General features: G+C 59.4%; 56 protein-coding genes and 1 pseudogene (2 of these 57 only partly in view). 40 read left to right on the top strand and 17 right to left on the bottom strand.

Annotated features, from left to right (window positions below):
* The 11 genes from ABFB52_RS14665 to ABFB52_RS14615 form a co-directional block, all read left to right on the top strand.
* Window positions 1–1013, top strand: partial view of a glycosyltransferase gene (locus ABFB52_RS14665; RefSeq protein ID WP_129972748.1) — the 3' portion only. Its footprint begins 277 nt before the window's first position; 1013 of the gene's 1290 nt are visible here — the last part of the coding sequence; the start codon falls outside the window, past its left edge; it ends in the stop codon at window positions 1011–1013.
* Window positions 1014–1166: 153 nt separating this feature from the next.
* Window positions 1167–2042 (top strand): phospholipase, encoded by an 876-nt coding sequence (locus ABFB52_RS14660; RefSeq protein WP_129972793.1) that lies wholly within the window; start codon window positions 1167–1169, stop codon window positions 2040–2042.
* Between the two features lie 53 nt (window positions 2043–2095).
* Window positions 2096–3001, top strand: a complete 906-nt coding sequence (locus ABFB52_RS14655; RefSeq protein WP_085610235.1) for an AraC family transcriptional regulator — start codon at window positions 2096–2098, stop codon at window positions 2999–3001.
* A 226-nt stretch (window positions 3002–3227) separates the two neighbouring features.
* Window positions 3228–4538, top strand: a complete 1311-nt coding sequence (locus ABFB52_RS14650; RefSeq protein WP_129972749.1) for a sugar ABC transporter substrate-binding protein — start codon at window positions 3228–3230, stop codon at window positions 4536–4538.
* A gap of 93 nt (window positions 4539–4631) precedes the next feature.
* Window positions 4632–5558, top strand: coding sequence for a sugar ABC transporter permease (locus tag ABFB52_RS14645; RefSeq protein ID WP_129972750.1), 927 nt, complete (start codon window positions 4632–4634; stop codon window positions 5556–5558).
* 8 nt (window positions 5559–5566) lie between these two features.
* Window positions 5567–6397, top strand: coding sequence for a carbohydrate ABC transporter permease (locus ABFB52_RS14640; protein ID WP_007957423.1), 831 nt, complete (start codon window positions 5567–5569; stop codon window positions 6395–6397).
* A 23-nt stretch (window positions 6398–6420) separates the two neighbouring features.
* Complete coding sequence (gene ugpC, locus ABFB52_RS14635) at window positions 6421–7524, top strand: sn-glycerol-3-phosphate ABC transporter ATP-binding protein UgpC (RefSeq protein WP_129972751.1); 1104 nt, start codon at window positions 6421–6423, stop codon at window positions 7522–7524.
* Window positions 7525–7540: 16 nt separating this feature from the next.
* Entirely contained in the window at window positions 7541–9013 is a 1473-nt protein-coding gene (locus ABFB52_RS14630) for a mannitol dehydrogenase family protein (protein ID WP_129972752.1), read from the top strand.
* A 204-nt stretch (window positions 9014–9217) separates the two neighbouring features.
* A complete protein-coding gene (gene xylB, locus ABFB52_RS14625; RefSeq protein WP_129972753.1) occupies window positions 9218–10714 on the top strand; it encodes a xylulokinase in 1497 nt (498 codons plus the stop codon).
* A 13-nt stretch (window positions 10715–10727) separates the two neighbouring features.
* Complete coding sequence (locus ABFB52_RS14620) at window positions 10728–11666, top strand: carbohydrate kinase (protein ID WP_129972754.1); 939 nt, start codon at window positions 10728–10730, stop codon at window positions 11664–11666.
* Between the two features lie 44 nt (window positions 11667–11710).
* Window positions 11711–12331 (top strand): hypothetical protein, encoded by a 621-nt coding sequence (locus ABFB52_RS14615; RefSeq protein ID WP_129972755.1) that lies wholly within the window; start codon window positions 11711–11713, stop codon window positions 12329–12331.
* A gap of 144 nt (window positions 12332–12475) precedes the next feature.
* Here the strand turns inward: ABFB52_RS14615 and ABFB52_RS14610 are convergent, their stop codons facing one another.
* Entirely contained in the window at window positions 12476–13777 is a 1302-nt protein-coding gene (locus ABFB52_RS14610; RefSeq protein ID WP_129972756.1) for an OprD family porin, read from the bottom strand.
* A 362-nt stretch (window positions 13778–14139) separates the two neighbouring features.
* Between ABFB52_RS14610 and ABFB52_RS14605 the strand changes: the two genes are divergently transcribed.
* The 3 genes from ABFB52_RS14605 to ABFB52_RS14595 are packed head-to-tail and all read left to right on the top strand — an operon-like array spanning window position 14140 to window position 17430.
* Complete coding sequence (locus ABFB52_RS14605; RefSeq protein WP_129972757.1) at window positions 14140–16335, top strand: type VI secretion system tip protein VgrG; 2196 nt, start codon at window positions 14140–14142, stop codon at window positions 16333–16335.
* A gap of 1 nt (window position 16336) precedes the next feature.
* On the top strand, window positions 16337–16900 hold the full coding sequence (locus ABFB52_RS14600) for a transglycosylase SLT domain-containing protein (protein WP_102686221.1): 564 nt from the start codon (window positions 16337–16339) through the stop codon (window positions 16898–16900).
* Window positions 16897–17430 (top strand): hypothetical protein, encoded by a 534-nt coding sequence (locus ABFB52_RS14595; RefSeq protein WP_219733540.1) that lies wholly within the window; start codon window positions 16897–16899, stop codon window positions 17428–17430. The genes ABFB52_RS14600 and ABFB52_RS14595 overlap by 4 nt, the downstream gene beginning before the upstream one ends.
* Before the next feature lie 149 nt (window positions 17431–17579).
* On the opposite strand, the gene ABFB52_RS14590 is transcribed toward ABFB52_RS14595, so the two are convergent.
* Both ABFB52_RS14590 and ABFB52_RS14585 read right to left on the bottom strand, forming a co-directional pair.
* Window positions 17580–17876, bottom strand: coding sequence for a hypothetical protein (locus ABFB52_RS14590; RefSeq protein WP_025109577.1), 297 nt, complete (start codon window positions 17874–17876; stop codon window positions 17580–17582).
* Between the two features lie 364 nt (window positions 17877–18240).
* Entirely contained in the window at window positions 18241–18378 is a 138-nt protein-coding gene (locus ABFB52_RS14585) for a hypothetical protein (RefSeq protein ID WP_158248856.1), read from the bottom strand.
* Here ABFB52_RS14585 and ABFB52_RS14580 point away from each other — a divergent pair.
* Both ABFB52_RS14580 and ABFB52_RS14575 read left to right on the top strand, forming a co-directional pair.
* Complete coding sequence (locus ABFB52_RS14580; RefSeq protein ID WP_011334038.1) at window positions 18371–18631, top strand: DUF2790 domain-containing protein; 261 nt, start codon at window positions 18371–18373, stop codon at window positions 18629–18631. The two genes, ABFB52_RS14585 and ABFB52_RS14580, sit on opposite strands and share 8 nt — an antisense overlap.
* A 90-nt stretch (window positions 18632–18721) precedes the next feature.
* Window positions 18722–19119: pseudogene (locus tag ABFB52_RS14575) on the top strand (hypothetical protein).
* Here the strand turns inward: ABFB52_RS14575 and ABFB52_RS14570 are convergent.
* Window positions 19116–19385, bottom strand: coding sequence for a DUF1652 domain-containing protein (locus ABFB52_RS14570; protein ID WP_039768222.1), 270 nt, complete (start codon window positions 19383–19385; stop codon window positions 19116–19118). The pseudogene ABFB52_RS14575 and the gene ABFB52_RS14570 sit on opposite strands and share 4 nt — an antisense overlap.
* Before the next feature lie 372 nt (window positions 19386–19757).
* Here ABFB52_RS14570 and eco point away from each other — a divergent pair, with 372 nt between their 5' ends.
* The 3 genes from eco to ABFB52_RS14555 all read left to right on the top strand — a co-directional run bounded on the left by eco (window position 19758) and on the right by ABFB52_RS14555 (window position 20998).
* On the top strand, window positions 19758–20243 hold the full coding sequence (gene eco, locus ABFB52_RS14565; RefSeq protein WP_129972758.1) for a serine protease inhibitor ecotin: 486 nt from the start codon (window positions 19758–19760) through the stop codon (window positions 20241–20243).
* A 20-nt stretch (window positions 20244–20263) separates the two neighbouring features.
* The gene (locus ABFB52_RS14560; protein ID WP_039768220.1) at window positions 20264–20569 is read left to right on the top strand and encodes an NIPSNAP family protein; all 306 of its coding nucleotides are present in this window, start codon (window positions 20264–20266) and stop codon (window positions 20567–20569) included.
* Between the two features lie 90 nt (window positions 20570–20659).
* Complete coding sequence (locus tag ABFB52_RS14555) at window positions 20660–20998, top strand: DUF2834 domain-containing protein (protein WP_039768217.1); 339 nt, start codon at window positions 20660–20662, stop codon at window positions 20996–20998.
* Here ABFB52_RS14555 and ABFB52_RS14550 read toward each other — a convergent pair.
* Both ABFB52_RS14550 and ABFB52_RS14545 read right to left on the bottom strand, forming a co-directional pair.
* Window positions 20979–21902 carry a magnesium transporter CorA family protein gene (locus ABFB52_RS14550; protein ID WP_085683743.1) on the bottom strand — a complete coding sequence of 308 codons (924 nt, stop codon included), beginning with the start codon at window positions 21900–21902 and terminating at the stop codon, window positions 20979–20981. The genes ABFB52_RS14555 and ABFB52_RS14550 overlap by 20 nt on opposite strands.
* 7 nt (window positions 21903–21909) lie before the next feature.
* Window positions 21910–23484, bottom strand: coding sequence for a RimK family protein (locus tag ABFB52_RS14545; protein ID WP_085745764.1), 1575 nt, complete (start codon window positions 23482–23484; stop codon window positions 21910–21912).
* 92 nt (window positions 23485–23576) lie between these two features.
* Between ABFB52_RS14545 and rimI the strand changes: the two genes are divergently transcribed.
* The gene (rimI, locus tag ABFB52_RS14540) at window positions 23577–24680 is read left to right on the top strand and encodes a ribosomal protein S18-alanine N-acetyltransferase (protein WP_129972759.1); all 1104 of its coding nucleotides are present in this window, start codon (window positions 23577–23579) and stop codon (window positions 24678–24680) included.
* Window positions 24681–24685: 5 nt separating this feature from the next.
* Here rimI and ABFB52_RS14535 read toward each other — a convergent pair whose 3' ends face one another.
* Together ABFB52_RS14535 and ABFB52_RS14530 are read right to left on the bottom strand one after the other, a co-directional pair.
* Window positions 24686–25831: a PQQ-dependent sugar dehydrogenase gene (locus tag ABFB52_RS14535; protein ID WP_129972760.1), complete on the bottom strand. Its 1146-nt coding sequence runs from the start codon at window positions 25829–25831 to the stop codon at window positions 24686–24688.
* Window positions 25832–25881: 50 nt separating this feature from the next.
* Window positions 25882–26223 (bottom strand): hypothetical protein, encoded by a 342-nt coding sequence (locus ABFB52_RS14530; RefSeq protein WP_102686228.1) that lies wholly within the window; start codon window positions 26221–26223, stop codon window positions 25882–25884.
* A 194-nt stretch (window positions 26224–26417) separates the two neighbouring features.
* Between ABFB52_RS14530 and ABFB52_RS14525 the strand changes: the two genes are divergently transcribed.
* A complete protein-coding gene (locus tag ABFB52_RS14525) occupies window positions 26418–27278 on the top strand; it encodes a Ku protein (protein WP_129972761.1) in 861 nt (286 codons plus the stop codon).
* Between the two features lie 42 nt (window positions 27279–27320).
* Here the strand turns inward: ABFB52_RS14525 and lpxO are convergent, their stop codons facing one another.
* A complete protein-coding gene (gene lpxO / locus ABFB52_RS14520) occupies window positions 27321–28220 on the bottom strand; it encodes a lipid A hydroxylase LpxO (RefSeq protein WP_102718826.1) in 900 nt (299 codons plus the stop codon).
* A 392-nt stretch (window positions 28221–28612) separates the two neighbouring features.
* Here lpxO and ABFB52_RS14515 point away from each other — a divergent pair, with 392 nt between their 5' ends.
* Together ABFB52_RS14515 and ABFB52_RS14510 are read left to right on the top strand one after the other, a co-directional pair.
* On the top strand, window positions 28613–30199 hold the full coding sequence (locus ABFB52_RS14515) for an ABC-F family ATPase (protein ID WP_045121838.1): 1587 nt from the start codon (window positions 28613–28615) through the stop codon (window positions 30197–30199).
* Window positions 30200–30488: 289 nt separating this feature from the next.
* Window positions 30489–31676, top strand: coding sequence for an MFS transporter (locus ABFB52_RS14510; protein ID WP_085745769.1), 1188 nt, complete (start codon window positions 30489–30491; stop codon window positions 31674–31676).
* 4 nt (window positions 31677–31680) lie between these two features.
* On the opposite strand, the gene ABFB52_RS14505 is transcribed toward ABFB52_RS14510, so the two are convergent.
* Window positions 31681–32718, bottom strand: a complete 1038-nt coding sequence (locus ABFB52_RS14505) for a dienelactone hydrolase (protein ID WP_085745770.1) — start codon at window positions 32716–32718, stop codon at window positions 31681–31683.
* A gap of 235 nt (window positions 32719–32953) precedes the next feature.
* A complete protein-coding gene (locus ABFB52_RS14500) occupies window positions 32954–33565 on the bottom strand; it encodes an FMN-dependent NADH-azoreductase (protein WP_102686230.1) in 612 nt (203 codons plus the stop codon).
* A gap of 127 nt (window positions 33566–33692) precedes the next feature.
* Between ABFB52_RS14500 and ABFB52_RS14495 the strand changes: the two genes are divergently transcribed.
* Both ABFB52_RS14495 and ABFB52_RS14490 read left to right on the top strand, forming a co-directional pair.
* Window positions 33693–34601 (top strand): LysR substrate-binding domain-containing protein, encoded by a 909-nt coding sequence (locus ABFB52_RS14495; RefSeq protein WP_102686231.1) that lies wholly within the window; start codon window positions 33693–33695, stop codon window positions 34599–34601.
* Window positions 34598–34957 (top strand): MmcQ/YjbR family DNA-binding protein, encoded by a 360-nt coding sequence (locus ABFB52_RS14490; RefSeq protein ID WP_129972762.1) that lies wholly within the window; start codon window positions 34598–34600, stop codon window positions 34955–34957. The genes ABFB52_RS14495 and ABFB52_RS14490 overlap by 4 nt, the downstream gene beginning before the upstream one ends.
* Here the strand turns inward: ABFB52_RS14490 and ABFB52_RS14485 are convergent.
* Together ABFB52_RS14485 and ABFB52_RS14480 are read right to left on the bottom strand one after the other, a co-directional pair.
* Window positions 34954–35382: a DUF1294 domain-containing protein gene (locus ABFB52_RS14485; RefSeq protein WP_129972763.1), complete on the bottom strand. Its 429-nt coding sequence runs from the start codon at window positions 35380–35382 to the stop codon at window positions 34954–34956. The two genes, ABFB52_RS14490 and ABFB52_RS14485, sit on opposite strands and share 4 nt — an antisense overlap.
* Window positions 35379–36209: an undecaprenyl-diphosphate phosphatase gene (locus ABFB52_RS14480; protein WP_085745775.1), complete on the bottom strand. Its 831-nt coding sequence runs from the start codon at window positions 36207–36209 to the stop codon at window positions 35379–35381. The genes ABFB52_RS14485 and ABFB52_RS14480 overlap by 4 nt, the downstream gene beginning before the upstream one ends.
* A gap of 303 nt (window positions 36210–36512) precedes the next feature.
* Here ABFB52_RS14480 and ABFB52_RS14475 point away from each other — a divergent pair, with 303 nt between their 5' ends.
* The 9 genes from ABFB52_RS14475 (at window position 36513) to ABFB52_RS14435 (ending at window position 44639) form a co-directional block, all read left to right on the top strand.
* Complete coding sequence (locus ABFB52_RS14475) at window positions 36513–38147, top strand: methyl-accepting chemotaxis protein (RefSeq protein WP_129972764.1); 1635 nt, start codon at window positions 36513–36515, stop codon at window positions 38145–38147.
* An 82-nt stretch (window positions 38148–38229) separates the two neighbouring features.
* Window positions 38230–38793, top strand: coding sequence for a nicotinamide riboside transporter PnuC (gene pnuC, locus ABFB52_RS14470; protein WP_129972765.1), 564 nt, complete (start codon window positions 38230–38232; stop codon window positions 38791–38793).
* Window positions 38790–39314, top strand: coding sequence for an AAA family ATPase (locus tag ABFB52_RS14465; RefSeq protein WP_085745778.1), 525 nt, complete (start codon window positions 38790–38792; stop codon window positions 39312–39314). Before pnuC ends, ABFB52_RS14465 begins: the two co-directional genes overlap by 4 nt.
* Window positions 39315–39670: 356 nt before the next feature.
* Window positions 39671–40120, top strand: a complete 450-nt coding sequence (locus ABFB52_RS14460) for a hypothetical protein (RefSeq protein WP_085745779.1) — start codon at window positions 39671–39673, stop codon at window positions 40118–40120.
* A complete protein-coding gene (locus ABFB52_RS14455; RefSeq protein ID WP_102718819.1) occupies window positions 40121–40693 on the top strand; it encodes an adhesin in 573 nt (190 codons plus the stop codon).
* A 73-nt stretch (window positions 40694–40766) separates the two neighbouring features.
* Window positions 40767–41756: a heme utilization protein gene (locus ABFB52_RS14450; RefSeq protein WP_102718818.1), complete on the top strand. Its 990-nt coding sequence runs from the start codon at window positions 40767–40769 to the stop codon at window positions 41754–41756.
* A gap of 62 nt (window positions 41757–41818) precedes the next feature.
* Window positions 41819–42499, top strand: coding sequence for a C39 family peptidase (locus ABFB52_RS14445; protein WP_007957477.1), 681 nt, complete (start codon window positions 41819–41821; stop codon window positions 42497–42499).
* Between the two features lie 43 nt (window positions 42500–42542).
* Window positions 42543–43289, top strand: a complete 747-nt coding sequence (locus ABFB52_RS14440; protein ID WP_129972766.1) for a hypothetical protein — start codon at window positions 42543–42545, stop codon at window positions 43287–43289.
* Window positions 43290–43334: 45 nt separating this feature from the next.
* Window positions 43335–44639, top strand: coding sequence for a transporter (locus ABFB52_RS14435; protein WP_129972767.1), 1305 nt, complete (start codon window positions 43335–43337; stop codon window positions 44637–44639).
* 82 nt (window positions 44640–44721) lie between these two features.
* On the opposite strand, the gene ABFB52_RS14430 is transcribed toward ABFB52_RS14435, so the two are convergent.
* A complete protein-coding gene (locus ABFB52_RS14430) occupies window positions 44722–46047 on the bottom strand; it encodes a sigma-54 dependent transcriptional regulator (protein ID WP_007957480.1) in 1326 nt (441 codons plus the stop codon).
* 345 nt (window positions 46048–46392) lie between these two features.
* On the opposite strand from ABFB52_RS14430, the gene ABFB52_RS14425 reads away from it, so the two are divergent.
* From ABFB52_RS14425 to nhaB, 3 genes are all read left to right on the top strand, one after another.
* Window positions 46393–46659, top strand: coding sequence for a hypothetical protein (locus tag ABFB52_RS14425; protein WP_085683766.1), 267 nt, complete (start codon window positions 46393–46395; stop codon window positions 46657–46659).
* Between the two features lie 285 nt (window positions 46660–46944).
* Window positions 46945–48234, top strand: a complete 1290-nt coding sequence (locus tag ABFB52_RS14420; RefSeq protein WP_129972768.1) for a hypothetical protein — start codon at window positions 46945–46947, stop codon at window positions 48232–48234.
* Between the two features lie 74 nt (window positions 48235–48308).
* Window positions 48309–49811, top strand: coding sequence for a sodium/proton antiporter NhaB (gene nhaB / locus ABFB52_RS14415; RefSeq protein WP_102686237.1), 1503 nt, complete (start codon window positions 48309–48311; stop codon window positions 49809–49811).
* 46 nt (window positions 49812–49857) lie between these two features.
* Here nhaB and ABFB52_RS14410 read toward each other — a convergent pair whose 3' ends face one another.
* The 3 genes from ABFB52_RS14410 to gnd are packed head-to-tail and all read right to left on the bottom strand — an operon-like array spanning window position 49858 to window position 53164.
* Entirely contained in the window at window positions 49858–50667 is an 810-nt protein-coding gene (locus tag ABFB52_RS14410) for an HAD family hydrolase (RefSeq protein ID WP_129972769.1), read from the bottom strand.
* Window positions 50664–52187 carry a glucose-6-phosphate dehydrogenase gene (gene zwf, locus ABFB52_RS14405; protein ID WP_102686239.1) on the bottom strand — a complete coding sequence of 508 codons (1524 nt, stop codon included), beginning with the start codon at window positions 52185–52187 and terminating at the stop codon, window positions 50664–50666. The genes ABFB52_RS14410 and zwf overlap by 4 nt, the downstream gene beginning before the upstream one ends.
* Window positions 52184–53164, bottom strand: a complete 981-nt coding sequence (gene gnd, locus ABFB52_RS14400; RefSeq protein WP_085745788.1) for a phosphogluconate dehydrogenase (NAD(+)-dependent, decarboxylating) — start codon at window positions 53162–53164, stop codon at window positions 52184–52186. The genes zwf and gnd overlap by 4 nt, the downstream gene beginning before the upstream one ends.
* 272 nt (window positions 53165–53436) lie before the next feature.
* On the opposite strand from gnd, the gene ABFB52_RS14395 reads away from it, so the two are divergent.
* The 3 genes from ABFB52_RS14395 to ABFB52_RS14385 form a co-directional block, all read left to right on the top strand.
* Window positions 53437–53619 carry a DUF6026 family protein gene (locus ABFB52_RS14395; protein WP_007957508.1) on the top strand — a complete coding sequence of 61 codons (183 nt, stop codon included), beginning with the start codon at window positions 53437–53439 and terminating at the stop codon, window positions 53617–53619.
* A gap of 211 nt (window positions 53620–53830) precedes the next feature.
* On the top strand, window positions 53831–55582 hold the full coding sequence (locus ABFB52_RS14390; RefSeq protein ID WP_102686240.1) for a phosphoethanolamine transferase CptA: 1752 nt from the start codon (window positions 53831–53833) through the stop codon (window positions 55580–55582).
* 233 nt (window positions 55583–55815) lie between these two features.
* Window positions 55816–55902, top strand: the beginning of a protein-coding gene (locus ABFB52_RS14385) for a hypothetical protein (RefSeq protein ID WP_085603949.1). Its footprint extends 120 nt past the window's final position; 87 of the gene's 207 nt are visible here — the first part of the coding sequence; it begins with the start codon at window positions 55816–55818; its stop codon lies beyond the right edge, outside the window.

Here is a 55902-nt window from a genome sequence, read left to right as displayed (position 1 = left end):
AAGAGCAATTCGGCTGGCGCGTGGAGAAACATTGCCCCGATGCCCTGCGGGTACTGGAAACCTCGGACCTGCAAAGCTTGCGGCATGCACGGCATCAGCGGTTGAAGAACCGGCTGAAGCTCAGCGATGACGCCAACGACTTCGCTGAGCTATTTGCCCCGGCGCTGGCTGAAGAGTTCGAGCTGATGGCGGACACCGATCTGGCCAAACGCGAGATCGCCGCCCTGTATCGCTGCGACCTGAACCTGATGATCTCGCAGGTGGAAATCGAGTTGCTGGTGCAGCAGTTCAAGCTGCCGCCCGAGCTGTTGCACTGGTGTCCCTTGATGGTCGAGCCACCGAGTAAGCCAGCGAAACCCTTTGAGGAGCGCGCGCATTTCCTCAGTATCGGCAACTTCCGTCACGCGCCGAACTGGGACGCCGTGTTGTGGATGAAATCCACCGTCTGGCCGCTGATCCGCGAGCAACTGCCAAAAGCCCAATTGCATCTGTACGGCGCCTACACGCCGCCCAAGGCAGCAGCACTGCACAATGCCGCGCAGGGTTTTCACATCATGAACTGGGCCGAGGATGCGTTGCAGGTCATGTCCGATGCGCGCATCTGCCTGGCGCCCTTGCGTTTTGGCGCCGGAATCAAGGGCAAATTGATTGATGCCATGCTCTGCGGCACACCGAGTGTCACCACGCCGATCGGGGCTGAAGGCATGCATACCGATCAGCCATGGCCGGGGGCGATCTGCCGCACCGCGCAGGATCTGGCCAATGCCGCAGTGAAGCTTTATAGCGATGACATTGCCTGGCAAGCGGCCCGGTCCCATGGGCAAACGCTACTCGAGGACGTGTATCAGCAAGCGATACATGGTCCGGCATTAATCAACAAACTGTTGGACTGCCGTAAAAATCTTGCCCAACTAAGAAAGAACAATTTCACCGGCAGCATGCTGCGACATCATTCACACAAAAGTACGCAATACATGGCGCAGTGGATTGAAGCAAAAAACCTGAACAAGTAATTCGCTCTCGAAATGTATAAACACAAGAGCCAATAAATTGCATCAATCCATCGTTGGCAAATAAACAAATTAAACACTATAAACATCCTGCCTTCACCACTCTCATCATTTGAAAGTGGTGCAATCAATCAACTAGTGCAGGATGCATACATGATCGACAACAACAACTTCGCCACCCATGACTGGATGGCGGCGACACCTTCCATCGATTCTCTTTCCATTTCTGAGCTGGCGCTGCCAGGAACCCACAACGCCGGCAGCGACTGGCGCGCCGACTATCCAGTTTTCGGCCCACCCCGCCACTGGCTCGCCTGCCAGCATGATTCGTTCCACGCTCAGCTACACCATGGCGCAAGGGTGCTGGACATTCGCCTGATCTACGACTCCAAGGCAGAAGGCGTCGGCAAGTTTCGTGCTCACCATGGCGGGCACCGCAACTCCCGAACCCTGGGTAACCTGATCACCGACCTGGAAAGTTTCCTGAAACAAAACCCGGATGAGTTCATTGTTCTTGACTTCCATAGTCTGGATGGCAACGACTTCGATTATGTCTATTTCAATAACATGATGATTCACTTTCTCGGCCACCGTTTGATTCCGAGTCGAAATCTGAGTGCCAGCCTCGGCCAGCTTAAACAAATCAACAATGAGCAACGTATATTCGTTGCCGCCCGTTCGCACTGGCAACTGGATCGCAGCGTGTTCATCGATTACATCAACCATCAATGGTCGGGTAACGACCTGACCGGAACGGCGGAACTGAAGCAATTCATCGGCAATGTCCTGAAGTCCCCACCGGGCTCCTGGAAACCCTGGTCGTTGTCCGCCACCAGTTACACGGCGCTGGGCGGGCCGGTCGATATTCATAAGGAGTTGAACGAGTGGTTCGACCCGAACAACAGTGACTGGGCAATGAAGTGCAACGTGATCAACGTCGACTTCATCGAAGAGACCAGCATCGTGTCGTTCTGCCGGGCAGTGAATCAGACGAAGGCGCACCTGCGCCCTGCTGATCGCCTACTGGCGTAACGGCCGCGCAAAGAGGCATGATCGCCGGGCGATAACAAAAAAAGCGTCCGACCATGACCCGAACAGCCCGCGTCACCGACCCTTCCTATGAACTGATGGATGACCACAACGGGTTGTCCATCATCTATCGCCAGCATGGTTTCCCCTGCCCGCTGGTGCGCTGGCACTTTCACAAGGAATACGAGCTGCACCTGATCGTCGCCAGTTCGGGCAAGGTGTTCATCGGCGATTACATCGGCAACTTCTACCCGCAGACGCTGTTCCTGACCGGGCCCAATCTGCCGCACAACTGGATCAGCCAGGTGGCCGAAGACGAGGTGGTCGAGAAACGCGACATGCTGGTCAACTTCACCGATGAGTTGTTCGAAAGCGGTCATCAGGTGTTCGCCGAACTCAAGACCCTGGCGCCACTGCTTGAGCGTGCGCAGTACGGCATCGAATTCCGCTCCCCGCAGACAATCCGTCAGGCCATGACCCTGATGCAACGTATCGCCGATTCAAACGGCATCACCCGTCTCGGGCACTTTTTCATCCTGATGGAGTTGTTGGCGGCCTGCGACGACTACCAGCTGCTGTCCGGCGCGACCACCCCGCAACTGGCCGACGAGCACAACATCGACCGCACCAACCGCGCGGTGGATTACATCTTCGCCCACTACGCTCGCGAACTGCCGCTGGAGGAGGTCGCCGAGCACCTGGGCATGAAGCCGACTTATTTCAGCCGCGTGTTCAAGCAGGCCACCGGGCGCAACTTCATCGAATTCGTCAATCGCCTGCGCATCAGCAAATCCTGCGAACTGCTGGCGGACGGCGACAAACCGGTGACCGAGGTGTGCTTCGAGTCGGGCTTCAACAATATTTCCAATTTCAACCGGCGCTTTCAGCAGCTCAAAGGCATGACGCCGTCGCATTACCGGCGGCTGGTGGTGCAGCGCCTGACCGAGCAAAACCACGGCTGACCGGGCAAAACCTGTACGGATTCATGCCTGCCGCCCTGCTGAAACGCCCTTCCCTGCGTTTATCGCGCCAATCCCGAGTGCAAAAAAGTATCGATTCAAGTGCTAGGGATGATTTGTCAGCCCTGCGTCAGAAGGCTGTAATCAGTGCACATTCTTCCCCTGCCGGAAGAACACAAAAACAATAACTGTCCTTCTGCCCCCGCCGGGTGCAGAAAAGGAGTGCACGATGCAACCCACTGCAAAAGCTCTGCTGGCCCTCACCTGCATGACCCTCAGCAGCGTCAGCCTTGGCGCCCAGACCCTGACCATCGCCACCGTCAACAACAGCGACATGATCCGTATGCAAAAGCTCTCGAAAACCTTCGAGACCGAGCATCCGGACATCAAGCTCAATTGGGTGGTGCTGGAAGAAAACGTCCTGCGTCAGCGCCTGACCACCGACATCGCCACCCAGGGCGGTCAGTTCGACGTGTTGACCATCGGCATGTACGAAGCCGCACTCTGGGGTGCCAAGGGTTGGCTGGAGCCGATGAAGGATCTGCCGGCCAGCTACGCCCTCGATGACGTGTTCCCGTCCGTACGCGAAGGCCTGTCAGTCAAGGGTTCGCTGTACGCCCTGCCGTTTTACGCTGAAAGCTCGATCACCTACTACCGCACCGACCTGTTCAAGGACGCCGGCCTGACCATGCCGGAGCGTCCGACCTGGGAGCAGATCGCCGGCTTCGCCGAAAAGCTCACCCACAAGGACAAGGAGCAGTACGGCATCTGCCTGCGCGGCAAGGCCGGCTGGGGCGAGAACATGGCGCTGATCACCACCGTGGCCAACGCTTACGGCGCGCGCTGGTTCGATGAGCAGTGGAAACCCGAATTCAGCGGTCCGGAATGGAAAAACGCGCTGAACTTCTACGTCGACACCATGAAGAAATCCGGCCCGCCGGGTGCCTCCAGCAACGGTTTCAACGAAAACCTCGCCCTGTTCAACAGCGGCAAATGCGCAATGTGGGTCGACGCCAGCGTCGCCGGCTCGTTCGTCACCGACAAGACTCAAAGCAAGGTCGCCGATCATGTCGGCTTCACCTACGCGCCGCATCAGGCCACCGACAAAGGCTCGGCGTGGCTGTACTCGTGGGCGCTGGCGATTCCGACCAGTTCCAAGGCCAAGGACGCCGCCAAGCAATTCAGCGCCTGGGCCACCTCAAAGGAATACGGCGAACTGGTCGCCAAGACCGACGGCATCGCCAACGTTCCGCCGGGCACCCGCGCCTCGACCTACAGCGACGCGTACATGAGCGCCGCGCCGTTTGCCAAGGTCACGCTGGAATCGCTGAAAGCGGCCGACCCGAGCAAACCGACCCTCAAACCCGTGCCTTACATCGGCATTCAACTGGTGACCATTCCCGAGTTTCAGGGGATCGGCACTCAGGTCGGCAAGCTGTTCTCCGCCGCGCTGATCGGCCAGACCACGGTCGACCAGGCGTTGACCGCTGCCCAGCAAACCACCGAACGCGAGATGAAGCGCGCGGGTTATCCGAAGTAATCCTGCGAAAGCCTCTCCTGCCTCCTGCGGGAGCGAGATTGCTCGCTCCCGCACGGGATCTCCATAGGTCTGTATGACTCGGTTGTGATCACCATGAATACTTCAACTGCCAAAGCCCACATCGACCTGTCGCAGCCCCGGCGCAAAAACCGCGTGGCCAATCCCGGCTGGTTTCTGGTCAGCCCTTCGGTGGCCCTGTTGCTGCTTTGGATGATCGTGCCGCTGGGCATGACCGTCTATTTCTCGATGATCCGCTACAACCTGCTCGACCCGGGCACCAACGAATTCGTCGGGCTGGAAAACTTCACCTACTTCCTGACCGACTCCGGCTTCATGCCCGGCGCCACCAACACTTTGCTGCTGGTGGGCAGCGTGCTGCTGATCAGCGTGGTGTTCGGCGTATTGATCAGTGCGCTGCTGGAAGCCAGCGAGTTCTTCGGTCGCGGCATCGTGCGGGTGATGCTGATTTCGCCATTCTTCATCATGCCCACGGTCGGTGCGCTGATCTGGAAGAACCTGATCTTCCACCCGGTGTCCGGGATCCTCGCCTACCTCTGGAAACTGTTCGGCGCGCAACCGGTGGACTGGCTCGCTCACTACCCGCTGCTGTCGATCATCATCATTGTCTCGTGGCAATGGCTGCCCTTCGCGATCCTGATCCTGATGACCGCCATGCAGTCCCTCGACCAGGAACAGAAAGAAGCCGCCCGCCTCGACGGCGCCGGCCCGATCGCGATTTTCTGGCACCTGACTTTGCCGCACCTGGCACGCCCGATTGCCGTAGTCGTGATGATTGAAACCATATTCCTGCTGTCGGTGTTCGCCGAAATCTTCACCACCACCAACGGCGGCCCCGGCTACGCGTCGACCAACCTCGCCTACCTGATCTACAACCAGGCGCTGGTGCAGTTCGACGTCGGAATGGCCTCGGCCGGCGGCCTGATCGCCGTGGTCATCGCCAACATTGCCGCGATCATTCTGGTGCGGATGATCGGCAAAAACCTGACTGACAAAGCCTGAGGCCTGCCATGACTCTTCAACAATCCCGCCGGCTGCAAAGCCTGCTGCTCGGCACGCTGGCCTGGGCCATCGCGATCATCATCTTCTTCCCGATCTTCTGGATGGTGCTGACCAGTTTCAAGACCGAAATCGACGCCTTCGCCACGCCGCCGCAGTTCATCTTCACGCCGACGCTGGAGAACTACCTGCACATCAACGAGCGCAGTGATTACTTCAGTTTCGCCTGGAACTCGGTGGTGATTTCCTTCAGCGCCACGGCTCTGTGCCTGCTGATTGCGGTGCCGGCGGCCTACTCGATGGCGTTCTACGAAACCCAGCGCACCAAAGGCACGCTGCTGTGGATGCTTTCCACCAAGATGCTGCCGCCGGTGGGCGTGCTGATGCCGATCTACCTGCTGGCCAAGAGTTTCGGCCTGCTCGACACGCGCATTGCGCTGATCGTGATCTACACGCTGATCAACCTGCCGATCGTGGTCTGGATGGTTTACACCTACTTCAAGGACATCCCCAAGGACATCCTCGAAGCCGCCCGCCTCGATGGCGCCACCCTCGCCCAGGAAATGCTCCGCGTGCTGCTGCCGATCGCCAAGGGCGGCCTCGCCTCAACCGTGCTGCTGTCGCTGATCCTGTGCTGGAACGAGGCGTTCTGGTCGCTGAACCTGACCTCGTCCAAAGCCGCACCGCTGACCGCGCTGATCGCCTCCTACTCAAGCCCTGAAGGATTGTTCTGGGCCAAGTTGTCGGCCGTCTCAACCTTGGCCTGCGCACCGATCCTGATCTTCGGCTGGATCAGCCAGAAACAACTGGTTCGCGGCCTGTCGTTCGGCGCCGTCAAATAAGAATTCGCAAAAGGAGCGCCATCATGGCCAACCTGAAAATCAAGAATCTGCAAAAAGGCTTCGAAGGTTTTTCCATCATCAAGGGCATCGACCTTGAGGTGAACGACAAGGAATTCGTGGTGTTCGTCGGCCCGTCGGGCTGCGGCAAATCCACCCTGCTGCGACTGATCGCCGGTCTTGAAGAAGTCAGCGGCGGCACCATCGAACTGGACGGACGAGACATCACCGAAGTCAGCCCGGCCAAGCGTGATCTGGCGATGGTGTTCCAGACCTACGCGCTGTACCCGCACATGACCGTGAAGAAAAACATGTCGTTCGCCCTCGATCTGGCCGGCGTACCGAAGGCTGAAGTCGAGAAGAAAGTCGGCGAAGCGGCGCGCATTCTGGAACTGGGCCCGATGCTCGAACGCAAGCCGAAACAACTGTCCGGCGGCCAGCGTCAGCGCGTTGCCATCGGCCGGGCAATCGTGCGCAACCCGAAAATCTTCCTGTTCGACGAGCCGCTGTCCAACCTCGACGCCGCCCTGCGGGTACAGATGCGCCTGGAGCTGCTGCGCCTGCACAAAGATTTGAAAGCGACGATGATCTACGTGACCCACGATCAGGTCGAAGCCATGACCATGGCCGACAAGGTCGTGGTGCTCAATGGTGGCAAGATCGAGCAGGTCGGCTCGCCGCTGGAGCTGTATCACAATCCCGCCAACCTGTTCGTCGCCGGTTTCCTCGGCACGCCGAAAATGGGCTTCCTCAAAGGCCAGATCGTGCGGATCGATGGCGCGAGCTGCGAAGTCTCGCTGGAGGCCGGTACCCGCATCACCCTGCCGTTCAACGCGTCGAACCTGAGCGTCGGCAGCGCCGTGACCCTGGGCATTCGCCCGGAACATCTGGAACTGGCGCAAGCGGGCGACTGCACCCTGCAAGTCACCGCCGACGTCAGCGAGCGGCTGGGCAGCGACACCTTCTGCCACGTCAAGACCAACGCCGGCGAAGCCCTGACCATGCGCGTGCGCGGTGATCTGGCGAGCCGTTACGGCGAACAACTGAACCTGCACCTGGACGCCTCCCACTGTCATCTATTCGATGCCGACGGCGTGGCGCTGACCCGCCCGCTGCGCGCGGCCGCCTGATTTCGAGACTGACCCGATGAAACTGAACAAACAAAACCTCAACCGCCTGGCCGCCGAAGTGAAGCTTCCGGCCTACAGCCTCAGCGACACCCGCCAGGGCATTGCACACATTGGCGTCGGTGGTTTCCATCGCGCGCATCAGGCGTATTACACCGATGCGCTGATGAACGCCGGCGAAGCGCTGGACTGGGCCATCTGCGGCGTCGGCCTGCGCGCCGAAGACCGCCGCGCCCGCGACGATCTCAAGGAGCAGGATTACCTGTTCACCCTGTTCGAACTGGGCGACAGCGACGACACCGAAGTCCGCGTCATCGGCGCGATCCGCGACATGCTGCTGGCCGAGGACAGCGCCCAGGTGCTGATCGACAAGCTCGCGGATCCGCAGATCCGCATTGTCTCGCTGACCATCACTGAGGGCGGTTACTGCATCGACGACAGCAACGGCGAGTTCATGGCGCACCTGCCGCAGATTCAGCACGATCTGACGAACCCGCAACAGCCGAAAACCGTGTTCGGTTTCCTCTGTGCGGCGTTGGCCAAGCGGCGTGCGGCGGGCACTCCGGCGTTCACGGTTATGTCGTGCGACAACCTTCCACACAACGGCGCCGTCACCCGCAAGGCACTACTGGCCTTTACCGCTTTGCTGGATCCGGACCTGCGCGAGTGGATCGACACCAACGTCAGTTTCCCCAACGCCATGGTCGACCGCATCACGCCGATGACCAGCACCGCGCATCGCCTGCAACTGGCGGACAAACACGCCGTCGACGACGCCTGGCCGGTGGTCTGCGAACCGTTCGTGCAATGGGTGCTGGAAGACAAGTTCGTCAACGGCCGCCCGGCTTGGGAAAAGGTCGGCGTGCAGTTCACCGATGATGTTTCGCCCTACGAAGAGATGAAGATCAAACTGCTCAACGGCAGTCACCTGGCCCTGACTTATCTGGGCTTTTTGAAGGGTTACCGCTTCGTTCACGAGACCATGAACGACCCGCTGTTCGTGCGCTACATGCGCGCCTACATGGACCTGGACGTAACCCCACAACTGGCGCCGGTGCCGGGGATCGACCTGACCGAGTACAAGAACACGCTGGTGGCGCGGTTTTCCAATCAGGCGATTGCCGATCAGCTTGAGCGTGTTTGCTCGGATGGGTCGTCGAAGTTTCCCAAGTTCACTATTCCCACGATCAATCGGTTGATTGCCGATAGGCAGGAGACCAAGCGCGCGGCGCTGGTGGTGGCGGCCTGGGCGCTTTACCTGAAGGGCGTGGATGAGAATGGTGACACTTATTCGATTCCGGATCCTCGGGCGGCGTTTTGTCAGGCGTTGGTGGCGGAGGATGCGCTGATTACTGAGCGGTTGTTGGGGGTTGAGGAGATTTTCGGGGTGGCGATACCGCGTTCGCCTGAGTTTGTTGCGGCGTTCGAGTGGTGCCTGAATAGCTTGCGTGAAGAAGGCGTCACTCGGACTCTCGAGCGTATTCTGGCCTGAAAAGCCCCTCACCCCAGCCCTCTCCCAGAGGGAGAGGGAGCCGACCGAGGCGCACTGTTGAGGTACATCGACCTGAACGTTTTGAGTCGAACTCAGGTTTTGAAACCGATACAAATCTGCTCCCTTTCCCCCCTCTCCCCTCTGGGGAGAGGGCTGGGGTGAGGGGTGGCCCTTGATCTTCACCGCGAATCAACAGGTTCACTCATGAACAACCAACAACTATTCCTCGGCATCGACTGCGGCACCCAAGGCACCAAAGCCATCATCCTCGACGCTGTCAGCGGTCAAGTTCTCGGCCAGGGCGCCGCCGCCCACACGATGATCAGCGGCGCCAACGGCCGTCGCGAGCAAGACACCGCGCAATGGCTGGAAGCCTTCGCCCTCGCTACCCGCCGCGCTTTATTGGCGGCAAATGTCGACGGCCAGTCGATCCAGGGCATTGGCGTTTCCGGCCAGCAACACGGCCTGGTGCTGCTCGACGATCAAGGCCAGGTCCTGCGCCCGGCCAAGCTCTGGTGCGACACCGAAACCACGGCTGAAAACGACCGTCTACTCGCTCACCTGGGCGGCGAACAAGGCTCGCTGGAACGCCTCGGCGTGGTCATCGCGCCGGGCTACACCGTCTCTAAACTGCTGTGGACCAAGGAACAGCATCCAGACGTGTTCGCCCGCATCGCACGGATCCTGCTGCCCCACGACTACCTGAATTTCTGGCTCACCGGCCGTGCGTGCAGCGAATACGGCGATGCATCCGGCACCGGCTATTTCAACGTACGCACCCGCCAATGGGATTTGCAGCTGCTGCGCGACATCGATGCCAGCGGTCGTCTGCAATCCGCGCTGCCAGAGCTGATCGACGCCCATCAAGCGGTCGGCACGATCCTGCCGGCGGTTGCCGAACAGCTGGGGATCAACCCCAACGCACTGGTATCCAGCGGTGGCGGCGACAACATGATGGGCGCCATCGGCACCGGCAATATTCAGCCGGGGGCGATCACCATGAGCCTCGGTTCTTCCGGCACGGTGTACGCCTACGCTGAGGCACCGAAAGTCAGCCCGGACGCCTCGGTCGCGACCTTCTGTTCCTCGAGCGGCGGCTGGCTGCCGTTGATCTGCACCATGAACCTGACCAACGCCACCGGCGCGATCCGCGAACTGTTCAACCTCGATCTCGACGCGTTCAATGCCTTGGTGACCCAGGCCCCGATCGGCGCCGAGGGCGTAAGCATGCTGCCATTCCTCAACGGCGAACGCGTGCCGCCCCTGCCCCACGCCACCGGCAGCCTGCATGGCCTGACCATCGATAATCTGACCCAGGCCAATCTGTGCCGCGCCGCCGTCGAAGGCACCACCTTTGGCCTGCGTTATGGACTGGATCTGTTGCGCCAGAATGGTTTACAAAGCCGCAGCATTTGCCTGATCGGCGGCGGTTCGAAAAGTGCGGTGTGGCGGCAGATCGTCGCCGACATCATGAACACCCCGGTGATCTGCACCGAGCAAAGCGAAGCCGCAGCCCTGGGCGCGGCGATTCAGGCGGCGTGGTGCAAGTCGTGGTCGAACGGCCACGAAGACACCCTGGCCGATCTGTGCGAACGCTGCGTGAAGCTCGACCTGAACAGTGAAACCCTGCCGGTTGCCGCGAATGTCGCGGCGTTCCAGCAGGCCTATGAACGCTATCGACTGCATGTCGCAACCTTATAAAGAGCAAACAACTATGTACCTGGTGTGTGGCGAAGCGCTGTTCGATTTCTTCAGCGAAGACGATGCCGGCGGACAGGCATCGAAAGTCAATTTCAAGGCGATTGCCGGTGGTTCACCGTTCAACGTGGCGGTGGGTTTGCGCCGACTGGGCGTGGATTCGGCGCTGTTTGGCGGGTTGTCCACCGACTACCTCGGCCGTCGCTTGCAGCAAGTGCTGCAGGATGAAGGCGTACGCCCGGATTACCTGGTGGATTTCGCCGCGCCGACCACCCTGGCGATGGTCGCGGTGGGCGCCAATGGCTCGCCGCATTACAGCTTCCGTGGCGAGGGTTGCGCCGACCGCCAGTTGAGCCTGGCGCACCTGCCAACGTTGGGCCCTGAAGTGCGTGGTTTGCACTTCGGTTCCTTCTCGCTGGTGGTGCAGCCGATTGCCGATACCTTGCTTGCGCTGGTGCAGCGTGAAAGCGGCAAACGCCTGATCAGCCTCGACCCGAACGTGCGCCTCAACCCCGAGCCGAACATCGACCTGTGGCGCGAACGAATCGCTACGCTGGTGCCGTTGGCGGACTTGATCAAAGTCAGCGACGAAGACTTGAGCCTGCTGTACCCCGAACAAGATCCGGCGCGCGTCATCGAAGGCTGGTTGCAGCATCGCTGCCAGGTCGTGTTCCTGACCCGTGGCGGTGAAGGCGCGACCGTGTTCAGTCGCGCTCACGGTTCATGGTCGGTGCCGGCAACCTCGGTGAAGATTGCCGATACCGTCGGCGCCGGCGATACCTTCCAGGCCGCGCTGATCTCCTGGCTGACCGAGCATGAGCTGGATTCGGTGGAAGGCGTTCAGCACCTCAGCCGCGAGCAGATCGTCGGCATGCTCAGGTTTGCCGTACAGGCCGCCGCCCTTACATGCAGTAAAACAGGTCCGGATTTGCCTTATCGCCACCAGTTGACCTGACCGCGTAGACTGGCGCCCTTTTTTGCACGACGGGATGACGGCTTTTGAATTCGCGGCGCACGGTTGGACTGTTGGTATTGGCGGCACTGTTGACCGGTTGCGGAACATCGCCGCCGCGTTCGCCGGAAAACCTCTGCGAGATTTTCCGCGAAAAAAGTGATTGGTACGACGCGGCGCAAGTCACGCAAAAGCGCTGGGGCGTACCGATCCAGGTGCCGTTCGCGATCATGTATCAGGAGTCCGGCTACCGCTACGACGCCAAGACGCCGCGCAAATACCTGTTGTGGGTAATCCCGTGGGGCCGGGTTTCGACGGCCTCGGGTTATGCGCAGGCCAAGGATGAAGTCTGGTCCGACTACCAGAAAAGCACCGGCCGATATGGCGCCGACCGCGAGGACTTCGACGACGCCATCGACTTCGTCGGCTGGTACATGGACAAGACCACTTCGATCAACGGCGTGTACAAGTACGACGCCTACAACCAATACCTCAATTACCACGAAGGCTGGGGCGGTTTCCGCCAGAAGACCTACGCCAGCAAGGCGTGGCTGCCGCCGGTGGCGCGCAAGGTGCAGAACCGCTCGGACATGTACGGTCAGCAATACGCGGCGTGCAAGGATGATCTGAATCGCGGGTTCTGGAGCCGGTTCTGGCATTGGCTCTGACTCTCGGTGCTCTTTAGGACGCCTTCGCTGGCAAGCCAGCTCCCACAGGGATCTACGGTAACCACAACTTTAGAGAACGACGTAGATCCTGTGGGAGCGGGCTTGCCCGCGAAGGCGTCAGTTCAGACACCGCCGGCCTATGGGTTACAACACCGAAAAGTTGTAACTCACAATCAAACGGGTCTCATCCACATCCCGAGCAAACTTCTCGTAGTTGGTGCGGTAAGTCGCATTACGCAACCGCAGGCTGACATCCTTGAAGGTCCCGGTCTGGATCACGTACTTCAACTCGCTGTCACGTTCCCACTCTTTGCCTTCCTGATCGCTGCCCGGCACCTTGATGTGATCGCCATTCACATAACGGGTCAGGAAGCTCAGGCCGTTGATGCCGATCGCCTTGAAGTCATAGTCATAACGCAGCTGCCAGGAACGCTCCTGGGCAGCGGCGAAGTCGTTGACCTGCACGTAGTTCACCAGATACGGGTTGCTGCCATCCAGATACGGCATCGAGTTGTCACCGTTCATGCGTTGCCAACCGGCGCTGAAGGTGTGGCCGCTGATGCCGTAGGACAGCATGCCGCTCAACGCGCGGTTGTCGATTGAGCCCGCTTTCGCATCGCCGCTGTCGGCGCTTTTCAGCAAACGCAGATCGGCTTTCAACACACCGTCACCCAGCGGCTGATTGGCCAACAGACCCACGAAGTGCTGGCGATAGATGTCTTCCAGTTCGGCGTAGTGATACTGCGCGGTCAGGCGATCGTTGATCTTGTAGTCGAAGCCGTACATGTCGAAATGATCGGCGGTGGTGTTGCACGCATAACGCTTGTTCTTGCAGTGCACGCGTATGTCTTGCGAATCGGTCGAGTCCCGGGCGGTGTAGTTGTCCAGACGCGCGGCCATGAAGGTCAGGTCCTTCACCTCTTTGGAGGTCAGCATCGCACCGTTGAACATGGTTGGCAGCAGACGGCCGTCGTTGTACTTGAGCAATGGCAGATCCGGCAGCAGCGCGCCGTACTTCAGCACGGTGTCCGAAACTTTCACCTTGGCGGTCAGCCCCATCTTCGCGTACTGACCTTTCGAGCCGCGCGGGTTGTCGCCGCTGGACGGCAGCAGGCCGCTGTTGCTGCGATCCGGGCTGGAATCGAGCTGGAAACCCGCCATGCCCAGCGCATCGATCCCGAAACCCACGGTGCCTTCGGTGTAGCCCGATTGCAGATTGAGAATAAAGCCCTGCGCCGACTCTTCGCGCTTGGACGCGCCCTGATCACTGGAGGTGTGCCCGTCACGGAAATCGCGGTTGAAGTACACCGTGCGCGATTCGATCTTCGCCGTGGTGTCTTCGAAAAAACCGCTGGCCTGGACCTGTGCGGTAAAACCGGCGCACAGCACAAAGGCTCCGAAGCCAAGCGACTGGCGCGGGGTGATGAGGGGAAATGGGGGACGCATTGAAAACTCCAACAAAACAACGATTGCACAGAGGCGCAAACAACCAGAAATAGCTCCCGTCCCGGATCGATAAAGAACCGGGAGGCAGTGAACACGCGGGGGTGAACGGCAATGATGGCAGATGGCTTTGACGTGCTACAGGCGACTTTAGTCTGAAACTGACTGGTTGTTCCCGGGCGCGGTATTCGGCGTTCGCGACAGATTGGTTCGTCCGCAAGTGCCTGTTTTACTGGGCCAAACCGTGGGCCTAAGGGTTTTCCCTATGGGTTCTGACCACTGCCTCTACGGCATTTGCGCCTTGAACGAGGCGATTTAATCCTGCACCATCCGCCCACGCTAATCCAAAGGACGGAAATCAAGGCATGCTGGACGCCAACGCTACCCACATTACCCTCACGCTCGAAGGCGCTTCCGCCGACCTGCAAGTCCTCAGCTTCACCGGTCGCGAAGCCCTCAACGAGCCGTTCCGTTTCGACATCGAACTGGTCAGCGCCCGCCCCGATCTCAAACTTGAAGAACTCCTGCACAAGCCTGGCTGCCTGACGTTCGGCGCCACTGGTGAGGGCAAGATTCACGGTCTGGTGTATCGCATCGAGCAAGGCGATTCCGGCAAGACCCTGACCCGTTACAGCCTCAGCCTGGTGCCGCAACTGGCCTACCTGCGGCACAACCATGACCAGCAGATCTTCCAGCAACTGACGGTGCCGAAGATCATCGCCCAGGTCCTGGAAGATCGCGGCATTCTGGCCGACGCCTACAGCTTCCAGCTCAGCGCCGAGTACCCGGAACGCGACTACTGCGTGCAGTACGACGAATCCGACCTGCATTTCATCCAGCGCTTGTGCGAGGAGGAAGGCATCCACTTCCACTTCCAGCACAGCAGCAGCGGCCACAAACTGGTGTTCGGCGACGACCAGACCGTTTTCCGCAAACTGAAACCGGTCAACTACCAGCAAGACTCGGGCATGACCGCCGACAAACCGGTGATCAAGCGTTTCAACCTGCGCCTGGAAACCCGCACCAGCCGCGTCAGCCGCCGCGATTATGATTTCGAGAAACCGAAGATTCTGCCTGAAGGCGCGGCCAAATCCGCGTTCATGCCGGACCTGGAAGACTACGACTACCCCGGCCGCTTCACCACGCGCGAGCGCGGCAAGTTCCTCTCGACCCGTGCGCTGGAGCGCCATCGCAGCGACTACAAACTCGCCGAAGGCAAGGGTGACGAACCGACCCTGACGACCGGCCATTTCATGACCCTGGCCGAACACCCGCGCGCCGAATGGAACGATATGTGGCTGCTGCTGGAAATCTTCCACGAAGGCAAACAGCCGCAAGTGCTGGGCGAAAACGTCACCAGCGATGTCACCGACAACAAGAGCGATTTCCACCAGGGCTACCGCAACAGCTTCGTGGCCACCCCGTGGGACGCACACTACCGCCCTGCCCTCGAACACCCGAAACCGAAAGTCCTCGGCAGCCAGACCGCGATCGTCACCGGCCCCGCCGGCGAAGAAATCCACTGCGACCAGTACGGCCGCGTGAAAGTGCAATTCCACTGGGACCGAGAAGGCCAGGCCGACGACAAGACCACCTGCTGGCTGCGCGTCGCCAGCGGCTGGGCCGGCGCAGCCTACGGTGGCATCGCCATTCCACGGATCGGCATGGAAGTGCTGGTGACCTTCCTCGAAGGCGACCCCGACCAGCCATTGGTGACCGGCTGCCTGTACCACAAGGAAAACGTCGTCCCCTACGACTTGCCGGCGAACAAGACCCGCAGCACCTTCAAGACCCTGAGTTCACCGGGCGGCAAGGGCTACAACGAGTTCCGCATCGAAGACAAGAAAGGCGTGGAACAGATCTACATCCACGCCCAGCGCGACTGGGACGAAAACATCGAGCACGACCAGAAGATCCGCGTCGGCAACGAACGGCATGACACCGTCGAGGCCAATGTTTTAAGTGAATTCAAGGTCGAGGAACACCGCATCACTCACCTGGACCGCAAGAGCGAAATGCGCGCCAACGACCACCTGACCGTGGGCGTGACACAGCATGTGAAGGTCGGCACCGGTCAGTTCGTGGAAGCGGGCACGGAGATTCACTACCACGCCGGCGACAAGGTCGTGATCGAGGGTGGCATGGAACTCACGGCCAAGGCTGGCGGCAGTTTCGTCAAGGTTGATGCCGGTGGTGTGACCATCAGCGGTGCCGAGGTGAAGGCCAACACCGGCGGTGCTCCAGGGGTAGGTACTGGGATCAATATCTTGGCCCCCGTCATTCCCATTGCTGCCGCCATCGGAAGTGTTGGGCAGCTTTTAGAGCGAAAAATCGTTCCAGAGAAAACCGAACACGACCTGGACTTCCTTGTAACCAGCCAAGAGACAGGGTTACCACTGAAGAACTTCCCCTACGTGATTAAGACCTCCTCCGGCAAAAGCATTGTCGGTCGAACGAACGATGAGGGAAGAACAGCAAAAATCTCTAGCACGGAAGCGGAAACGGCCGTCATTGAAGTCTATGACGATATTCCGCCTATTAACCCTGGATGGGACGATTGAAATGGCCAAGAACAAGCCACTGACTACCGCTCAGAAACCACTCACGCCAAAAGCTGATACGGCGTCAGCGAAGGTTGCTGTGGATGACAGCCGACGCCTGAAAGAAATCCGGAAACTGGTGGAAGCCAATAATCAATCCAAGATCGACACCAACACGGTGATCTGCCAGATATACATGGAATCGCATTTCGACCCCGAAGCCGGTCGTGGTAAGCACTCAGCCAGAGGCCTCATGCAAATGCAGGAGCCTGCGGTCAAGCAGGTCTATAAATACCGAAAGAAAAAAGAGCTCGGTCGGATGCCCAACCAAGCCCAGACAGACGAGGCCTTCAGTGCAGGGGCTGCTTTTTACGCATCGCCTTCTATTTGGGACGAGGCCGAGAACATCAAGATCGGCACGGAGTACATGCAATATTGGCTCGACATCTCAAGTTCCACTGAGGAGGCTTACAAGAAGTATCGAGGGAAATCGAATGGCGTTTACTACCGCAAAATCAGTGACTGTGCCAAAAAACTGGACGCCAATCCCAACTCGATGGATGTTCTGAGGAATACATTGAAATGATAAAAGCCGGATTCGCTTTTGTCCTCGCTCTAGTGTGCCTTCCTGCTTTCGCCGAAACGAAGAAAACGCTACTGGATTGCCCGCTTTCAGATGGAACCACTGCCTCACTGCTGTCCACTTCAAGTGAGGACGGGCAGCGACTCTTCGTAAAACTCAATAACCAGACAGAAACTGCCTTCACTGACATGCCCGACTCGGACTTCGTCGGTGAAATTGCATTGGCAAAATGCACGGGCTCCGTTTTGATCTACGCCATGAACTATGGCTCTCCCTATTTGAAGGGCGCCGTTTTACGCAAGAATCCAGACAGCGGAACGCTGGAACGCATCGATTTTGCCGAAAAGGCCCTGCCGGTTTCTTTGTACCTGAATGCTCGGGAGATGCGCCTGGTCATTCCCAACGATGGCTATGAAATCCCCGAAAAATTTGTCGTTTACGACTACATCACCCCAAAAGGCCAGCCGGAAGAACCCAAGGGAGTGAATACGGTACCCGATAAAAAAGGTTTCAAAGTCATCGATCTCAAATAATGACTCTGCGTTGGGCTTCGCGTTCTGTCGACCAGAAGGTCACTCCCCGTGAGAGTCCAAATTACTCTGCTAGCTACTTTGAACCGGCATAGGCACGGGCAGATAATTCAAGTTTTCTGCCCGTGAATGCTAGGCCGTCGCTCTAAAAATCAAACCGGCGCCTGCCAGTTCAACATTTTCTGCTGCGCAACCTGAAGCAAATCACTGCCATCCTGCGTCAGCAGGTACAGCGCATGGGTGATGTGGGGGATGTCCTGGACGTCGGCGTGTTTGAAGCACAGGCAGTGCAGGGTTTCGAGCAGGTCGGCTGCGGCGCGGATGCGTTGCACGGCGGCTTCGAAGAGGTCTTTCGGATTGGCTTGGGTGTCGATGACCAGCGGTGCGCTGTCGGTGACGCCGCTGTTGAGCGGGAGATAGCGGGCGGAGCTTAATTTCAGGATTGGCATTGGAATTACTCAAGGCAGCTTGAAAGTAACCGCCAGCACCGTGACCAAACGATGGGGAGGCGGACTGTGTACAGGCTTGGTCAACCGAGAACCACCTGACTCGGCTCGCCCGAAGGCGACCCTGCACACAGCCGCCACAGCAATGCACTCCACGGACACGAATGTTCGTCGGGGCGAATAATGGCACACATGCACAGGTGATTACGTTAGGTGACCAAACCTAAGTCGCTGATTTTGCAGCGACGCCAAACCATAACCGCCCCGCTCCAGCCCCCGAAAGCAGACAAGGCATCCACCCTTGTAGGAATCCGCCGAGACTCCCCCGCGAAACAATCCCCGCCCAGACAGCCGGCGTTCAGCCCGGTTAACCATCGCTTAACGCCGCGGTCAAAAACTCTACTGAACCGCACGCCCTCAGCCCTTGGCTGACGCCCAGTGCGGCAGGTTTGGCTGGCAATCCGCCGAACTCCATTTCCGTCGCACCGGAGTCCATCATGAACATTCGTCCGTTCCTGCTCACCACCGCCCTCGCCTGCACCGCGTTTGCCGGGCTGGCCCAGGCCAATGACACCTCCAAGGCTGTTCCCTATGAATACGGCATGCCGCTGCATGTCGCCAAAGTGGTTTCCCTGACCGAGCCGCAGACGCAGGAGTGCAAGGTCATCACCGCCGACATGAAGTATCTCGACAACACCGGCAAACCGGAAGAAATCAGTTACCGGAAATTATCTGACGCATGCAGCTTCCAGAACTGACAGAAAGCTCTGATTTGCGGCTTTGCGGTAGGCGAGCACGGGTCTCGAAGAGTATGCTCGGGGCCCTCCTCACTGCCGCAAGGATTCGCCATGCAGTTGTCGTTTCGCACGCTATCGACCCTCACCTTCTCTCTGTGTTTTCTGCTTTCCCTTGCATGGGCCTGGCGCCACAAGTGTTACTGGCGATCTGGAGCATCGAGTATTCGGAAGCAGCCGGATTCGTCGCACGGCGCAGTGCGGTGCTGTTTGCAGCCTTGGGGGTGATGTTTTATCTGGTGCGCAACGCGCCGGTGTCGATCGCGCGCAATGCGCTGAGCAACGGCTTTATCGTCGGCTGTTTTGGCTTGGCGGTGCTGGGGTTTGCTGAATGGCTCAACGGCCACGCCGGCCCCGGGATTTTGCTCGCGGTGCTGGTCGAGTTCGCGCTGGGCCTTGGCTTCTTGCAGGCCCGGCGCGTGACGGTCGAACTGGGTGAAACAGTCGGTTAGACGACTCGGGATCGCGGCACTGAATGATGGGTTGCCGTTTGTTGCGCAAGATCCGAGCGCAACCCGGCGATCAGGCCGTTGATTTCGCGACAGCTGTTCAAATGACTGGCATCGATGCCACTCACCTGCAGCTCAACCTGATCGGTCTGGTGATCGCCATACACCTTGACGGTCATCGACAGATCCGGGGACAGCGTGCATTGGCAGCGTTTCGGTAGAAAGCTGCTTTCTATGATGTTGCGGAGTTCCAAGGCAGACAGAAACATGGCGAAACCTCTCCTTACTGTGAGACTGCCAATCAAGTATTCACGTTGACCGTTGCCACGGCTTCCCACGGGTGTATCCCCGCTGAATCCCTGGGTTGTGACAAGCGGCTGTACTGCGAAATGCCCATTGGAGTGTAGGCGCCCAGACTCGGTGCGCCGCACCAAATCAACGCATAAAACGTGCCTTTCATCAGTTTGCATTCACCTCCTTGCAAATCAAAGGCTTGGAAAAAAGGCAGGCCACTGGCCAGTTGCAAAATGCAAGATTCGCTCGTGCAGGCACTGCAATTTGCAAGCGATCGGCGATTTGCATTCATTGGCCGTGACAGTGAGAATGCCCGTCAACCAACGTACACCCGCCAGGAGGCTTCAATGGGAAATTTCACGGTCCGCGCGACGGCCGGCCTGATGCTCGCCAGCCTGTCCACCCTCACCCACGCAGCCAAACTTGAAGACACCGCGCCTTATCCGAAGGCCGAAGCGGGCTTCACGCGTCAGGTCATCCACCTGCCGCAACAAGCCCAGGAAGAAAACTTCAAAGTAGAAATCCTCGCTGGCAAGACCCTCGAAGTCGACTGCAACCGCCAGCGCCTGGGCGGCACCCTCGAAGAGAAAAACCTCGAAGGCTGGGGTTATCCGTTCTACCGCCTGGAAAAGGTCAGCGGCCCGATGAGCACGCTGATGGCCTGCCCACCCGGCACCCCGAAAAAACGCGCGTTCGTACCGGTGATCGGTGACGGTTTCACCGTGCGCTACAACAGCAAGCTGCCGATCGTGATTTACGCACCGCAGGACGTCGAAGTGCGCTTCCGCATCTGGTCGGCCTCGGACAAGATTGGCGTGGCAATACCCGAATAATCTGCAAAGGAGCCGCAGCCTTGATTACCTGCCACGTCAGATACGTCATTGACCCCTATCAGTTGGACGCATTCGAGGCCTACGCCAAGACCTGGCTCGGCATCGTCGAACGGCTGGGAGGAACGCATCATGGTTACTTCCTGCCCTCGGAAGGCGCGAGCAATATCGCGTATTGCCTGTTCAGTTTCCCGTCGCTGGCAGATTACGAAAGTTATCGCCACATCGCTCTGACCGACCCGGAAAGCACGGCACTGGTGGCCGATCTGGTCGAAAAGAAGTTCATCATCAGCTACGAGCGCAGTTTTCTTCGCCCACTGCTGCCCTGAACGCTTCAACGCCGTTGGCAACTGCCAACGGCTGATAGCTGATAGCTGCGCAACTTGAAATTCCGACTCATCTGACCAAGGAAGGAATACCTGATGTCCATCGCCCTGCCCCTCACCGCTTTGATCGCCTTTGGCGGCTATACCGTTTCCGTGATGCTTCAGGCCGAACAGTCGCTGATCGACTTCGGCATCAGCCTGATGTCGCGGCCCGACACGGCGCAAGTGGTGATCGACCTCTACCTGCTGGCGACCCTGGCCGGCATCTGGATGTACAAGGATGCGCGCAAGCGTGGGCAGTCGGGCTGGTCGGTGGTGCCGTATCTGTTGCTGACGGCGGTATTTGTTTCGGTCGGGCCGTTGTTGTACCTGGTGGTCCGGGGCCTGCAGGATCGCGAGCGTTCGGCACCGGTCATTTCGCCAGACGCCTGAGCCCGAACAGCATCCCGCCCGCCCCCAGCAGCATCGCCGCCAGAAACAACGGATACGACACCCACCACGGCGTCCCGGCGGTCATCATGCTGAACTCCGACATGCCGCCGATGCTCGCAATCAGGTTGAGCGGCAGGAACACCACGTTGATCAGTGTCAGTTTGCGCAGCAGGTTGTTCATGCTGTTGTTCATCAGGTTGCCCCGGGCGTCGATCAGCCCGGAGAACACCGTCGAATAGATTTCCGCCTGCTTGTAGCACTGGTTGTTTTCGATGATCAGGTCGTCGATCAGGCCGATGGCTTCGCTGCCGAAATGCTGTTTTTCCGCGTGATTGCGCAACCGCGTCAGCACCGCGCCGTTGCTGTGAAGGGCGTTGATGTAATAGATCAGGCTTTCGCTGAGGTTGAACATCTGCACCAGATGCTGGTTTTGCATCGAGGCGTTGAATTTCTGCTGCAACTCCCGGGCGACCAGTTTGATCACCTTCAGATGCCCGAGGTAGTGATGGATGTTGTTGAACAGCAGATCCAGCAACACGTCCAGCGGCGTGTTCAGTGGCTGACGTGTGCCGACACCGTGCAGCGGCGTGTCGTCCGTGGCGATCACCAGCAACTGGCCCGGTGAGAACAGCAAACCGCAGGACGACACCTCGAACGCCAGGCTGCCGCCGCCGGAATAGTTTTCCGGGCGTTTCCAGATCAGAAACAAGTGATCGGGGTGAAACTCGATCCGCGACACCTCGTCCGGGTCCAGCGCCGAGGCCAGCGCGTGTTCATCGAGTTTGAAGTGACTGTGCAGCAAGTCGCGCTCGGCGGCGTCGGGGTCGCTGAACAGCATCACCTCGGCGTCCAGTCGCTCGACCCGCTGCAAACCGCCGTGATTCAGTGCAAAGCTGTTGATCATCGGCCGGTCACCAGGCCTGCCCGCGGCGTTTGAGTTCGAGACGCCGCACGAATTCTTCCAGCACCAGCGAATACAGGTCGTCCTGCAAATAAGCGTCTTCGATGCCGGCGTCGAGGTTCGGGTTGTCGTTGACCTCGATTACCACCACCTTGTCGCCGGCCTGTTTCAGGTCAACACCGTACAAGCCGTCGCCGATCAGGTTGGCGGTCTTCACCGCCAGTTCCACCACCGCGCGCGGCGCTTCGTGAATCGCCAGCGTGCGGCATTCGCCGTTGACGTCCTGGCCCTTGGCCTTGTGGTTGTAGATCTGCCAATGGCCCTTGGACATGAAGTACTGGCAGGCGAAGATCGGTTTGCGGTTGAGCACGCCGATGCGCCAGTCGTACTCGGTGTAGAAAAACTCCTGGGCCAGCAACAGCACCGAATGTTCGAACAGCTCGGCGGTGGCCTCCAGCAAAGCCTCTTGGCTCTCAACCTTGATCACGCCACGGGAGAAACATCCGTCGGGGATCTTCAGTACCAGCGGAAAACCGAGGCGCTCGCCGACCCGTTCGAAGTCTTCGGGTCGCTCCTTGTACAGGATTTCCGTAGCCGGCATGCCCAGTTGATGGCTGTTGAGCAGGTCGGTGAGGTAGACCTTGTTGGTGCAGCGCAGGATCGACGTCGGGTCGTCCATCACCACCAGACCTTCGCTTTCGGCCTTCTTGGCGAAGCGATAAGTGTGGTTGTCGACGCTGGTGGTCTCGCGGATCAGCAGGCCGTCGTACTCGGCCAGCCTTGCATAGTCCTTGCGTTCGATCAGCTCGACATCGATGCCCATGCCCTTGCCGACCCGCACAAAGTTTTCCAGTGCGCGGGCGTTGGACGGCGGCAACGCCTCCTGCGGATCGTGCAGGATCGCCAGATCATAACGCGCCACTTGCGGCGAACGCGGTACGCGCCAGATCTTGCGGCTGAAACCGTCCAGCGCATTGGCGAACTGATCTTCCTGATCGTCACGCAACTTGTGCAAGGCACCGGACTTTATGCCTTCGATATGCCATCCGTTAGTTCTGCGAAACTCAACTAACAGAATCGGGCACGGAAATACTTCAAACAATTGCCGGGCCAGATCCTGCAACGGCTCGATATGGGTCTTGCCGAAATAAAGTGTCAGCGTAAAACCTTCGGTATCGCTGTAAAGATGATGACTGAGGGCTTTTTCCAGGGTTTTATCCAGGTCATCCAGCGCCAGACCGTAAAGGGATTTTCGCGTCAGTTCGCTGATGGTGCGCACCGAAGGAATCACCTTGTGCCCGCGCGCTTCAGCCAGCAGCGAGCAGTAATAACCGTGCCCCAGATACTTGTAGCTGCGGCACAGGTTGATCACCTGCACCCGTTTTCCCGGCTCGCTGTCGGGTGGTTGTTCAAGGTATTCCTGGGCCGTCAGGATGTCTTCGCTGGGGAAATACGAGGCCCAGTCTTCCTTGCGTTCGACGATGATCAACACTTGACTGGAAGTCCTGATCTGCGGTTTTAAATAAGTTGCCGGTGGCAAATTTTGACTGGATACTTCGCGCCAATGACCCTGTACCGCTGACATAGAAATTGATCCGTTGGAGAACAAGACCTTTTCTATTAAGCACGAAGTTTTTCGAAAGTCCCGTTTCGTTACGCAACTTTTACGGTGGTCATATGAATGCTGTTTTTCGCCTGGCGGTGGTTGAAGATTTGCAAGCGTTGCTCACGCTGGAGATGCACTGTTTCACCACGGATCGGCTCACCCGCCGCAGTTTCCAATGGATGATCACCCGGGCCAACGGGCAATTGTGGGTGGCCGAACGTGAGGGCCAACTCGCCGGTTATGCGTTGGTGCTGTTTCATCGCGGCACCTCGCTGGCCCGACTGTATTCCATTGCGATTGCCCCCGAGGCGCGCGGCGGCGGTCTGGGCAAGCAATTGCTGCAACGGATCGAGACCTGTGCGCTCGATCACGACTGCGCCTACCTGCGGCTGGAAGTGCGCACCGACAACCCCACCGCCATCGCCCTGTACGAGCGCAACGGTTACCGACGCTTTGCCTTGATCCATGACTACTACGAGGATCACGCCGACGCACTGCGTCTGGAGAAACGCATTCTCCAGCACCGCGACTCACGCAACATCAAGGTCCCCTATTACCGACAAACTACCGACTTCACCTGCGGCCCGGCCTGCCTGCTGATGGCCATGGGTGCGTTGCAGGCCGATCGTTTGCTGGAGCGGCGCGAGGAATTGCAGTTGTGGCGCGAGGCAACCACGGTGTTCATGACGGCTGGCCATGGCGGTTGCAGCCCGCAAGGTCTGGCACTGGCAGCCTGGCGCCGGGGTTTCAAAGTGCGTTTGCAACTGAGCATGAGCGGGCCGCTGTTTCTCGATGGCGTGCGCGATGCGCATAAAAAAGACGTCATGCGCCTGGTCCATGACGAGTTCATGGCGCAACTGAACGACACAGACGTCGATCAGGTCATTGGCGTAACGCTGGACTTGCCCGCATTGCTGACCAACGGCGGTCAGCCCCTGGTGCTGATCAGCAGCTATCGCCTGACCCGGTCCAAATCGCCGCACTGGGTGATCGTCACCGACTGCGATGAAGACTTCGTCTACCTGCACGACCCGGATGTCGATCACAGCCAGCATCGTCAGCCCATGGACTGCCAGCACGCGCCGGTCAGCCATGGGGAGTTCGAGAAGATGTGCCGCTTCGGTCGTGGCAAGTTGCGGGCAGCGGTGGTGCTTTACGCCCGCTCGCCCGCATGACGCATTTATTTGAGTCCGACCTTGTACAGCGAACCATCGGACTCATCGGTCAGCACATACAGGTAACCGTCCGGCCCTTGGCGCACATCACGGATCCGCTGCTTCAGTTCGCCCAGCAAGCGTTCCTCATGCACCACCTTGTCGCCGTCGAACTGCAAACGGATCAGCTCCTGCGTCACCAGCGCACCAATGAACACGTTGTGCTGCCAGGGTTTGAAGCGATCGGCATCGTAGAAGGCCATGCCGGTGACGCCCGGGGATTTTTCCCAGACATGGTGCGGCCCTACCGTACCTTCTGCGGTTTTGCCCTTGGCTTCCGGGATCGGTTGCATGGAATAGTTGATGCCGTGGGTCGCCAGCGGCCAGCCGTAATTCTTGCCGCGCTCGATGATGTTCACCTCGTCGCCGCCGCGCGGGCCGTGCTCGTTTTCCCACAGGGTTCCGGTCCACGGATTGAGCGCGGCGCCCTGGGGATTGCGGTGGCCGTAAGACCAGATCTCCGGGCGCACGCCGGACTGGCCGACAAAGGGGTTGTCATCCGGCACCTTGCCGTCGGGGTAGATCCGCACAACCTTGCCTTGCAGCTTGTCCAGGTCCTGCGCGGTCGGACGGTCGTTGTTTTCGCCCAGGGTAATGAACAGGTAACCGTCGCGGTCGAACACCAGTCGCGAGCCGAAGTGGTTGCCGACCGACAGTTTCGGTTCCTGACGGAAAATCACGTTGAAGTCCTTCAGGGTTTTCAGGTCATCCGACAGGCGCCCGCGCCCCACCGCCGTCCCAGCCTTGTCACCCGCACCGCCGCCCTCGGCGTAGGACAGGTACACGAGGCGATCCTGTTTGAAATCCGGTGACAGCACTACGTCGAGCAATCCGCCCTGCCCTTTGGCCCAGACGTCCGGCACACCGGTGATCGGCGCGGACAGTTTGCCGTCAGCGCCTACCACACGCAGGTTACCGGGCCGCTCAGTCACCAGCATGCCCTGACGATCCGGCAGGAAAGCCAAGGCCCATGGGTGCTCGAGCCCTTGGGTAATCGTTGTGACCTCGAGGGTGCCCTGCTCGCTTTGCAGCTCTTTGGGAGCGGCAGCGAACGCCGGGCTAGTGATCAGTGCACTGGCACACAGGCCGGCCAGAAGTGTTTTACGCAACATGCACGATTCCTTTTGTTCGTGTGAAGGGCTGACAGAAGCGGTTCTGCCATTCAACGGTTGCTCCCGCTGTCACGGGCTGGAGGATTGGGGATGAAGGTGGGTGGCGTGCTCGGGACGGAGCGCAGCGGCTGGCCATTGCCGATGCCGCGGTTTTCCAGGGTCGGCGGGCGTGGTACGGGCACCGTGTTCGGCCCGCGAACAGGCGGAGCGCTGGGCTGGGTGCCCTGCATGCTGTTGGGGTTGGCCCGGCGGATCGGGCTGTTGTAGGGGTTGTTGCTGTTGCCGGTCGGACTTTGCGCCAGCAACAACGGTGAATGCGTGATTGCGCCCTCTGCGTGAACCAGACCACCAGTGAGGGCGAGCAATGCAATGCCAAGCAGGAAACGGTTCATGAACGGCCTCTTTCGATGCACGTGGATTAGAGCCTTCGAGTCCACGCTACGCCCAGGGTTCGGATTTGTTAACCCGTCACCGCTAAACAAGATGTAACACGGCTTGACCTGCCGTTTACCGCCGCACCCTGCAAACAACGGAAACTTTTACGCAGGGCCACGGGTCACCCGAACATCACTCGGAGAACAGCACCATGGCTCGGGCAATCTGGAAAGGCGCAATCAGTTTCGGTCTGGTGCACATCCCCGTTGCGCTGGTTTCGGCGACCTCGTCCCAAGGCGTCGATTTCGACTGGCTCGACAGCCGCAGCATGGACCCGGTCGGCTATAAACGGGTCAACAAGGTCACCGGCAAGGAAGTCACCAAGGAGCACATCGTCAAAGGCGTGCAGTTCGAAAAAGGCCGCTATGTGGTGCTCAGCGAGGAAGAGATCCGTTCGGCACACCCGGTTTCGACCCAGACTATCGACATCTTCGCCTTCGTCGACAGCGAGCAAATTCCGTTGCAGAACATCGACACGCCCTATTACCTGGCCCCGGACAAGCGCGGTGGCAAGGTCTACGCCCTTCTGCGTGAAACCCTGAGCAAAACCCAAAAGGTCGCCCTCGCCCGTGTGGTTTTACACACGCGTCAGTATCTGGCCGCGTTGATGCCCCTGGAGTCGGCATTGGTGCTGGTGAAACTGCGCTGGCCTCAGGAAGTGCGCAGCCTTGATGAACTGGCACTGGGCAGCGAAGTGACCAAACCGCAGTTGGCCAAGGGTGAACTGGACATGGCCAAGCGGCTGGTGGAAGACATGACGGCAGACTGGACGCCCGAGGACTACAACGACGAGTTCGAAAACAAGATCATGGCGCTGGTGGACAAAAAGGCCCATGAAGGCAAGATCGAAGACGTTGAAACCGTTTCCGGTGAGGAAGAGCGCAAATCGGCCGATGTTATCGACCTGACCGAACTGCTCAAGCGCAGCCTCGGCGGGAAAGCCACGGCCAAACCGGCGAAGAAGACCGCCAGCAAGGCAACACCAGCGAAGAAGACCAAAAGAGCGTCGTGAAAATGAAATCGGGCGACTGCCTTTCAACAGTCGCCCGATGCGTCAGATCAGAATAAAGATCGCCAGCAGTCCGCCGAAGATCGCCCACTTTTCCATGTAATAGAGCTTGCGATTGCGCTTCTTCAGCTCTTTGCCGCGCAGTCGTATCTTGTAGATTTTGGTAAACAATCGGTTGATGCCACCGGTGCGGTCACCCGCGTCGTTCGGTGCACCGGCCGCCGACATCACGGTACGGCTGAACCAGCCGTTGAACGCCGCTGCCCAGCGATACTTCATCGGACGTTCGACGTCACAAAACAGAATGATGCGATTCTGGTCGGTGGTGTTTTCTGCGTAATGAATGAAGGTCTCATCGAACATCACCGCTTCGCCATCACGCCAGTGATAGTTCTCGCCATCGACGTTGATGTAGCAACCGGCGTCGTTCGGCGTTTCCAGGCCCAGGTGATAGCGGTAGGAACCGGCGTAAGGATCGCGGTGACGCACCAGTTTCGAGCCAGGCGGCAATTCTGCAAACATCGCAGCCTTGATCGAGCCGATGCTCTGCACCAGTTCGGTAGTACGTGGGCACAGTTGCAGTGCCGACGGGTGGCTGTCGCCGTACCACTTCAGGTAGAAACGCTTCCAGCCGGTCTTGAAGAACGAGTTGAAACCGACGTCGTCGTACTGATTCGAGCGCTTGATCTCGCCGGCGCGCAGCAGATTGCGGCCTTCCTCGCGGATTTCTTCCCAGTGGGTCTGTAACGGAGTCAGGTCGGGAAAATCCTTCGGATCGAGATACGGCGTGTTGGGCTTTTTCGAGAACAGATAAAGGAAGCAGTTGATCGGTGCCAGAAACGAAGAGTGATCGCTAAGTTGTCGACCGAGCTTGTGGCGCACGCGACCACGCAGATGAACGTATGCAATGGAAATGACATATACAGCGGCAATGATGAGTTTCACGGAAATCGTCACACGTCAGAAGTGAGCAAACTGCGCGCCTTCAGGGCTGTGGCCCAAGGTCTGTGGCAGTGGTCTGAAATCAAAAAAAACGTCCCGGTGGCGCATCCTTGAGCCCATGCCGGACAAGGCATTGGGTGAATGGATGGCATTTTAGCCACAGTTTGTAACCAATAGTGAACACTCGTCTGTGAAAAACTGTCCCGCGATCGCGCCAAACGGCAATCGGGATGTCACCGCCCTATCGTTTAAAGAGCCAGACCAGTACAATCGCCGCCAAACTTTACGCGCCCCCCTTGGTTGATGACGGGATTGTCCCGCCTCAGCGCACTTCGACTCGGGCCAAGCGCTCCGGCTGCACCCTCGCTACTCAGCACGCTTCGCAGGAAAAACCTTTGATTTCTACAGCTAACATCACCATGCAGTTCGGCGCCAAGCCGCTGTTTGAAAACGTTTCGGTCAAATTCAACGGCGGCAACCGCTACGGCCTGATCGGCGCCAACGGTTGCGGCAAGTCGACCTTCATGAAAATCCTCGGCGGCGACCTCGAGCCGTCCGGTGGCCAGGTCATGCTGGAGCCGAACATTCGCCTGGGTAAATTGCGCCAGGATCAGTTCGCCTACGAAGAATTCACCGTGATCGACACCGTGATCATGGGTCACGAAGAGCTGTGGAAGGTCAAGGCCGAGCGTGACCGCATCTACTCGCTGCCGGAAATGAGCGAAGAAGACGGCATGGCCGTGGCCGAGCTGGAAACCGAGTTCGCCGAGATGGACGGCTACACCGCCGAATCCCGCGCCGGTGAACTGCTGCTGGGTCTGGGTATTCCGCTGGAACAGCATTTCGGCCCGATGACCGAAGTGGCTCCGGGCTGGAAGCTGCGTGTTCTGTTGGCCCAGGCACTGTTCTCCGATCCGGAAGTGCTGCTGCTCGACGAACCGACCAACCACCTGGACATCAACACCATCCGCTGGCTGGAAACGATTTTGACGGCGCGTAACAGCACCATGATCATCATTTCCCACGACCGTCACTTCCTGAACAGCGTCTGCACCCACATGGCCGACCTGGACTACGGCGAGCTGCGTCTGTTCCCGGGCAACTACGACGAGTACATGACCGCGGCGACCCAGTCCCGCGAGCAACTGCTGTCGGACAACGCCAAGAAGAAAGCCCAGATCGCCGAACTGCAAACGTTCGTCAGCCGCTTCTCGGCCAACGCCTCGAAAGCCAAGCAGGCCACTTCCCGTGCCAAGCAGATCGACAAGATCCAGCTGGCCGAAGTCAAGCCATCGAGCCGCGTGAGCCCGTTCATCCGTTTCGAACAGACCAAGAAGCTGCACCGCCAGGCCGTGACCATCGAGCAGATGTCCAAGGGCTTCGACGGCAAGACCCTGTTCAAGAACTTCAGCTTCACCGTTGAAGCCGGCGAGCGCGTGGCGATCATCGGCCCGAACGGTATCGGCAAGACCACCCTGCTGCGCACGCTGATGGGCGAACTGACCCCGGACGCAGGCACAGTGAAGTGGACCGAAAGCGCGGAGCTGGGCTACTACGCTCAGGACCACGCCCACGACTTCGAAGACGACGTCAGCCTGTTCGACTGGATGGGTCAGTGGACTCAGGGCGAGCAAGTGATCCGTGGCACCCTCGGTCGCATGCTGTTCTCCAACGACGAGATCCTCAAGTCGGTGAAGGTGATTTCCGGTGGTGAGCAAGGTCGCATGCTGTTCGGCAAGCTGATCCTGCAAAAGCCGAACGTACTGGTAATGGACGAACCGACCAACCACCTGGACATGGAATCGATCGAGGCGCTGAACCTGGCGCTGGAAAACTACCCGGGCACGCTGATCTTCGTCAGCCACGACCGTGAGTTCGTATCGTCCCTGGCCACCCGCATCATCGAGCTGAGCCCGAACGGCGTGACCGACTTCAGCGGCACCTACGACGATTACCTGCGCAGCCAAGGCGTAGTGTTCTGAGTCGAATCGAGCGGTAAACGGAAAGCCCTGTCCTTGTGACAGGGCTTTTTTTTTCTCATTGCTGATCGTTCCCACGCTCTGCGTGGGAATGCCTCAAGGGAGGCTCCGTGTTCCAGCTCTCGAATGGGACGCAGAGCGTCCCGGGCTGCATTCCCACGCGGAGCGTGGGAACGATCAACATGAGGACGTGAGTGCGTGGTGCGTGGAATCGATCGTTAGCCTGCTTTCTTTTATTTCAGCGCCACGCCATGATGCGGACTCTCCCACCGCCGCCCGCGAACGAGTTCTCATGTCTGCGCAGCAACAGCCACCGCAAAGCTCCATGGCGATCACCCTGCAGATCGTCTCCATCGTTTTCTATACCTTTATTGCCTTCCTCTGCATCGGCCTGCCGATTGCGGTGCTGCCCGGTTACGTGCACGAACAACTGGGTTTCAGTGCCGTGATCGCGGGGCTGGTGATCGGTTCGCAATACCTGGCCACTCTGCTCAGTCGGCCCATGGCCGGGCGCATGTCGGATACCGTCGGGACCAAACGGGCGATTGTTTACGGCTTGTCGGGGATCGTACTCAGCGGCTTGTTGACGCTTGTCTCTACGTTGCTGCAGGACTTCCCGCTGACGAGCCTGATCATCCTGATTGCCGGACGCTTGCTGCTCGGTATCGCGCAAGGGTTGATCGGCGTCGGCACCATCAGTTGGTGCATGGGTCAGGTAGGGGCGGAACATACCGCCCGCTCCATCGGCTGGAACGGCATCGCCTCTTATGGCGCCATCGCCATCGGCGCGCCGTTGGGTGTGCTGATGGTGGCCGACTACGGCTTTACCAGCCTCGGGATCGCGCTCTCGGTACTGGCCGCTGGCGCCCTGTTGCTGATCCGCAACAAGCCTTCGGTGCCGGTGGTGCGCGGCGAACGCCTGCCGTTCTGGAATGTATTCGGACGCATTGCACCGTTCGGCGCCAGTCTGAGCCTGGCTTCCATCGGTTACGGCACCCTGACCACCTTCATCACCCTGTATTACCTCAATCGCGGCTGGACCGGCGCGGCGTACTGCCTGACGGTATTCGGTGTGTGCTTCATCCTGTCGCGACTGCTGTTCATTTCAGCCATCGCACGTTTTGGCGGTTTTGCGTCCGCCATCGCCTGCATGGCCATCGAGACCGTCGGACTGTTGCTGCTGTGGCTCGCACCCTCGACCGCGTACGCCTTGATCGGCGCAGGCCTGGCCGGATTCGGTCTGTCGCTGGTGTATCCAGCGCTGGGCGTTGAAGCGATCAAGCAGGTACCCAACTCCAGCCGTGGTGCCGGGCTGAGTGCCTATGCGGTGTTTTTCGATCTCGCACTGGCGATTGCCGGCCCGTTGATGGGCGCGGTGGCGTTGAATCTGGGGTATTCGTGGATTTTCCTGATCGCTGCACTGCTGTCCGTCACCGGACTGGCGCTGACGTTATGGCTCAAGCGTCGGGCAATGGCCTGAGCCTTTACTGATCCGCCGTCTGCATCCCCGCGCGGGTCGGCCTGCCCAGAGCGTGGGAGAAGAACCGCCCGGCCTCGGAAATCAGGTTGCGATGGATGTCTTCGCGATCCACGCCATCGGCATCGGTGCACAGCGCCGGCATGGCGAGGATCTGCTCTTCGGTGCACGGCGCCATGAACACAAAGTGCCCTGCCCCGGCCAGCAATTTGAAGTCGGGCGCGGTCGGCAGCTTGCGCGCCAGGGCGGCGGCGTTTTTGTCGAAGGCCACCAGTTTGTCGCCGTCACCGCTGTAGAGCAGCACCGGCACGTGCACATCGGCGAGGGTGTGACGACCAAACTTGAGGCTCAGCGGTGCCATCAACAGCAGCGCATGCACGCGCGGATCGGCCACCGGTTGCAGATCGTCGCGATCGACAATCAACTCACCCTGGGTGTTGCAGGCGTCGCGGTCGTCCGGGCGTTCCTGGCAGTAACGGCGCAGACGATCCAGATCAGGCTGTGCGCCGGACAGAATCAACGCGGTCTCGCCGCCTGCCGAATAACCAATGACGCCAACCTGATCAGCATTCACGTACGGCGCGAGCATGCGGTCGCCCAACGTGGCGGTAATGGCTTCGGAAATCTGGATCGGCCGGCCGTAAAGGTTGCTCAGCGTACCGAGGCGGCTGTGATCCTTGGAGTTGTCGCCGGGGTGAATCACCGCCACCACCACAAAGCCCTTGCGTGCCAGTGACGTGGCCAGATCGTGCAGCGCCAAGGGCGTGCCGGTGTTGCCGTGGGACAGCATCAGCATCGGGAAGCGGCCGATGGCGACTTTGGTGTCTTCGCCGGCCTCGACCGAATAGCCTTCGAGCAGGCTCATGTGTTCGCGATCGCTGGAGGGATAGAACGCGATGGCACGCATCGGTTGCAGGTCGAGCGGGTCGAGGAACGTCATCTCGTGATAGCCGACGCTCCAGCGTGGGTGCTGCCCGGGCGCAGCGTGCACTGAATTCAGGCTGCCGAGCAGGCAAATCAGTAACGCTGCACAAAGACGCATCATGGGATGCCCCACCCTGTTGTTACTCAATCGAAAGATCAGTTGTGTTCGACGCCCGAAATTCCGAGGTTCGGTGATCCGGCGCGGCGTTGCACTCAGACGTTGATCATCAGACTGCATAACCCGGGCCAGATTATGTAACAGTCGGAAACAAAAAACTCCGTATCTGGCCCTTGCGGATCCAGAATACAGAGTTTTTTTGGGTTTGCCTGAACAGGAGCTGTTCTTTACGCAAGCCTTACGCGGCGGCGAACAGTTGCTCGCTGATCTTCGCCTGAGCAGCGCTCATGGCGCTGTTGCGCACTTCTTCGCCATAGGCCAGGCCTTCAGCACGCACGACTTCGATGTCGGTGATGCCGAGGAAGCCGAATACCAGCTTCAGGTAGTCTTCGTGCGCCACGCCCGAAGCTTGACCTGCGTGGATGCCGCCAGCGGTGGACACGATCACCACTTTCTTGCCACCGCACAGGCCTTCAGGGCCGGCTTCAGTGTAGCGGAAGGTCTGGCCGGCAACGGCAATGCGGTCGATCCAGGCTTTGAGCTGGGTCGGCACGGTGAAGTTGTACATCGGTGCAGCGACGACGATGGCGTCGGCGGCGATGAATTCGGCCAGGGTGGTGGCGCTCAGTTCGGCTTCGTGCTGTTGTGCGGCGTTGCGCAGTTCAGCGGTGGTGCCGGCGGCAACCAGAGTGGTCGACGAGAAGTGGCTGATGGCGTCGGCGGCCAGGTCGCGGTAGGTCACGACAGCGCTTGGCTCGGCGGCTTGCCAGGCTTGAGTCACTTGACTGCTCAGCTGACGGGAAGCGGAGTTGTCGCCCAGAATGCTCGAATCGATGTGCAGCAGTTTCATGTGGAATCTCCTGGAATGAATCGCCGGTGGCGACGGAATGGAGACAATCCTACCGACGAAACCAATAGCTGATTAGACGGCAACAATGCGATAGTTTGTCCCACTGATAGAACAGTCGGATTTCCCCATGCAAGACCTCAACGATCTCTACTATTTCGCCAAAGTGGTCGAGGCTGGCGGATTCGCCGCCGCCGGCCGCTTGCTGGGCATTCCCAAGTCACGCCTTTCACGGCGCATCGCCGAGCTGGAAGAACGCCTCGGCGCACGCTTGCTGCAACGCACCACTCGCCAATTGAAGCTGACGGCAGTCGGCGAACGCTATCTGCGTCACTGTCAGGCAATGCTGCTGGAAGCGGAAATGGCCGACGAGACGGTCGCCAGCATGTCCAGCGAGCCTCGCGGACGCCTGCGCGTTTCAAGCCCTACCGGGCTGGCCCATGAAATGCTGCCAGTGGTGATCAGCAATTTCCTTGGCAAATACCCTCAGGTGCAGCTGGAAGTCACCCTGATCAATCGCCGGGTCGACCTGATTACCGAAGGCATCGACGTGGCCCTGCGCGTGCGCGAGCACGGCGATGAAGAACCGATGCTGGTGACCCGCCGCCTGCGGCAAGCGCAAATGGTGGTGGTGGCTAGCCCTTCCTTTATACAAGGCGTGGAAATCAATCATCCGCAAGACTTGAAGAACTTGCCGGTGTTAGGCGCTTTGGAAGCCGACCGCATGGTGCACGTGCGCCTGCTCGATCAGCATGGCAAGAGTTGCGATCTGGCGCTGGAGGCACGACTGGGGATCGACGATTTCATCGTGCGCAAGGCGTGTGTGCTGGCCGGCCAGGGTTTCACCCTGTTGCCGATGATGTATTGCGAAGCCGAGTTGAATAACGGCACGCTGGTGCAATTGTTGCCGGACTGGTCACTGCCTGGCGGCTGGCTGCAAGCGGTGTATCCGCATCGGCGCGGGGTGATGCCGGCGGTGCGCGCGTGGATCGATCATCTGGTCGAATCGTTCAATGCCTGTGGAGAACGGCTGTTATGAAACAAGGGAAGATGAGCGAGAAGGACGTCGCAGAGTTCTGCCTGGCCCTGCCCGGCGCCCGGGAAGATTACAAATGGGGTGGCGTGCGGGTGTTTTCGATTGCCGGCAACAAGATGTTCGCCTTGCAGGGATTGCGCGGTGATTCGCTGGCATTCAAGGTCGACAAGGACCTGTTTCTCGGTCATTGCGACCGACCGGGCATTCACCCGGCGCCGTATCTCGCCCGGGCGCAATGGATCATCATGCACCCGCCCTACCCGCTGCGCGCCGAGGAACTGCAAGGGTTGCTGCAGCGCTCCCATCAACTGGTGGTGAGCAAGCTGCCCAAGCGCGTGCAGATCGGGCTGTTGCTCTAGAACAGCGCCAACAGGTTGGAACCGAGGAACAACTGATCGATCCAGAACACCTGGTGCAACGCCACGATCATCCAGAACAGCACCTGAAACGACACCTTGCGCGTCTTGTGCCGGAAGACCTGCTGGGCGATCAACGCGCCAGGCCAGCCGCCGGCCAGTTCCACGGCGTGGAGGATGTTTTCCGGCGTACGCCAGGCGTCGGCGCGCGCCTTGCGTTTGTCCGCCCAGTACAGGAAAAACGCCAGCACGCTGACCAGCCCGTAAGCCGTCAGCGGTACCAGGGAAATCCCGCGCAGCCACATCGACAGCGAGCCGGACAACGGCAACGCGCAGACGATCAGCAGCACCACCAGCTTCAATTTCAGATGCTGAACATTGCCACCGGAAGGTCCGCGTTCCGGGCGACGTGCGCGGGAATCACTCATGGCTGGGCGGCCGTCCAGTCGACCCAGCCGAACTGCCAGGTCGCCAGAATCACCAGACCGAAGACGATCCGATACCAGGCGAACGCCGCGTAGCTGTGGCTGCCAATAAACTTGAGCAAACCGCGCACGGCGATCATGGCGAAGATGAAGGCCGTGACAAAACCGATGGCGAACACCGGAAAATCTGCCGGTACGAACAGGTCGCGATACTTGTAGCCCGAGTACACCGCCGCACCGACCATGGTGGGCATCGCCAGGAAGAACGAAAACTCGGTGGCGGTTTTGCGCGACAGGCCGAACAGCAGGCCGCCGATGATGGTCGAGCCAGAGCGCGAGGTGCCGGGGATCATTGCCAGGCACTGGGCGAAGCCAATCTTCAGTGCATCCGTCCAGCGAATCTCGTCGACCGTTTCGGCATGGACTTCATGCTGACGCTGTTCGGCCCACAGCATCACGATCCCGCCCACCACCAGCGCGGCGGCAACGGTGATCGGGTTGAACAGGTAGTGATGAATCAAGTCGGCGAAGATCACCCCCAACACCACGGCGGGCATGAAAGCGATCAGCAGGTTGACCGTGAAGCGCCGCGCACTCGGCTGGGTCGGCAAGCCGATGACCACGTCGAGAATCTTGCGTCGAAACTCCCAGACCACCGCGAGAATCGCGCCGAGCTGAATGATGATGTTGAACGCCATGGCCCGCTCGCCTCCGAAATCGAGCAAGTCGGCAACAATGATCTGGTGTCCGGTACTGGAAATGGGCAAAAACTCCGTCAGCCCCTCTACAACTCCAAGAATTAGTGCCTGCAAGGCCGTCCAAAGATCCATCAATCCCCCAGAGAGCGATGCGCAGCGGCATGCTCCGATAGTATTTTTTACGTTCACTTCGTTCAGCGTAGCTGGTTGTAGCTGTACCGATTCCGCACGCGCAGGATCCACACGAAACAGTCAAAATTCCGTGAAAAATCAATTTGGATTCAGGTTTTCACGCGCGGGGCCGAAATCCTAACAGACAAGTCGTAATCGCGCTGCCGCGTTCTACGACTTGGGTCGCGTATGCCCGGTCACCGAAACGTGGTTGGATGCTGGCGGTGGTTTATTACAAGAAAAAGAATCCGGAGTGACAGCGTTATGAACAGCTTGCGCAGTGTGTCGATCAGCCGACGCTTGTGGCTCATCTTGATTGTGGCGGTGGTCATGCTCCTGACGTTGGGCGTGTTGATGCTCAAGCAGATCCACGATGACCTGTATCACGCCAAGGCCCAGAAAACCCAGCATGTGGTGCAGACCGCCAGCGGTTTGCTGACCTACTACCAAGGCCTCGAAGCGGCAGGCACCCTGACCCGCGACGTGGCGCAGAAACAGGCGCTGACCGCGATCCGCGGCCTGCGTTATGACCAGAACGACTACTTCTGGATCAACGACCTCACGCCCGTGATGGTCATGCACCCGACCAACCCAAAGCTTGAAGGCCAGAACCTCTCGGCGATACGGGATCCGGACGGTTTTGCGGTGTTCAACGAAATGGTCGCCATCGCCAAGGCCAAGGGCGCCGGCATGGTCGATTATCGCTGGCCCAAACCCGGCGCCAGTGAACCGGTGGCCAAGACCTCCTACGTGAAACTGTTCGAGCCGTGGGGCTGGGTCATCGGTTCGGGCGTGTACGTCGACGACGTGCAGGCCGAGTTTCAGGGGCAGGTGATCAAGGCGTCGGTGGTCGGGCTGGTCATCGCGGTGATCATGGCGCTGCTGGTGATCCTGATCGCGCGCAGCATCGTCCGCCCGTTGCAGGAAACCGTGAACGCCATGGCCAACATTGCCAGCGGCGAAAGCGATCTGACTCGCAGCCTCGACACCCACGGCCAGGACGAAGTCACTCAACTGGCCCATCACTTCAATGCCTTCACCGCCAAGCTGCGCCGGGTGATCGGTGACTTGCAGGTGTCCGCCAGCGCACTGGGCCAGTCATCCAGCGATCTGGGCAACGACGCGGCGCAGGCCCAGCAACGCAGCCATCAGCAGTCGCAGCAAATGGAGCTGGTGGCCACCGCCGTCAACGAAGTGACCTACGGCGTGCAGGACGTAGCGAAGAACGCCGAACACGCCGCCAGCGAAATGCGTGACGCCGAAGCCCAGGCCCAGCAGGGCCAGATCAACATCGACGGCAGCCTGCAACAGATCGACAAGCTGTCCGGCACCATCGATCAGGCCGTCGAAGTCATTCGCACGCTGGCGACCGAAAGCACGCAGATCGGCAGCGTGCTGGAGGTGATCCGCTCGATCGCCGAGCAGACCAACCTGCTGGCCCTCAACGCCGCGATTGAAGCGGCTCGCGCCGGCGAACAGGGTCGCGGTTTTGCGGTGGTGGCCGACGAAGTGCGTTTGCTGGCGCAACGCACGCAGAAGTCCACGGCGGAAATCCAGACGATGATCGAACGCCTGCAAAACCACTCCGAAGCCGCCGTGAAGGTGATCGGCGACAGCAGCAAGGCTTCGCAACTGACTATAGAACAGGCCGGCCTGGCCAGTGCGAGCCTGAATGCCATCGGCCAGGCGCTGCGCAACCTCAACGGCCTGAACGCCTCTATTGCCAGCGCAACGCTGCAGCAGGCGCACGTGGTCGAGGACATCAATCAGAACGTCACCCAGGCGGCGGGCTTGTCCCACAGCACCGCGCTGGCGGCCGAACAGTCGAGCGTGGCGAGTGTGAAACTCGGCCAGCTCAGCGAACAACTGAACGGGCTGCTGCGCCAGTTCCGCGTCTGATAGCCCTTGCAGGTGGGAACTCGTTTCCCACCTGTTTTTCGGTACAATCCGCTCCCTCTTTTATTCCCCCCAAGGATTCTGCATGTCCGGGCTTGAACTGTTTGCCGCCGCTCTCGGCGTGATCGCCGTGTGGCTCACGGTCAAACAGAACCCGTGGTGCTGGCCGATCGGGCTGGTCATGGTGTCGCTCTACACTTGGGTGTTCTTCGAGGTGAAGCTGTATTCGGACATGCTGCTTCAGGTGGTTTATGCCGGGCTGCAAATCTATGGCTGGTGGCAGTGGACGCGGGCCGGAACGATGCATGACGGGCGCGAAGTCAGCCGGCTCGACAATCGCTCGATTGTGCAGGGGCTGGTGATCGGGGCAGTGGGCAGTCTGTTGCTGGGCGCGGCCATGGCCCAATGGACTGACGCTGCGCAACCGTGGCTCGACGCGGCGCTGACCGGTTTCAGCCTGGTCGCGCAATTCTGGATGGCCCACAAGCGCCTGCAATGCTGGGCGCTGTGGTTTGTGCTGGATGTGATCTTCGTCGGGCTGTTCCTCTATAAAGGGCTGTACCTCACGGCGGCGCTGTATGCCCTGTTCACCCTGATCGCGGTGCAAGGCTGGCGCGAATGGCGTGCCGATCCGGCGTTGCAACGATGAAAGTAATCGTTCTGACCGGCCCCGAATCCACGGGCAAGAGCTGGCTGGCGGCTGGAATCCAACAGCAGTTCGGCGGTTTGCGGGTGGACGAGTATGTGCGCTGGTTCATCGAGCAGAACCAGCGGGATACTTGCCTGGCCGATATCCCCGAGATCGCGCGCGGCCAGTTGCAATGGGAAGACGCGGCACGCACGCAGCAGCCGCAATTGCTGATTCTCGATACCCATCTGTTGAGCAACATTCTGTGGAGCCAGACCCTGTTCGGCGACTGCCCGCCCTGGCTGGAAACCGAATTGCTGGCCCGTCATTACGACTTGCACCTGCTGCTCTCCCCCGAGCAGATCGAGTGGACGGACGATGGTCAGCGCTGCCAGCCCGATTTCAGTGAACGGCTCGCGTTCTATCAGGCCACCCGGACCTGGCTGGAAATCCATCACCAACCCTTGCAGATCATTCAGGGCAACTGGCTCGAACGCCAGCAGCAAGCCTTCGACGCGGTCCGCGCCCTGCTCGCGGACTGACCCGGTTTTCGGGGCGTTTGCCCCGCCGCAGCCCCCTGTTTTGGGGCCAAAGTGTCCGTTCCTGAAACACTCTTTCGGGTGCAAAGTGCCCGTATCAGCGCCCTTCATGCCTTTGTCATCCGACTTGTTACGCGGTTGAAACACTGCCCTGCAAACCCTTGTTCCAGAGCTTTGCAATGGCTATGGGGGGCGGGGAAGGTCCTGGCCTGTTTCAGCGTTGAAACAGTTTTTGTATCAGCCCTGCGCTAATCCAACCCAAGGCACTGAAATTCAAAGATATTTCAAAAGCGGCACAGCTTTCGCTCTCTCCTTCACAACGCTGACCAGGCCAGCCCACTGAAGAAGGAATTGCCACCGTGGGAAATATCAAAAAAGCCTTTACCTGCCTTCTGCTGATCGGATCAGCCGCCAGCCCGTTTCTCAGTTTCAACGTTCAGGCCGAAGGCAATGGCGTGATCGTGCTCAATCGTGACGTCCAGCCGATCCCGATCGGCCGCAGCGGCGGCAAAGACCCGTACCCCACCACCGTCAATGCCAATCCTTCGGGCCGCATCGGTCAAGCAATGACCAGCACCGAACTCAACGACGGTGAATTTGCCAGTGTAGCCAGCGGCTCCTCGATTCGCGGCAGCATCACCACCCCGACTTCGAACATCCCCGGCATGAACACTGTAACCAACCCCAATGGTTTGCCAGGCATGGGAGGTGGTCACGGCGGCGGCGCCGGCGGCTCGATCTCCAATACCGTCAACCGTGCCATGAGCTCCGGTCTTGCTCCGCTGACCCGTATGGCTGGAGGCCAATAAATGAATCGCTCTCTGCTCCTGCTCGCCCTCCTCGGCTGCACCAGCGTCATGGCCGACCCAAGCTCTGTGAACAACGCGAACATTCAAGACACCGGCATCCAGTATCGCGGCAACTACAACGTCAACCAGGCGGCAGGCGACCAGATGCAACAGACCAATACCAAAGCAATCGCCATTGGCACCAATGCCAGTGCGACCACCAGTGTCATCCAGCACATCAACACACCCGCCGAGCGCACTGGCAATGCCAGCGCCACCATTGGCGGCAACTCTTTCAGCAATGGCAACGGAATCCTGGGCGTGAATCAGGGCGCCGGGGCCAACAACCAGATGGCCAACGTTACGCGCGTCAGCATCAGTGCTGCCCCGCAGAGCGTTGACGATAGCGCCCTTTCCCAACAGAACGTGGCGTTGTTACCGAGCTCAGGAGCAACTGGCACCTCACCCGGCAGTCGCCAGGTCACCACAAGTGATCAGGCCTTCACCGGCAGCCGAGGGGTAATCCAGGTGAACCAGAGTGCCGGGGTGGGGAACCGAATGGCTAACACCCTGAGCATCCGGGTCGCTGACTGACCCAAACAACAAAAGCAGTGCAATTAGAAAGTACCAACACTTAACCAACTAATAAGCACGACGGAGAAACACCATGAAACCTACAATGGCCCTCAAACCACTGGTTTTCGCACTCGCAGCAGTGATGGCAATCGCAGCACAGGCAGGCGGTCGTGATGATAATCACGGTCATGGTAACGGGCATGGCAACCATGAACCAAAAGGCCCAACCCTGGAACAACTGCTGCAAATCGGCGCTGGCGCCGGGGCGGCAGTGCTCGACACGCAAAGCAGCTCTGGCAACCTGGTCGGCAACCAAGGCACCAAAAATGATGCCTCCGTCCGCGACTCGGCCAATGGCACCAACGGCAACGTTGGCATGAACAACACCGCCGGCGATGGCAACCAGCAAGACAATGCCGCCGCTCTGGCCACTGCCGATGAAAGTTTCATCTTCGGCTCTGCGGTGTCGGTCTCCAGCGCAACTCAAGTCAACACCAACAACGCCGTTGCGAACTACTCCACCACAAACAACGCCAACCTCAACAACGTGGGTAACGGCGGTTCCGGCAACATTGGCGTGAACAACAGTGCCGGCAACTTCAACCAACAGAAAAACAACCTGGCAATTGCTGTATCGGGTGGTCGTGTAGCTAACGCCGCTGCTGCTGCGAACCAAACCTCCACTGGCCTGACCGTAGCCAACAACGGCACTCAAACCTACAAAAAAGATACCCTCACCGGTACTTTCGCCGGGGCTGGCGCGTTCTACGCGAAGGGCACTGCAAAAATCGAAGACGACGATCACGGTCATGGCGGATATGGCAATAACGACAGAGGCCATGGTGGCGACAAAGATCAAAAAGCCAAATTCGAAGCAGTGGGCGTCTTTGGCCTGGCAGGTGTGACCACTCAACAAGTGATGACCCCTGATGGCTGGAAAAACCCTGTGACCAACAACGCTTCCATCTCCAATGTTGGTAACAACTTCTCGGGTAACGCTGGTTACAACAACGCCGCTGGTGTTGGCAACCAACAAAGCAACTCGCTGTCCATCGCCGCAGGTTGCAAAGCCTGCATGTAATCGCGATCGAAACGAAAGCCCCGGAAACGGGGCTTTTCCTCAGTCCCAAAGGCGTATCGATCATGCGTAAGACTGCCCTCCTCGCTCTGCTTTGCTTCTGCGGCCTGACCCAGGCTGCCCAGATGCCCGTTGCCGCCCTGCCTGGCGGCACACTCGTCTACAAGAACGTGCAAAGCATTCGTGAGCGCAAGTTTGCCGACATCGTCGAACAGAAAACCGACTTCAGCTGCGGCGCCGCCGCACTGGCCACGGTATTGCGCCAGGCTTATTGGCTCGACGTCGATGAGGAGCACATCATCAAAGGCATGCTGGTCAACGCTGACCAGGACCTTGTTCGTACTCAGGGTTTTTCCATGCTGGACATGAAACGCTACATAGAAAGCATCGGCATGCGCGCCAGGGGCTACAAGATTCCGCCGGAAAAACTCGACGCAGTCACGATCCCGGTGGTGGTACTGATGGAAATTCGCGGCTACAAGCATTTCGTGGTGATGCAGCGGGCGGACAAGGATTGGGTTTACATCGGAGACCCGGTTTTAGGACACAAACGCTACTCCCATGATGACTTTGTCAAAGGTTGGAACGGCATTGTCTTTGCCATCGTCGGCCCCGGATATGACAAGGCCAATGCCTTGCGCAGCCCTCCGGTACCGGTGACGGCCAAAAACAAGCTGGATGCCTTCAACCCGGTCAAAGATGCTGAATTGATGGACTTCGGGTTCATACAGAGCGACTTCTTTTAATCGCCGATTACAAGAGTGGGGCTGGATGTCCCGGGAGCAGCAGATGAAAACCTCATACTGGCTGGCCGCCGCCTGCCTGGCAGCGAGCGCGTCAGGCTATGCCAATGCAGGATTCAAACCCATCGAAATCAAGGACCAGGAGCTCGCTGAGCTACGCGGTCGCTATGTCATGCCGGGCCGGATCATCAGCTTCGGTGTCGTCATGAGCAGTACCTGGCGCAACGCCAGTGGAGATCTGATCGGGGCCTCGGCCACGATGCAATTGCAGGCAGCTTCGCTAAAACCCGAATTCTACGTCTCGACCATCAAGGAACACGGCAATGGCAGTACCCCGGAACTGGGGACTGGCTCGGTCGTGGGTGGCGCGGGACTCAACTCCAGCCAGGGCGTGACGCAGAGTGTGCGCGCCGCTGGCGACGGCAACGCCGCCTACAACAACGTTGCGATCAACGTCAAAGAAGCCAGTCAGGCACCTGCACTGATGCCTGCCCAGGGCCAGGCCTTGATGGCCGGCCAGACCATTTCCGGCAGCAACGGCGCTGGCAGCGTCGCGGTTTCAGCCACAAATGGCGGAGTGCAAATGGCCATTCAGGCCTCCGGCAATCAGGGTACAGCCTTGCAACAGGTCGCCCAGGGCGGACTGCTGCAAAACACCCGTCTGCTGGGTAACGCGAACGTAGTCAACAACCTGACACAACTCAACGTTGTCCTTAACAATAACGGCATGAGTGCCGGCGCACTGGACTGCAACCTGACTCAACTCAGGGCACTACGCAACATCGGATATTGAACTACGCTGAGTCTCGATCATTGGGCTTAAAGGGACGGCTTATTCATGTATCGATCAGTATCACTGCGTGCTGCTGTATGTTTGAGTACTCTTCTACCCGCGGCGATGCTGCAAGCTGCACCCGACGCCGATGTAGAAGCCCTGAAACAGGAACTTCTGGAGCTTAAGCAACGATACGAAGTACAACAGAAAGCCCTGGCGGTGCTCGAACAACGGGTCCGCCAGGTCGAAGAGCAACCCGCCTCCCCGCCCCCAAAACGCTTGGCAAAATCGCCTTCGGACATGAAAGGCAACCGGGTGGCCGCAGGGACCGGGGCTGCAGCAGCGTCGGGGGGCGCCGCCGGGGGCAGTGGCGCGTCCTATGGCCAGTCGCTGGCCGACGATTCACAACCGGCACAGAGTGTGTCCAACCTGTACGACGAAGCCAGCGGCTTCTTTGGCGGCGGCAAGTTCAGCTTTGAAACCGGCGTGACCTATTCACGCTACGACACCCGCCAGCTGATTCTCAACGGCTTCCTCGCCCTGGACTCGATTTTCCTCGGCAACATCAACCTCGACCGGATCAAGGCCGACACCTGGACCCTCGACCTGACGGGACGCTACAACTTTGACAACCGCTGGCAGTTCGACCTGAACGTGCCGGTGGTCTACCGTGAATCGACCTATCAGTCCGGCGGCGGCAACGGCGGCGCCTCAAACGTCACCACCGAACAGGACGTAAGCCGCGAACCGACTATCGGCGACGTCAACTTCGGCATTGCGTACAAGTTCCTGGACGAGTCGGTCAATACCCCGGACGCCGTGGTTTCCTTGCGGGTCAAGGCGCCTACGGGCAAGGACCCGTTCGGGATCAAGCTGCGCCAGACCGATGCCAACTCGAACCTGTTCGTGCCTGACACCCTGCCCACCGGCAACGGCGTCTGGTCGATCACCCCGGGCATCTCGCTGGTCAAGACGTTTGACCCGGCCGTGCTGTTTGGCAGCCTGTCCTACACCCATAACTTCGAGGAATCGTTCGACGACATCAGCTCGACCGTCAACCAGAAAAACCCGGGCAAGGTACGCATCGGCGACAGCTTCCAGATTGGCGCGGGTGTTGCCTTCGCTCTGAACGAGAAGATGAGTATGTCGTTCTCCGTCTCTGACCTGGTGCAACGCAAGAGCAAGCTGAAACAGGATGGCGGGGATTGGGAATCGGTGGTGTCCAGCGACGCCAATGCCGGTTACTTCAACGTCGGCATGACCATTGCGGCCACCGACAACCTGACCATCGTGCCCAACCTGTCCATCGGCATGACGGACGATGCCCCGGACTTCTCCTTCAGCCTGAAATTCCCGTACTACTTTTAAACAGCAACATCATGAAAAGGCCCGCTGCGACTTGCATCGCAGCGGGCCTTTTCAGCTTCCTGTCTTCAGGAAGCACCGCGCCCTAGCGGATCTGGTGCTTGTGCAGCAAACGGTAGAAGGTCGGCCGGGAAACCCCCAGCACTTTGGCCGCCACACTGAGATTGTCACTGTGGCGGTTCAATACGTCGCACAACGCCTGGCGTTCGGCGCGGGTCTTGTAGTCTTCAAGCGTGCCCATCGGTGCAGCGATCGACTGTTGGCTGATCAGCCCCAGGTCTCGGGCCTCGATCTGCCGTCCTTCGGCCAGTACCAGACCGCGGCGTACGCGGTTGGCCAGCTCGCGGACATTGCCCGGCCAATCGTGCTTGCCCATGGCGATCAGCGCGTCTTCGCTGAAACTGCGCGGACGACGGCCGGTTTCGTGGCTGTAGAAATGGGAGAAATGGTTGGCCAGCATCGACAGGTCGCCGTGGCGTTCGCGTAAAGGCGCGGTGACTACTTGCAGCACATTGAGCCGGTAGTACAAGTCTTCACGAAAGCGTTTCTTCTCGATGGCAGCTTCGAGGTCGACGTGAGTCGCCGCCAGCACCCGCACATCCACCGGTATCGGCTGACTGCCGCCCACCCGTTCAATGTGTTTTTCCTGCAGAAAGCGCAACAGATTGGCTTGCAGTTCCAGCGGCAGATCGCCGATTTCATCGAGAAACAAGGTGCCGCCATTGGCTGCTTCAATACGCCCGACCTTGCGTTGATGCGCACCGGTGAACGCGCCTTTCTCGTGGCCGAACAGCTCGGACTGGATCAAGTGTTCGGGAATCGCTCCGCAGTTGATCGCCACAAACGGTTTGCTGTGGCGTTGCGACTGTCGGTGCAGGGTGCGGGCGACCAGTTCTTTACCGGTCCCGCTTTCGCCACGAATAAGCACTGGTGACTCGGTGGGCGCCAGTTTGCTCAGCAACTTGCGTAGCTCACGGATCGGTTTGCTGTCGCCGAGCAGCTCATGTTCCGGCTGATCCACGTGAATCGTGCCCTGACCGCGCAGGCGCGCCATGCCGAACGCGCGGCCAAGGGTGACCTGCACCCGTGACACGTCGAACGGCAAGGTATGGAAATCGAAAAACCATTCGCAGACGAAATCGCCGACGTTCTGCAAGCGCAGCACTTCCTGATTCAGCACGGCGATCCATTCGGTGCCGCTGCGGCTGATCAGCTCTTTGACGGCTTCGGGGCGTTCCAGGTGAAAAGGCTGTAACCGCAACAGGCCGACATCGCAGCTTCGATCGGCGGCATTTTCCAGGCTACAACTGTCGACGTCCCAACCCACGGCACGTAAACCAGGGAGCAATCGGTGACAGTCGTCGCACGGGTCGACGACCAATAAACGTCTTAATGCAGGCGCTTCGCTCATGACTGTTCCTTGGCGCCAAATTTTAGGAAATGATCGTAAAAACAGTCATTTGGCAAACCTGACTGTTACATTAGCAAGAATTTGACGGCGTCTTGTATCGATTGCTTATAGATGTACAAGTGAAGCAGTTATAAGAAGCCGGTTTATTAGTTAGCTATCGACTTGATTCTTTCGCCAGGCTTTCAAAACCTGTCTGAATATTGAGTGTATGAAAGAAAGTCGAAATTTCTTCAGATTCTGTGTGACCCGCCAGCGGGTTGCGTGCATCAGTACAAGTAACTCGCCGAACGGTAAGCCCAACCGACGGCACATCACTTGATTGGGCACTAATAGAGAGAAGACCCCATGACCGCCCCGCTCCGTATCAACGAAGCTCTTTTGATTGCCAACCGCGCATTTAAACCTTTTCAATGCGTCGCCTGGGCACCACAAGACGGCAATGGCGAACTGAGCCTGACCGTCATCGACCGCACCAACTCTCACATCGGTCGTACTCAGATTCCAAGCAGTGCCTACTCTGACCCGGCGCAACTTGAACACCTGCTGCAACAAGCCCGCGCCGAACTGAGCGAAGAAGGTTACGCGCTGCAATCGTGGTCGATGCCACACTGATATTTGCGGGCAATGCGGATGACGATCAAGTCATCCGCCCTCTTCTGTTAGTTGCGGTTATTTTTCCAACTTCAGTCTCTTTGTACAACTTTCCTCAATACTTTCGCGCCTGAATGCTTGGCAGGCTTGCGACTGGTTCAAAAAGACACTGTTCTGGCACAGTGCGACCCTCCACCTGTTAGTTCTGTCAGTTGTACTTGCGCGTATTCAGGGATTGAATGTTCCGCTCATGCAGTTACCCGTTCCGCCTCCCGGAAATCGGTCGACTCGCAAGGAGAAGCATGCATGTCATCCCAGATCGCCATAGCGCTGCCGACGCTTGCGAATAACGCCGGACAACTCGACAAGGCCTTTTCCAGCAACGGTGTGGCACAGGTCTACTTCTCCGGCAGTACGTCCAGCCTGACTCAGAGCGTGGCGCTCGATGGGCAAGGTCGGATTCTGGTCGCCGCCAAGGTGGGCACCGCTCAAGGCAGCCGTTTCGGTCTGGCCCGCCTGCTCGAAGACGGCTCGGCGGATCTGGAGTTCGGTTTTCAAGGCAGCGTGATCGGCCGGTTCGCTGCCGGTTTCGAAGCCACCGGCAGCAAGGTGCAGGTCTTGCCAGACGGGCGGATTCTGCTGGCGGGTCTGCACTACGAATCGGAACATCGCTCCCTGCCCGCCTTGGCTCTGTTCGATGCCCAGGGCCGCCCTGACCCGGATTTTGGTGACAACGGCCGGAAAATTGTCCGCCTACCCGGCGACCTGTCCATGGGCACCCGAGATGCCTGGCTCCCGCCGGGCGTTCCGGGCGCCGAAGCCTGTGATTTCGCGGTGCAGCCCAACGGGCATATCCTGCTGATCGCCAACCATCACTTCGAACTGGCCGATCACGTCGGCATACTGATTCGCCTCAAACCCGACGGCCGCCTGGATCCCTCCTTCAACGGTCGCGGATTCGTCATGGTTCGCCACTTGCTGCTCAATACCTGGCTCGGCGGCCTGCTGTTGCAAGAAGACGGAAGAATCGTGGTGGCCGGCTCCATCGATTTCCCACAGGAAGGCCTGCTCGCCCGCTATCTGCCGGACGGGCAACTCGACGAACGCTTCGCAGTAGACGGTTTTCTGGCCTTCAAAGTCCACGGGCGCAGTGCGCTGGTCAATCAGGTCATCGAATCGGCAGAGCATCTGCATTGTTTTGGCAGCAGTCGCGATCCGATTCGATGCATGGCGCAGTCCGTCCATGGCAACGGTCGGCCCGACCTGCACTGCAACGGTGGTCAGCCGCACCTGCTGGAAGTCGGCCCAAGCGGATGTCAGTGGAGCGCGGCACAAGTGATGCCGGACGAGCGCATCATCGCGGTCGGCGCGACGATCGGCGGGGTTGAAGCTGACTTTATCGTCGCCCGCTATCTGGCCAACGGCAGCCTTGATCGAAGCTTCGGTTCCGGTAATGGCTGGTTGCGTACGCGGCTGGGGCGCAGCCTCGATACCGCTACTTCAGTGGCGATTCAAACGAATGGCGAAATTCTGGTGGGCGGTTATACGCTGGATGGCAACCACCGTGCAGTGGTCGCACGTTATCTGAATCACTGATGCGAACCTTCCCACACTTGATCTTGCCCATCGCTTACGGCAACTTGCGCGCTTCTTAATACAAGGAGCAACCAATGTCCGGTTCGATGGCCCAGGCGTTCGCGCACAACTTTCTCGGGCATTCACCCCGCTGGTACAAGGCGTGCATCGTCGGGTTTCTGCTACTCAATGCGCTTGTGCTGTGGGCCGCAGGTCCCGTCGCCGCCGGATGGTTGCTGGTGATCGAGTTCATTTTCACCCTGGCAATGGCGCTCAAGTGCTACCCGCTGATGCCTGGCGGCTTGCTGCTGATCGAAGCGCTGCTGCTGAAAATGACCACGCCACAGGCGCTGTACGAAGAGCTGCAGCACAATTTCCCGGTGATTCTGCTGCTGATGTTCATGGTCGCCGGCATCTACTTCATGAAAGACCTGCTGCTGTTCCTGTTCTCGCGTCTGTTGCTGGGCGTGCGTTCGAAGGCGCTGCTGGCCCTGATGTTCTGCTTTTTGTCGGCGTTTCTGTCGGCGTTTCTCGACGCACTGACCGTGACCGCAGTGATCATCAGCGCCGCCGTGGGCTTCTATTCGGTTTACCACCGGGTGGCCTCCGGCAACGATCCGCGCCAGGACAGCGAATTCAGCGATGACCAGCATCTGCCCCAACTGCATCACGAGGATCTGGAACAGTTTCGTGCCTTTCTGCGCAGCCTGTTGATGCACGGCGCTGTCGGCACTGCATTGGGCGGGGTCTGCACCCTGGTGGGCGAACCGCAGAACCTGCTGATCGGCCATGAGATGGGTTGGCACTTCGCCGAATTCTTCCAAAAAGTCGCGCCGGTGTCGCTACCAGTGCTGGTCGCGGGACTGGTGACCTGCCTGCTGCTGGAGAAACTGCGCTGGTTCGGCTACGGCACGCTGCTGCCGGACAACGTACGCGTCGTGCTGGCTAACTACGCCGCTGAAGACAACGCCGAGCGCACCCCGCGCCAACGCGCCGCCCTGCTGGTGCAAGGCTGCGCTGCGCTGATCCTGATTGCCGGGCTGGCGTTCCATATCGCTGAAGTCGGCTTGATCGGCCTGATGGTGATCGTGCTGATCACGGCTTTCACCGGCATCACCGACGAGCACCGACTGGGCAGCGCCTTCAAGGACGCCATGCCGTTCACCGCGCTCTTGGTGGTGTTCTTCGCCGTGGTGGCGGTGATTCACGACCAGCAACTGTTTGCGCCGCTGATCCAGTGGGTGCTGGCACTTCCGGCCGATCAGCAGCCGGGGATGCTGTTCATCGCCAACGGTCTGCTGTCGGCGATCAGTGACAACGTGTTCGTTGCAACAATCTACATCACTGAAGTGAAACAGGCGTTCCTGTCCGGCCACATGAGCCGCGAACACTTCGAGACGCTGGCGATTGCGATCAACACCGGCACCAACCTGCCGAGCGTGGCGACGCCCAATGGTCAGGCAGCGTTTCTGTTTCTGCTGACGTCGGCGATTGCACCGCTGGTGCGCTTGTCCTACGGGCGGATGGTGTGGATGGCGTTGCCCTACACCGTGGTGATGGGATTGCTCGGCTGGTACGCCGTGAGTTACTGGCTGTAGAAACAACAACGGGAGCCCTGGGGCTCCCGTTGTTTTTATGCTTCGATCAGCGCGGCAAGAGGTACTTTTCGATGGCCTGCGCTACGCCATCCTCGGTGTTCGACCCCGTCACCACGTCGGCCTGACGCTTCACCGCGTTCTCGGCCTGCCCCATGGCAATCGACAACCCGGCAACATGGAACATCGCCGGATCATTGCCGCCATCGCCAATTGCAGCGGTCTGCGCCAGCGGCACGCCCAAATGCGCGGCCAAGGTTGCCAACGCAGCGCCCTTGTTGGCGTCCAGCGCTGTCACGTCAAGGTACACCGGTTGCGAGCGCGACACCTGTGCCAACCCTTCGACCTTCGGCAGCAACTGCGCCTCCAGTTCGATCAGCAGTTCAGTGTTGTTGCTGGTCGCCACAATCTTGTCGATACGTTCCAGATACGGCTCGAAGCTCTCCACCACCACCGGCGGATAACCGAGCCCGTGCTGCTCGCGCGGCACCATCGGCCCGTGCGGATCCTTGAGCAGCCAGTCGCCACCGCTGAACACCCAGATTTCGACATCCGGCTGATCGGCGAACAACGCCAGTGCAGTCAACGCTGCTGTGGCCGGCAGGTAATGCGCAACCAGAATGCTGCCATCCGGATTGACGATCGTGCCGCCATTGAACGCCGCGGTCGGCAGGTCGACGCCCAGCGCTTCGATCTGCTGCAGCATGGCTTTGGGCGGACGCCCGGTGGCCAGGCTGAACAGCACGCCCGCCTCGCGCAGCGCACGAACGGCATCGATGGTGCGCTGGCTCAGACTGTGATCGGGCAGCAACAGCGTGCCGTCCATGTCACTCAACAGAAAACGGATCGGCTCGCTCATCCGAGACCATGCCAGACGCGACCATCGCGAGTCAGCAGATCATCGGCGGCTTTCGGCCCGTCTTCGCCAGCGGCGTAGCTCTGCACGCTCGCGTCCTGTTGCCAGGCGTCGAGGAACGGCTGCACCGCGCGCCAGCCGTTCTCGATGTTGTCAGCGCGCTGGAACAGCGTCTGGTCACCGGTCAGGCAGTCGTAGATCAGGGTTTCGTAGCCGGTGGACGGCTGCATTTCGAAGAAGTCCTTGTAGGCGAAACCCAGCTCGATATTGGCCATGTTCAGCGCCGGCCCCGGCCGCTTGGCCAGCAGGTCGAACCACATGCCTTCGTTGGGCTGGATCTGGATACGCAGGTAGGTCGGCTGCAATTCGTCGACCTCGGTATCGCGGAACTGCGCATACGGCGCCGGTTTGAAGCAGATGACGATCTCGGTGTCGCGCACGCTCATGCGTTTGCCGGTGCGCAGGTAGAACGGCACGCCGACCCAGCGCCAGTTGTCGATCATCACTTTGAGCGCCACGTAGGTTTCCGTGGTGCTGTCGGGCGAGACGTTGTTCTCGTCGCGGTAACCGGATACCGGTTTGCCAGCGACTTCACCGGCGCTGTATTGACCGCGCACCGAGTTTTCCCGTGCTTCCTCGGTGGTCCAAGGGCGGATCGCACCGACGACCTTGGCCTTCTCGCCGCGCACCGCATCGGCGCCGAACGCCGCCGGCGGTTCCATGGCGACCATGGCCAGCAACTGGAACAGGTGATTGGGCACCATGTCCCGCAGGGCGCCGGTGTGTTCGTAAAAACTGCCACGGGTTTCGACGCCGACGGTTTCGGCGGCGGTGATCTGCACGTGGTCGATGTAATGGTTGTTCCAGAACGCTTCGAACAGGCTGTTGGAGAACCGGCTGACCAGAATGTTCTGCACGGTTTCCTTGCCCAGATAGTGATCAATCCGGTAGATCTGCTTTTCCGACATGACCTTGAGCAGGCAGGCGTTCAACGCCTCGGCGGTTTGCAGGTCGGAGCCGAACGGTTTTTCGATCACCACCCTTCTGAAGGCTTCCGGGGTTTCTTCGAGCAATCCGGCGCTGCCGAGACGGCGCACCACTTCGCTGAAGAAACGTGGCGCGGTGGCCAGGTAGAACACCGCATTGCCAGTACCGCTGTCGGCGATTTTCGCCGCCAGGGCTGAATAGGTGCTGTCGTCCAGGAAATCGCCCTGGACGTAGCTGATGCCTTTGGCGAGCTTGGCCCACAAGGCCGGATCAAGCATCTGATCGCCCTTGCCGACCTTCGCTGCCACTTCGGTGCGGATGAAGTCTTCGAGCTTTTGCGCGAAGGCTTCATCGGTGATGGCGTTGTGATCAACGCCGACGATCCGCAGACCCTCATCCAGCAGGCCGTCGCGACTCAGGTTGTACAGCGCCGGCATCAGCAGGCGCTTGACCAGATCACCGTGGGCGCCGAACAAAAACAGCGTGGTCGGTGGCGCGGGTTCTGCCTTGGATTTCCTGCGGATCGTATGGGTCATTTCTTCGGTGTCTCCACATGGCCGCCGAAGCCGAAGCGCTGGGCCGAAAGAATCTTGTCGCCGAAAGTGCCCTGACCGCGCGAGCGGTAGCGCGAGAACAGCGAGTTGGACAGCACCGGTACCGGCACCTTTTGTTCCATTGCCGCTTCAATGGTCCATTGACCTTCGCCGCTGTCGGCTACGGAGCCAGAGAAACCGTCGAGTTTCGGGTCGACCGCCAGGGCATCGGCGGTCAGGTCGAGCAGCCAGGACGACACCACGCTGCCACGACGCCAGACTTCGGCTATGTCGGCCACGTTCAGGTCGAAACGCTGGTCTTGCGGCAAAAGCTCGCTGGACTTGGTCTTGAGGATGTCGAAGCCTTCGGCGAACGCCGCCATCATCCCGTACTCGATCCCGTTGTGGATCATCTTGACGAAGTGACCGGCACCGGCGGGACCTGCGTGGATGTAGCCGTGCTCGGCACGGTGGTCATCGGACTTGCGGTCCTTGGTGCGCGGGATGTCACCCATGCCCGGCGCCAGCGCGGCGAACAGCGGGTCAAGACGCTTAACGGTCTCGGCATCGCCACCGATCATCATGCAGTAGCCGCGCTCCAGGCCCCAGACGCCGCCGGAGGTGCCGACGTCGATGTAGTGCAGGCCTTTCTCGGCCAGGGTCTTGGCGCGGCGGATGTCATCCTTGTAGTTGGTGTTGCCGCCATCGATGATGGTGTCGCCCGCCTCGAGCAGATTGCTCAGGGCTTCGATGGTGTCTTCAGTCGGTGCGCCGGCCGGCAGCATGACCCACACCGCGCGCGGCTTGGCCAGGCCTGCGACCAGTGCAGGCAGGTCGGCGACGCCGGTAGAGCCCTCGGCGGCCAGGGTGTCGACAAAGGCGGTATTGCGGTCGTAAACAACGGTGGTGTGACCGTTGAGCATCAGACGTCGCGCAATATTGCCGCCCATGCGGCCCAGTCCAATAATCCCGAGTTGCATGTGCTGATGCTCCTTACTACAAATAAAAGTGTGTCAAAGGTATAGCCCAACGCGACTAATGGAGGTTAGTCCAGAGCGTCGGGTTGAAGTTTCCGTGCATTGTGCCCGATCCAGACTGATAACGTCGGGAAACGTGTCGAAGACACAACGACCATGAAAAATAAAAAAGTTCCATTCACGAGCAAAAGAAATCAAAATCGGCGCCGATAGCAGGTCAAGGCCCGAAACCGGGGCTGATCTGCAGTTGAGACACGCCATTTGCGAGGTGAGCAATGGGCACAGTACACACAGCAATGCCGCCACAAACCCTGTACGTCACCATCCGTCGCGATGAATTGCGACAGTTGAAAGATGAACGCGATCAGCTCAAGCAGGAACTCGCGCAATTGCGCCTGCTGACCCAAGGCGCCGAGCCACAGCCCTTGCCGCGCGTACAGCGCTCGCCCCACGCCTGATCTCCCCGCCCGCTTCGGGAGCGGCCATTGCCGTTCCCGACATGCTGCACCTCCTGCCTGTTTCGGCAACTAACAAAGTTTTCACATTGGCTTGTTGATACTCCGGCGCATTCTGGCCGTGCGTGTCTGCGCATGGCCTCCGTTCGTCGGGTTCATAAGCGGTTACATGAAGCGCCCGGCGGTGGATGTGACGACTGAGCTGGAGTGCTGAATGGCGGTGTTCAAACGCAGCAATACGACTGCGACAGGTTTTGACTGGGCCGGTTTTATCTGGCTGTTCGTGTTTTTCTGGTACTTCTCCGGTATCACCCAACTGCTGATCCAGTTGACGGGCACTTCAGGGTTCACGGGCTTTCGCCAGGCCTTCGTGATGAGCGCCGTGTGGCTCGCGCCGATGTTGTTGTTCCCCAAACGCACCCGTTTGCTCGCCGCGCTGATCGGCGTGGTGCTGTGGGCCTGCTCGATGGCCAGCCTGGGGTATTTCTTCATCTATCAGCAGGAATTCTCCCAGAGCGTCATCTTCATCATGTTCGAATCGAACGTGTCCGAAGCCGGCGAGTACATGACCCAGTACTTTGCCTGGTGGATGGTTCCGGCGTTCCTCGCACACACTGCGTTCGCGTACTTCCTGTGGACCCGCCTGCGTCCGGTGTACTTGCCCCGTGGCCGGGCACTCGTCGCCGCCATGGCGATTCTGGTGGCCGTGATCGGCTACCCGCTGGTCAAGCAGACAATGCGCACGGGCAGCCTTGCTGGCGGTTTCGAGAAATTCGAGACCCGCATCGAGCCGGCCGTGCCGTGGCAGATGGCCGTGGCGTACCACCGCTATCAGGACACCCTGGCCGACATGCAGGGCATGCTGCACAGCGCGAGCAAGATCCCGCCGCTGAAAAACCTCAAGGACTCGGGCGCCAACCAGCCGGCAACCCTGGTGCTGGTGATCGGCGAATCCACCAACCGCCAGCGCATGAGCCTCTACGGCTACCCGCGTAAAACCACGCCGGAGCTGGACAAGCTCAAGGATCAGCTGTCGATCTTCGACAACGTCATCACCCCGCGCCCTTACACGATTGAAGCGCTGCAACAGGTGCTGACCTTCGCCGACGAAGAAAACCCGGACCTGTACCTGTCCACGCCGTCGCTGGTCAGCATGATGAAACAGGCCGGCTACAAGACGTTCTGGATCACCAACCAGCAGACCATGACCAAACGCAACACCATGCTCACGACCTTCTCCGAACAGGCCGACGAGCAGGTGTACCTGAACAACAACCGCAACCAGAACGCCGCCCAGTACGACGGCGACGTGATCGAACCGTTCAACAAGGCCCTGGCCGACGCGGCGCCGCGCAAGTTGATCGTCGTGCACCTGCTCGGTACGCACATGAGCTACCAGTACCGTTATCCGCCGAGCTTCGACAAGTTCCAGGACCGCAACGGCGTTCCGGCCGGTGTGCGTGACGATCAGGTTCCGACCTACAACAGCTACGACAACGCGGTGCTGTACAACGATTTTGTGGTCTCGAGCCTGATCAAGGACTACGCCAAATCCGATCCGAACGGCTTTTTGCTGTACCTCTCCGACCACGGTGAAGACGTGTTCGACTCGGTGGGCCACAGCACCTTGGGTCGCAACGAAAACAAGCCGACCGCACCGATGTACACCATTCCGTTCATGGCCTGGGCGTCGCCGAAGTGGCGTGAAAACCACGACTGGAGTTTCGCCGGGGATCTGAGCCGCCCTTACAGCAGCTCGCACCTGATCCACACCTGGGCGGACCTGGCCGGTTTGAGTTTCGATGAACTGGATCGCACCAAGAGCGTGGTCAGCGACAGCTTCAAGCCGCGTCCGCTGTTGATCGGCAACCCTTACGAACGCGAACAGCGGGCCCTGATCGACTTCAGCCTGATGAAGCCGAAGAAACCCGCCACTGCGACCACGGAAGTGGTTCTGCAACAGTAACAAAAAGGGCCGGAAACGGCCCTTTTCGACATTTACAGCCGCACTGCCCCCTCCTTCCTTACGACCAGCACGCGTCATTCACGCGTGCAGCGTTCGTCCGATACGCCGTGGAAACACCCTGTAAAACCTACACTGAACGAGCGTTAACCTCTTGTTAATGCCCTCGACGGACACTGCGCCCCGAGGCCCTGATTCATGGACGAACGGCTCCGACATTTTTCGTAGGAGGCACCATGAAAACCACGACTGCAATTCTTGCAGGCCTGCTTACCCTCGCATCCGCCAGCGCATTCGCCGAAGGCGGCGCCGAGCGCATGAGA

It is taken from the genome of Pseudomonas sp. 9.2(2024) (assembly GCF_039695385.1).
Taxonomy (GTDB): Bacteria; Pseudomonadota; Gammaproteobacteria; order Pseudomonadales; family Pseudomonadaceae; genus Aquipseudomonas; species Aquipseudomonas paraglycinae.
The sequence above is the reverse complement of the archived record's forward strand: the minus strand, read 5'-3'. Positions and strand labels throughout refer to the sequence as shown.

What these genes read in the sequence shown, in the direction of transcription:
- ABFB52_RS14655 (WP_085610235.1), top strand. Translation starts at nt 2,096, where the DNA reads ATGACCCGAACAGCCCGCGTCACCGACCCTTCCTATGAACTGATGGAT.
- ABFB52_RS14650 (WP_129972749.1), top strand. Translation starts at nt 3,228, where the DNA reads ATGCAACCCACTGCAAAAGCTCTGCTGGCCCTCACCTGCATGACCCTC.
- ABFB52_RS14645 (WP_129972750.1), top strand. Translation starts at nt 4,632, where the DNA reads ATGAATACTTCAACTGCCAAAGCCCACATCGACCTGTCGCAGCCCCGG.
- ABFB52_RS14640 (WP_007957423.1), top strand. Translation starts at nt 5,567, where the DNA reads ATGACTCTTCAACAATCCCGCCGGCTGCAAAGCCTGCTGCTCGGCACG.
- ugpC (WP_129972751.1), top strand. Translation starts at nt 6,421, where the DNA reads ATGGCCAACCTGAAAATCAAGAATCTGCAAAAAGGCTTCGAAGGTTTT.
- ABFB52_RS14630 (WP_129972752.1), top strand. Translation starts at nt 7,541, where the DNA reads ATGAAACTGAACAAACAAAACCTCAACCGCCTGGCCGCCGAAGTGAAG.
- xylB (WP_129972753.1), top strand. Translation starts at nt 9,218, where the DNA reads ATGAACAACCAACAACTATTCCTCGGCATCGACTGCGGCACCCAAGGC.
- ABFB52_RS14620 (WP_129972754.1), top strand. Translation starts at nt 10,728, where the DNA reads ATGTACCTGGTGTGTGGCGAAGCGCTGTTCGATTTCTTCAGCGAAGAC.
- ABFB52_RS14610 (WP_129972756.1), bottom strand. Translation starts at nt 13,777, where the DNA reads ATGCGTCCCCCATTTCCCCTCATCACCCCGCGCCAGTCGCTTGGCTTC.
- ABFB52_RS14605 (WP_129972757.1), top strand. Translation starts at nt 14,140, where the DNA reads ATGCTGGACGCCAACGCTACCCACATTACCCTCACGCTCGAAGGCGCT.
- ABFB52_RS14600 (WP_102686221.1), top strand. Translation starts at nt 16,337, where the DNA reads ATGGCCAAGAACAAGCCACTGACTACCGCTCAGAAACCACTCACGCCA.
- ABFB52_RS14595 (WP_219733540.1), top strand. Translation starts at nt 16,897, where the DNA reads ATGATAAAAGCCGGATTCGCTTTTGTCCTCGCTCTAGTGTGCCTTCCT.
- ABFB52_RS14590 (WP_025109577.1), bottom strand. Translation starts at nt 17,876, where the DNA reads ATGCCAATCCTGAAATTAAGCTCCGCCCGCTATCTCCCGCTCAACAGC.
- ABFB52_RS14580 (WP_011334038.1), top strand. Translation starts at nt 18,371, where the DNA reads ATGAACATTCGTCCGTTCCTGCTCACCACCGCCCTCGCCTGCACCGCG.
- ABFB52_RS14585 (WP_158248856.1), bottom strand. Translation starts at nt 18,378, where the DNA reads ATGTTCATGATGGACTCCGGTGCGACGGAAATGGAGTTCGGCGGATTG.
- ABFB52_RS14570 (WP_039768222.1), bottom strand. Translation starts at nt 19,385, where the DNA reads ATGTTTCTGTCTGCCTTGGAACTCCGCAACATCATAGAAAGCAGCTTT.
- eco (WP_129972758.1), top strand. Translation starts at nt 19,758, where the DNA reads ATGGGAAATTTCACGGTCCGCGCGACGGCCGGCCTGATGCTCGCCAGC.
- ABFB52_RS14550 (WP_085683743.1), bottom strand. Translation starts at nt 21,902, where the DNA reads ATGATCAACAGCTTTGCACTGAATCACGGCGGTTTGCAGCGGGTCGAG.
- ABFB52_RS14545 (WP_085745764.1), bottom strand. Translation starts at nt 23,484, where the DNA reads ATGTCAGCGGTACAGGGTCATTGGCGCGAAGTATCCAGTCAAAATTTG.
- rimI (WP_129972759.1), top strand. Translation starts at nt 23,577, where the DNA reads ATGAATGCTGTTTTTCGCCTGGCGGTGGTTGAAGATTTGCAAGCGTTG.
- ABFB52_RS14535 (WP_129972760.1), bottom strand. Translation starts at nt 25,831, where the DNA reads ATGTTGCGTAAAACACTTCTGGCCGGCCTGTGTGCCAGTGCACTGATC.
- ABFB52_RS14530 (WP_102686228.1), bottom strand. Translation starts at nt 26,223, where the DNA reads ATGAACCGTTTCCTGCTTGGCATTGCATTGCTCGCCCTCACTGGTGGT.
- ABFB52_RS14525 (WP_129972761.1), top strand. Translation starts at nt 26,418, where the DNA reads ATGGCTCGGGCAATCTGGAAAGGCGCAATCAGTTTCGGTCTGGTGCAC.
- ABFB52_RS14510 (WP_085745769.1), top strand. Translation starts at nt 30,489, where the DNA reads ATGTCTGCGCAGCAACAGCCACCGCAAAGCTCCATGGCGATCACCCTG.
- ABFB52_RS14505 (WP_085745770.1), bottom strand. Translation starts at nt 32,718, where the DNA reads ATGATGCGTCTTTGTGCAGCGTTACTGATTTGCCTGCTCGGCAGCCTG.
- ABFB52_RS14500 (WP_102686230.1), bottom strand. Translation starts at nt 33,565, where the DNA reads ATGAAACTGCTGCACATCGATTCGAGCATTCTGGGCGACAACTCCGCT.
- ABFB52_RS14495 (WP_102686231.1), top strand. Translation starts at nt 33,693, where the DNA reads ATGCAAGACCTCAACGATCTCTACTATTTCGCCAAAGTGGTCGAGGCT.
- ABFB52_RS14490 (WP_129972762.1), top strand. Translation starts at nt 34,598, where the DNA reads ATGAAACAAGGGAAGATGAGCGAGAAGGACGTCGCAGAGTTCTGCCTG.
- ABFB52_RS14485 (WP_129972763.1), bottom strand. Translation starts at nt 35,382, where the DNA reads ATGAGTGATTCCCGCGCACGTCGCCCGGAACGCGGACCTTCCGGTGGC.
- ABFB52_RS14480 (WP_085745775.1), bottom strand. Translation starts at nt 36,209, where the DNA reads ATGGATCTTTGGACGGCCTTGCAGGCACTAATTCTTGGAGTTGTAGAG.
- ABFB52_RS14475 (WP_129972764.1), top strand. Translation starts at nt 36,513, where the DNA reads ATGAACAGCTTGCGCAGTGTGTCGATCAGCCGACGCTTGTGGCTCATC.
- pnuC (WP_129972765.1), top strand. Translation starts at nt 38,230, where the DNA reads ATGTCCGGGCTTGAACTGTTTGCCGCCGCTCTCGGCGTGATCGCCGTG.
- ABFB52_RS14465 (WP_085745778.1), top strand. Translation starts at nt 38,790, where the DNA reads ATGAAAGTAATCGTTCTGACCGGCCCCGAATCCACGGGCAAGAGCTGG.
- ABFB52_RS14455 (WP_102718819.1), top strand. Translation starts at nt 40,121, where the DNA reads ATGAATCGCTCTCTGCTCCTGCTCGCCCTCCTCGGCTGCACCAGCGTC.
- ABFB52_RS14450 (WP_102718818.1), top strand. Translation starts at nt 40,767, where the DNA reads ATGAAACCTACAATGGCCCTCAAACCACTGGTTTTCGCACTCGCAGCA.
- ABFB52_RS14445 (WP_007957477.1), top strand. Translation starts at nt 41,819, where the DNA reads ATGCGTAAGACTGCCCTCCTCGCTCTGCTTTGCTTCTGCGGCCTGACC.
- ABFB52_RS14440 (WP_129972766.1), top strand. Translation starts at nt 42,543, where the DNA reads ATGAAAACCTCATACTGGCTGGCCGCCGCCTGCCTGGCAGCGAGCGCG.
- ABFB52_RS14435 (WP_129972767.1), top strand. Translation starts at nt 43,335, where the DNA reads ATGTATCGATCAGTATCACTGCGTGCTGCTGTATGTTTGAGTACTCTT.
- ABFB52_RS14430 (WP_007957480.1), bottom strand. Translation starts at nt 46,047, where the DNA reads ATGAGCGAAGCGCCTGCATTAAGACGTTTATTGGTCGTCGACCCGTGC.
- ABFB52_RS14425 (WP_085683766.1), top strand. Translation starts at nt 46,393, where the DNA reads ATGACCGCCCCGCTCCGTATCAACGAAGCTCTTTTGATTGCCAACCGC.
- ABFB52_RS14420 (WP_129972768.1), top strand. Translation starts at nt 46,945, where the DNA reads ATGTCATCCCAGATCGCCATAGCGCTGCCGACGCTTGCGAATAACGCC.
- nhaB (WP_102686237.1), top strand. Translation starts at nt 48,309, where the DNA reads ATGTCCGGTTCGATGGCCCAGGCGTTCGCGCACAACTTTCTCGGGCAT.
- ABFB52_RS14410 (WP_129972769.1), bottom strand. Translation starts at nt 50,667, where the DNA reads ATGAGCGAGCCGATCCGTTTTCTGTTGAGTGACATGGACGGCACGCTG.
- zwf (WP_102686239.1), bottom strand. Translation starts at nt 52,187, where the DNA reads ATGACCCATACGATCCGCAGGAAATCCAAGGCAGAACCCGCGCCACCG.
- gnd (WP_085745788.1), bottom strand. Translation starts at nt 53,164, where the DNA reads ATGCAACTCGGGATTATTGGACTGGGCCGCATGGGCGGCAATATTGCG.
- ABFB52_RS14395 (WP_007957508.1), top strand. Translation starts at nt 53,437, where the DNA reads ATGGGCACAGTACACACAGCAATGCCGCCACAAACCCTGTACGTCACC.
- ABFB52_RS14390 (WP_102686240.1), top strand. Translation starts at nt 53,831, where the DNA reads ATGGCGGTGTTCAAACGCAGCAATACGACTGCGACAGGTTTTGACTGG.